Origin of the sequence: Bordetella ansorpii, assembly GCF_900078315.1 — a bacterium.
GTDB lineage: Bacteria > Pseudomonadota > Gammaproteobacteria > Burkholderiales > Burkholderiaceae_B > Bordetella > Bordetella ansorpii.
Window position 1 is genome coordinate 168747 of record NZ_FKBS01000007.1, and the last position, 56079, is coordinate 224825.

The following is a 56079-nucleotide window of genomic DNA, read 5'->3' on the forward strand; positions in this document are numbered from 1 at the left end:
GAATGCCACGCCGGCAAGCGGTCCGGATTGGAGCGTCGTGTCGCACGTCGGGTCCAGGTGGGTCCACGCGCGGACGTCCTCGTCGCGCCGGCTCGCGGCCAGCGCGTCCGGGGTACTCAAGGCCCAGACCGGGCCCGGTGCTGCGTGCTCCTGCATCATTGGACGGTGATGTTCTGCTTGCGGATCAACTGGCCCCAGCGCTCGCTTTCGCTGGCGATGAAGTCGCGGAATGTCTCGGGCGAGCCGCCTGCGACTTCTCCGCCCTGCGATTCCACGAGCTTGCGGTAGGCAGGGTCCTGCAAGGCCTTGTTGATGTGCTCGTTGAGCTTCTTCACGATATCGGCAGGCGTGCCGGCCGGCGCGATCACGCCGAACCAGTTCGACATCACCATGCCCGGCAGGCCGAGTTCCTTGAAGGTCGGCACGCCGGGCAGGGCGGGCACGCGTTGCTCGGAACTCACCGCCAGCAGTCGCAGGCGCGGCGCGTCTCCGCTGGCATACGGCATCAGCAGGCTGGGCAGTTCCAGGTACAGGTCGACGTTGCCTGCCATCAGGTCGTTGGACGCGGGGGCGCCGCCGCGATAGGGCACGTGCGTGGCCTGCACGCCGGACAGCGTCTTGAACAGTTCGGTGCCCAGGTGCGAGGCGCTGCCCGCGCCGGTCGAGGCGTAGTTGAACTTGTCCGGATTGGCCTTGGAGGCCTGCTTCACGGTGTCCAGGCTGGTGTAGGGCGATTTGCTGTTCACGCCCAGCACCAACGGGCCCAGTTCGATCAGCGCCACGGGCGCCAGGTCCTTGATGGGATCGAAGTTCAGCGTGTACAGCGACTTGTTCACCGCCATGGGCGCGAAGTTGCCCAAGCCGATGGTATAGCCGTCGGGCTTGGACATGGCGATCTGGCCCGTGCCGATGTTGCCGCTGGCGCCAGGCTTGTTCTCCACCACCACCGGCACGCCCAGCGTGGCGCTCAGGTGCTGGGCCAGTTGGCGTGAACGTGTGTCCGAGCTGCCGCCGGCGGCGTAGGGCACGACGAATTTGATCGGCTGGCTGGGATAGGCGGGTTGCGCGGCGGCGGGCGCTGCGATGGCGGTCAAGCCGGCCAACGCCGTGCCGGCAAGGGTCTTGAGCCCGGTGTGCAGCAGTGTCATGAGATTCCCCATTTGTTGTCGAAAGGCTGAGGGGGATGTTAGGAATCGGCCGATTATGTTGTCCAATACATTATTCTTTCACCATTGATTTGCTGGGAAAAATAATGATCTCGCTGGACAGCAAGCTGTTGGACGTGTTCGCGGTCGTGGCCGAAGAGCTGCACTTCGGCCGTGCGGCGCAGCGCCTGCACATGAGCCAGCCGCCGCTGAGCCAGAGCGTACGACGGCTAGAAGCCTTGCTGGAAGTGAAGTTGCTGGAGCGCACGACACGCTCGGTGCGCCTGACGCCGGCGGGCGCCGAGCTGTACCGGCGCGTGCAGCGCATGCAGGCCGACGCGGACGCCACCGTGCGCGCGGTGCGGCAGGCGGGCAAGGGCGAGGTAGGACGCCTGACCATCGGGTTGACGCCCAGCGCCGCCTACACCGGCGTGCCGCAGGCCATGTTCGCGTTCAGCCAGCGCTATCCCGGCATTGCGCTGTCTCTGCAGGAGATGAACTCCAGCGAGATGCCCGATGCGCTGCATCGACGCAGCCTGGATCTGGCCCTGCTGCGGCCGCCCTTCGCGGATGCCGATCTCGCGCCTGAACGCATCCACACCGAACCGATGGTGCTGGCCGTGCGGCAGGGCCATGCGCTGTCGCGTCGCCGGTCGGTCACGCTGGCGCAGGTGGCCGAACTGGAATTGATCGGCTACTCGCGGGTGAACTCCCGGTACTTCAGCCAGGTGCTGCACCGCATGCTGGCTTCCACGGGCAAGCCCCCGCGCATCGTGCAGGAGAGCATGATTCCCACCATTCTGGCGCTGGTGGAAGCGGGTTTCGGTGCGGCGGTCGTGCCCGCTTCGCTGGCACGCATGCGCAACGATGCGCTGGCCTACGTGGCCATTCGCGGCGCGGACGCGATGCAGGCCGAGCTGCTGGCCGCGCATCATCCCGCCAATCTCAACCCCGCCATCGAGGCGTTTCTGGGGATCCTGCGTGGACGATCCTGATGCTGCACCCGCACGCTTGCTGATCACCTGAGTCGAACGCCCTCTTAACGATTCAGGAATAGGCTGGCTCGCGCGCCTTTCCTACACTCCTTCACACAATCATTAAAAACGCCGAAGGAGACAAACCATGGCGCAAATCCGTCGCTGGCTGTGCGCCGGCGTGTTGTCATTCGCCTGCTCGCAGGCCGCATGGGCCGCGTGGCCCGACAAGCCCATCACCGTGATCGTGCCCGCGTCGCCTGGCGGCACCACCGACATCTCCGCGCGCATCATCTCCGACAAGCTGTCGCAGAAGCTGGGCCAGCAGGTCATCGTCGAGAACAAGGCCGGGGCCGGCGGCATCATCGGCGCGCAGGCGCTGGCGCGCGCCAAGCCCGATGGCTACACGCTCATCATGGGCAACATCGGGCCCAACGCCATCAACTATTCGCTGTACAAGTCGCTGCCGTACAAGCCTGAAGACTTCGCGCCCATCACCACGGTCATCTCGGTGCCCAACATCCTGGTGGTGCACGAGGCCACGCCCGTGAAAACGGTGGCGGAACTCATCGCATTCATCAAGAAGGATCCCGCCGCGGCCACCTTCGGCAGCTCGGGCGCGGGCCAGTCGCCCCACATGTCGGCCGAGCTGTTCAAGCAACGCGCCGGCATCCAGGCCACGCACGTGCCCTACAAGGGGGCGGGGCCCGCGGTGGCGGGCCTGATGGCCCGGCAGTTCACCTTCATGATCGACAACCTGCCCAGTTCGATGGCGTCCATCCAGGGCGGCAAGTTCCGCGCGCTGGCGGTCACCAGCGACAAGCGCGTGCCCGAACTGCCCAATGTGCCGACCATGGCCGAGGCGGGGGTGCCTGACATGGTGGTCACCGCCTGGTTCGGCCTGATGGCGCCGGCGGGCACCCCGAAAGACGTCATCGACAAGATACAGCGCGCTGCCAGCGAAGTGCTGAAAAGCGAGGACGTCATCACCCGCTTCCGCGCGCTGGGCGGCCAGGCGGGCGGTGAATCATCCGCCCAATTCACGGCCTTCGTCGACAGCGAGCGCGCGCGCTGGAAAGACATCGTGGCCAAGTCAGGAGTGGAACTGCAGCAATGATCGACAAGATTCAGCATTCGATTCAAGAGGCGCTGTCCGTGATCCCGGACGGCGCCACGGTGATGATCGGCGGCTTCGGCGATGCCGGCGTGCCCTACGAACTGGTGCACGGCCTGGCGGACCTGGGCCGGCGCGACCTGACCGTCGTGTCCAACAATGCCGGGACCTTCGACAAGGGGATCGCGGCGCTGCTGAACAAGCAGCTGGTGCGCAAGATCATCTGCTCGCATCCGCGCCCGCCCAACGCCGAGGCCTTCGCCCGTGCGTTCCGCGCAGGCGAAGTGCAGCTGGAATGCGTGCCGCAGGGCACGCTGGCCGAGCGGCTGCGCGCTGGCGGCGCGGGCCTCGGGCCGTTCTATACGCCCACCGGCTACGGCACCGAATTGGCCGACGGCAAGGACACGATGATCATCGACGGCGTGGGCTACGTAATGGAGCAGCCGCTGCGTGGCGACTTCGCGCTGATCCGCGCCGATGTGGGCGATCGCTGGGGCAACCTCATGTATCACCAGGCGGCGCGCAATTTCAATCCCGTGATGTGCATGGCGTCCAGGCATGCCATTGCCCAGGTGCGCGAGGTCGTGCCGCTGGGCAGCCTGGTGCCGCAACAGGTGATGACGCAGGGCATCTTCGTGCAATCCGTCGTATGCGTGGAGGCCTGACATGCCTGACATCAAACCCCTGAACCGCCAGCAGATCGCGCAACTGGTCGCCAGCGAGATTCCCGATGGCTCGTACGTGAACCTGGGCATCGGCATGCCAACGCTGGTGGGCGACTACCTGCCCGCCGACCTGGACATCGTGCTGCACAGCGAGAACGGCATCCTGGGCATGGGCCCGGCGCCCGCGCCCGAAGACGCCGATCCCATGCTGATCAACGCCAGCCGCCAGCCCATCACGCTGCTGGACGGCGCGTCCATCACCGAGCACACCGTGTCGTTCGCCATGATGCGCGGCGGCCATCTCGATTACGCGATCCTGGGCGGCTTCCAGGTGGGCGCCAACGGCGACCTGGCCAATTGGAAGACCGACGCGCCCGACGCCATTCCCGCGGTGGGCGGCGCGATGGACCTGGCCGTGGGCGCCAAGCAGGTGCTGGTGATGATGGAGCACCGCGACCGCAACGGCACGCCCAAGATCCTGCCGCGCTGCACCTATCCCATCACGGGCGCGGGCGTGGTCACGTGCGTCTACACCGACCTGGCCGTCATCGACGTCTTGCCCGAGGGCCGCCTGGTGGCGCGCGCCATGGCCGAAGGCGTCACGCGCGATTTCCTGGCGTCCGTCACCGGCGCGCCGCTGGAATTCGCCGAGTCGGTGCGCACCATGTATGTCGGCGCGGATGGCATCGCCTATTTCGATTGAGTCTTTACCCCATAGAACAGGCCCGCGGCGGACACGTACGCGGGCCAACGAGGAGACAAGGATGAACAAGACGATCTGGAAGGCGGCCAGCGCCCTGGCCGTGTGCGCGATGGCGATGGCCCTGCCGGGCACGGCGACCTGGGCGGCGGGCTTTCCCGACAAGCCCGTCACGCTGGTGATTCCCTATCCGCCGGGCGGCAGCGCCGACATGCTGGCACGGCCCCTGTCGGCCGCCTTGCAGGAAAAGTGGGGCCAGCCGGTGGTGCTGGAGTACAAGGCGGGCGCGGGCGGCACCATCGCATCGGCCTATACGGCGCGGGCCAAGCCCGACGGCTATACGCTGCTGATGGTGCTGGCGGCGCACGCCATCAACGACAGCCTGTACAAGCAACTGCCCTACGATACCCGCAAGGACTTCGCGCCGGTGTCGCTGGTGGCCACGCTGCCGCTGTTGGTGGCGGCACCCCTGTCCACGCCGGCCAACAACATGAAGGAACTGATCGAGTACGCGAAGGCCAATCCGGGCAAGCTCAGCTATGCCTCGGCCGGCAACGGCAACACCAGTCACCTGGCCGTCGAGATGTTCAAGAAGACCACCGGCACCAACATGATGCACGTGCCGTACAAGGGCAGCGGGCCGGCAGTGGTGGCCTTGCTGGGCGGCGAGGTCTCGTTGATGTTCGACAGCATTTCCACGTCGTTGCCGCAGGTGAAGTCGGGCAAGCTGAAAGCCCTGGCGGTGACGGGCGAGAAGCGTTCCCCCCTGCTGCCCGATACCCCCACGGTGGCCGAAACGGTGCCGGGATTCGTGGTGAATGGCTGGTATGGGGTGCTGGCGCCCGCGGGGACTCCGCAGGACGTCATCCAGAAGCTCAGCGCCGACATCTCGGCGGCGGCCAGGAAGCCCGAGATCAAGGATCAACTGGCCAGCTATGGCTATGAGGTCGTGGGGTCAACGCCGCAAGCGTTCGGCGCGCACATCGATCACGAATTGAAGGTGTGGAGCGAAGCGGTGAAGTCATCGGGGGCGCAGATCAACTGAGCGCGCCGTATCCGCTTCCTCGGCGGCCCCGCCGCCTGTCATCAGGCGGGCGGGGCCTTCTGCTGCAGGGCGGCTTTCTTCAGCACCAGCACCTCGCTGCGGCCATCCTGCACCACGTCGCCATTCTGGTTCACCATGCGCATGCGCCGGTCGATGGCGCCCACGCGCTGGCTGGTGCCGGCAGAGGTGCCCTCGATGTCCAGCACCAGGTGCAGCGTGTCGCCGATGAAGATCGGTTTCTCGAACTTCCATTCCTTTAGCGACAGCATCGCCACCACGGATTTATGGAAGATGCCCAGCTCGTGCATCATGCCCGTGGCCAATGCGATGCCCAGCGTGCCATGCAGCAGGCGCTGGCCATAGCGTGTGCCGGCGGCGTAGACGCTGTCGGCGTGGATGGGATTCCAGTCGCCCGAGATCATGGAGAACATCGTCAGGTCGGCTTCCGTCAGGGTGCGGCCGCTGCTTTGAAAGCGCTGTCCGACCTGGAAGTCCTCGAAGTACAGGGAAGTCATGGCGTGATGTCCGTGAGCGTTCGACCGTCAGGCCGGGGTTTCCTGTTGCAGGCGCTCCTCGGCCATCTGGCGCAGGCGGGCGCGCTGGATCTTCTCGCCATTGGCGCTGGAGGTGACCGGGAAGGCATCGACGATCCACAGCCTGGCGGGCACCTTGAAGGGCGCCAGGGTGGCCCTGAGCGTGTCCAGCAGCGCCTGGGCCTGGATGTCCTGGCCTGCCTGGGTGTTTCGGCTGCGATCCTGGTGGCGACTGTGCGCGCTGTCCGGTGTCGCGGCCTCGGCGATGACAAACGCCACCGCCCTGGGCTGGCCGTCCAGCGTGATGCCCACGACCTGGGCGTCGTGTACGCCCGGTTGCGAGGTCAGCGCGAACTCGATTTCCGCCGGATCGACCAGGAAGCCGCCCAGGCGCAGGGCATCGCCGATACGGGCCAGATAGACTAAGCTGCCGTCGCCGCGCACGTAGCCCATGTCGCCGGTGCGGAAATAGCCATCCGTGGTCAGCGCGTCGGCCGTTGCCTCGGGGTTGTCCAGGTAGCCGATGAAGTTACCGGGCGCGCGGATCTCGATCTCGCCATGCATGCCGTTTTCGCAGAGCACGCCGGTCTGCTGATCCCGGATGCGCACGTGCGCCTGCACGCCCGCGGCGGGCTGGCCGCCGCCCAGCGCGCGCTCGGCCACGGGCAAGCCCGGATCCTGGATGGAGAACAGGGCCTGCACCTCGCTGGAGCCATACAGGCCGGACATCGGAAAACCGCATCTCTCCAGTTTGGCGGCCAGTTCGACGGAGCCGGGATGGAATGCGGCGAAGCCGAACACGCGGATGTGCGGGAAGGGCCGCTCGCCCTCGACCTCGGCGTGAATGCGCCGCAGCATCTCGTCGCTGCCGTACATGTGCGTGATGCGTTCGTCGCGCAGCAGCCGCGCGGTGCGGCCGGCCTCGAACAGATCCATCATCACGATGGGGGCGCCGGCATGCAGCGCGCCCAGCACGCTGTTCAGGCCGAACACGCCGCACAGGGGCAGCGCGGCCAGCAGGCGGGTATCGGGCTCCGTCAGGCCGAAATGCGTGGCCACGCGCCGGGTGTGGGCCAGCAGCGTGGTGGCGCTGTGCATCACCAGCTTGGGGCCCTTGGTGGTGCCCGAGGTGGTGAACAGGATGACGGGGCGGGTGGGGGCCTCGGCGTCGCCGCCGGTATGCTCGGCGGCCGTGCCGGGTGTGCAGGCCACCGTGGCGCGGCCGGGCATCACGGTCGAGGCGGCGTCTTCCGCATCGACCAGCGCGATGGTTCGCAGCGCGGGCAGCGTATCCGGCTCCACGTCCTTCAACACTGCAGGGAAGTCGATCTTGCGAAAGGAGGGCTGCATGATCAGCATGCTCGCCCCGGAGCGGCTCAGGATGTATTGCAGCTCGGCGCTGCGATAGCGCACGTTGATGGACACCAGCGTGGCGCCCAGGCGGGCCAGGCCGAACAGCAGCGCCAGCCATTCGCGGCGGTTGGGCAGCCACACGGCCACCTTGTCGCCGGGCCTCACGCCTTGCGCGGCCAGCCAGCCCGCCGTGCGGCGGCATAACTGGTCGAACTCGCGATAGCTCAGCGGCCCGGTTTCGTCGGACAGGGCCACGGCATCGGGATGGCGCTCCAGGGCGGGCGCGTACAGATGCGCCAGGCGTGTCGGCTGCGGGGACATCAGTACAGCTCCATCAGGTTCGCATTGCTGGAGAAGTCTTCGGGCACGCCGCTCTTGATCAGCGCGCCGGACTTCATCACGATGACGCGGTCGGAGATCTTCAGCGCCTCGCGCACGTTCTGTTCGACGATCAGGATGGCCATGCCGCGCGATTGCTGCAGGTCGCGGATGGGCGCCATCAGGTCCTGGAACAGCTTGGGCGCCAGGCCGATGGAGGGTTCGTCCAGCAGCAGGCAGCGCGGCTGGCTGAGCAGCGCGCGGCCCAGCGACACCATCTGCTGCTGCCCGCCCGATAAAGTGCCGGCGCGCTGGCCGTAGAACTTGCGCAGCGCGGGCAGCACCTGCATGACCCATTCCAGGCGCTGCGGGTGCTCGGCCTTGGGCACGCCCGCCGACCATAGGCCCAGGCGCATGGTTTCGGCCACGGTCAGGCCCGGGAAGATGCCGCGGCCTTCCGGCACCAGCGAGATGCCGGCGGCGGTCAGGCGGCGCGGCTCGCAGCGCTGCTGCGCCTGGCCGTCCAGCAGGATGGCGCCGCCCGAAGGCGATACCAGGCCGAACAGGGCCTTGAGCAGCGTGGACTTGCCTGCGCCGTTGTGGCCGATCAGGCAAAGCACTTCGTTGGGCATCAGCTGCACGTCCAGGCCGTCCAGCACCGGGCGGCCGCCGTAGCCGACCTGTAGTTGGCGGGCTTCCAGGATGGGGGCGCTCATGATCGCTCTCCGAAGTAGATCGCCGCCAGCTTGGGATCCTGCAGAATCTGTTGCGGGTCGCCGCAGGCCAGCAGGCGTCCCTGGTCGAGGAAGGCCAGGCGGTCGGACAACTGGTTGACCAGGTCGAGGTTGTGCTCGATCACGCAAATGGTCACGCCACGGCTGGCGTAGTCGCGCAGCAGCGCGATGAAGCGCGCGAACGAGCGCGGATCGAGTCCGGATGCCGGCTCGTCCAGCAGCCACAGCGTGGCGTCGCCCGCCATGATGCGGGCCAGGCTCAGGAATTTGCGCTCGGCATAGGCCAGGTCGGCGGCGCGTTCATGGCGCTTGTCCCACAGGCCGGCCTCGTTCAGCACGGCTTCGATGCGCACACGGTCGGCCCGCCGTTGCCACAGCCAACTGCCGCGCTCGATGACGGTGGTGACGTTCTCCAGCACGCTCATCTGGCTGAACAGCCGCAGGTCCTGGAAGGTGCGGCCCACGCCGCGGCGGGCGATCTGCCACGGCGCCTGGCCCGCCAGTGGTTCGCCCCGCCACAGAATGGCGCCGCTGCTGGGCGTCAGGTGGCCCGTCACCATGTTGAACAGGGTGGTCTTGCCGGCGCCGTTGGGGCCGACCAGCGTGGTGATCTGGCCGCCGGGAAGATCGAGCGAGACGTCGCTGATGGCCTGCAGGCCGCCGAAGTTCTTGCTGAGGTTGCTGATGCGCAGCAGCACTTCGCCATCGCGCGGCGGGGGGGCGGAAGGCGGCTGTGCATGCTGGGAGGCCGGCCCGTTCATCTGGCGGCTCCCAGCTTGCGTCCGCCCACCAGGCCGCCTGGGCGATACATCATCAGCAGCACCATGATGGCGCCGTAGATGATCTGTTGCAGCGTGCCCAACTCTTGGGGCGGCAGGAAAGGCAGGTAGGTCAGCGCCGCCGGCAGGGCCATCAGCAGCGCCGCGCCGATGATGGGGCCCAGCACCGTGCCGGTGCCGCCGATGATGACCATGGCCATCAGCAGGATCGAGGTCTCCAGCATGAAGCCCTCGATGTTGACGAAGCTCATGTAGAACGCGTAGATGCTGCCCGCGACCGCGGCCAGCCCGGCCGAGACCGCCACGGACAGGGCCTTGATGGCCGCGACCCACTTGCCCGCCGCCTGCGCGGCCGACTCGCTGTCGCGAATGGCCATCAGGCTGCGGCCGAAACTGCCGCGCAGCAGTGCCGTGGTGACGAGCAGCACCAGTATCAGCCCGCCCACGGCCAGGGCCAGGAACTCGCCCGGCGTGGACAACGCATGCCCGAAGACCGTGGGCGGCGGAATGCCGACCAGGCCGCCCAGGCCGCCGGTGACGCCCTTCCATTCGGAAAAGATCGTGACCCCGATGACCTGCAGCCCCAGCGAGGCTGCGACGAAGTACTCGCCGCGCACGCGCAGCGCGGGCAGGGCCAGCGCCATGGACAGCAGCGCGGACACCAGGATGGCGGCCGCCACGCAGATCCACAACGAATCGGTGAAGTGCAGGGCGACGTTGGCGGCCACGTAGGCGCCGACGCCGAAGAAGATGGCATGGGCCAGCGAGAAGATGCCCGCGTAGCCCATGATGAAGTTCAGCGTGACGGCCAGCATGGCGTTCACGCAGAACAGGATGGCGATGTTTTGCAGGTAGGCCAGCATGTGTCGGCTCTCCAGTGTGCGGCCGTGGGCCTACGACGCCACCGCGCGGCCGAACAGGCCGCCGGGACGGAACAGGATGAACAGGAACAGCAGCACGAAGGTGACGGCCTCGCTCCATTGCGGATCGATCCACGCCAGCGACAGGTTCTCGGCCAGGCCCAGCAACAGGCCCGCCAGCGCCGCGCCCCGCAGGCTGCCGACGCCGCCCACGATGGTGGCGGCGATGCTGATCAGCATGACGTGATGCCCCATCGACGGGCTGAGGCCCGAGGTGGCCGCCGTGAGGATCGCGGCGGGCACCGTCAGCAGCGAGCCGATCAGGAATACGTACTGCGACAGCCGGCGCGGCGTCAGGCCATACGCGCGCACCAGGGCCGCGTTCTCGCCCAGCGCGCGCATGGCCAGGCCCAGGTTGGTGTGCGTCAGCAGCCAGTGCACCAGGCCGAAGGCCAGCAGCGCGCAGCCCACCGCCACCGCCGCCATCGGCGCGACGTACAGCCCGCCCGCCACTTCCACGCTTTTGCTCAGCGGCGAAGGCACGGTCACCAGGCCGCGGCCGAAGCCGATGGCAATCAGGTTCTGCACCACGATGGCCAGCCCGAACGAGGCGACGAACAGGGTGAAGAACGCGCCTTCGTGGCGTTGGATCACGGCATAGACCCAGCGGTCGACCAGCACGCCGAACAAGGCGGCCGCCACGCCCGCCAGGACAACCGCCGCTGGCCAGGGCCAGCCCAGCACGGCGTTCAGTTCGTAGAACACGAAGCCGGCCAGGGTGAAGGTGGCGCCATGCGCCACGTGGAAGACGCGGGTCGTGCCGAAGATCAGCGAGAACCCGGCCGCGATCAGGGCATACAGGGCGCCGGTCTGTATGCCGTTGACGAGCAGTTGCGCGAGCAGCATGACGATCCGCGGATCAGTTGGCGACGTCGGCGATGGGCTTGGCCCCGTTCTCGACGATCTCGTTCAGTTGCATCGGCGCCTTCACGGTGCCGTTGGCGGCGAAGGAGACCGTGGATCCGACGAAATCGAACGACGGCGTGGCCTTGCGCTGCGCCAGCAGGTTCTCGCCGGTGATGGGCTTGCCGGCCTTTTCGAGCGCGGCGGCCAGGATGCCGAAGGTGCGCACGGCGTTGTAATAGTTGACGACGTAGGGGTTGGGTTCCTTGCCGCCGTTGAGCTTCCTGTAGTCGTCGCGCATGCGGCGCGTGATGTTGTCCTGCTTGTCCCAGTCGACCTTCTGGCTGGAGAAGATGGCGCCGCGCGCCTCGGGCAGGGCCTGCGTGGACGGGATGGCGAACGCCGAATAGCTGACGATCTGCTGCGACACGCCGTTGTCGCGCAATTGCTTGATGATCTGCCCCTGCTGGCTGCCGTACGACGCGATGTAGACGGCGTCGGGCTTCAGGTCGCGCACGCGCGCGGCGATGCCGGAGAACTGCTGCGCGGTGGCGGGCACCGAAAAGCTGCCGGCCAGTTCGCCACCCACCGTCTTCAGCGCGCCGCCCAGTTCCTTCAGGATGGCCTGGCCCAGCGGATCGTCGACGTAGACCAGGGCATAGCGCTTGAGGTTGCGCTGTTGCGCCAGGTAGGGAATGGCAGCCCGGACTTCGTCGTTGGCCAGCGCGATGGTGTTCCAGAAGTAGTCGCCCAGTTCGGCCAGGTCGGGCCCGACGCCGCCGCCATTGACCATGACGATCTTCGCGCGCGTGCCGACCGGCGCGATGGCCTTGGACACGCCCGTGAAGGCGCTGAGCACGAACGGCACCTTGGTGACGTTGACCAGCTTGTTCATGCCGATGACGCCCTGCATGGGCAGGGCCTGGCTGTCCTCGTAGACGATGGACAGCTTGCCCGACAGCATCTTGTCCTCGTTGATGTGCCGCACGGCAAGATCGGCGCCCGAACTGAAGGTCTGGCCGTATTCGGCGTTGGTGCCGCTCATGGGGAACAGGCCCCCGATGACGACGTCCGCCGCGGACGCGGGCAGGCTTACGGCGATCCCCTGGCACACGGCCAGCAGGGCAAGCAGTCGCTTCATGGTGTGTCTCCGTCCTTTTTATGGTGTCGTTCTTGCTGCATGTGCCGCCTGCCGGGCGGCGTCGGGGGATGTGGTTCGGGCAAGGCTCCTGGTCAGGCGGACGGCGTCTTGGCCGGCACGGTCTTGCCGAGCACGTCGCGCAGCACTTCCTCGGTGTGCTGGCCCAGGGTGGGCGGCGCCATGCGGTAGGTGACGGGCGAGGCCGAGAAGCGCATCGGGCTGGCCGTGGTGGGCGCCACGCCGCCCAGCGGGTGCGGGATGTCGCGGCGCAATTGCCGAGCCTGCGCCTGAGGATGCGCGAAGGCCTGGGCGATGTCGTTGATGGGGCCGCAGGGCACGCCCACGGCTTCGAGCCTGGCGATCCAGTCGTCGCGCTTGCCCGTGAGCATGATGCCGGACAGCCGGCCGATCAGTTCCTTGCGGTTCGTGACGCGTAGCCGGTTAGTGGCGTAGCGCGGATCGGTGCCCAGCTCGGGTGCGCCGATGGCGGTGCAATACGCGCGGTACTGCGAGTCGTTGCCGATGGCGACGATGAGATGGCCGTCCGACGAGGCGAAGACCTGGTACGGCACCACGTTCTGGTGCGCATTGCCCGCGCGGACGGGCGCCACGCCGGAGGTGAAGTAGTTGGAGTTCTGATTGGCCAGCATCGCCACGTGGCAGTCCAGCAGGGCGATGTCCAGTTGCTGGCCCTGGCCGCTGCGGTGCCGTTCCTGCAGGGCGGCCAGGATGGCCACCGTGGCGTACATGCCGGTGACGATGTCGGTGACAGCCACGCCGGCCTTCTGCGGACCGCCGCCCGGCAGGTCGTCGCGTTCGCCCGTGATGCTCATCAGGCCGCCCATGCCCTGGATCATGAAGTCGTAGCCGGGACGGCTGGCCCAGGGGCCGTCCTGCCCGAAGCCGGTGATGGAGCAATAGATGAGACGGGGGTTGATCTCGCGCAGGCTGGCGTAGTCCAGGCCGTATTTCGCCAGGCCGCCCACCTTGAAGTTCTCGACCAGGATGTCGCTGACGGCGGCCAGTTCGCGGATGAGCGCGGCGCCTTCCGCAGTGGCCATGTCGGCTTCGACCGAGCGCTTGTTGCGGTTGGCGCTGAGGTAGTAGGCCGCCTCGTGCGTGTCCTGGCCGTTGCCGTCCTTCAGGTAGGGCGGACCCCAGCCGCGCGTGTCGTCGCCCACGCCGGGGCGCTCGATCTTGATGACGTCGGCGCCCAGGTCGGCCAGGTTCTGCGTGCACCAGGGGCCGGCCAGGATGCGCGACAGGTCCAGCACCCGGATGCCGTCCAGTGCAGCGGGGCGGGTCATGCGGATACCGTCGCGGTGCCGTGGCTGATGACCACGACGTTGCGTTCGACGGCGCGCACCCGATACTGGATGCGGTCTTCGGTGCGCCACATGTCGCATTGCAGCGTTTCGCCGGGGAACACGGGCGACGAGAAGCGTGCGTTCAGGCTGGTCAGGCGATCGGCGTCGTAGTCGCACCAGGTGCGCACGATGGCATGCGCGGCCACGCCGTAGGTGCACAGGCCGTGCAGGATGGGGCGCTCGAAGCCTGCCTTGCGCGCGACCTGCGGATCGGCGTGCAGCGGGTTGGGATCGGCGTTCAGGCGATACAGCAGCGCGGCGTTGGGCGCCACCTGCAACGTGCAACTGCGGTCGGGCTCGGCGTCGGGCGTGGCGGGCAGCGCCTCGGGCGGTGCGTCGCCCTGGCCGAAGCCGCCGTCGCCGCGGCAGAAGGTGCTTTGCTGCAGCGTGGCCAGCAGTTTGCCGCCTTCATCGTGCAGCGTGCGTTCGCTGACGACGATGGCGCCCTTGCCGGCGCCCTTGTCCACCACGTGCGACACACGGGTCTTGCCCACGACGGTACCGCTGGCCGGCAGGGGGGCATGCATTGTCAGGCGTTGTTCGCCATGCACCACGCGGACCCAGTCGATGCCGGTGCGAGGATCGCGCACCCAGAAGCCCGGGAAGCCCAGCACCACGCTCATCGTGGGAAAGGCTCGCAGGGTTTTCTCTTCATACACGTAGGGCAACTGGCGTTCGTCCATGGGGTCGTACCCCAATCCGATGCCCAGCGCGTACAGCATGGTGTCTTTTTCTTCGTAGCGCTGGACGACGTCGTCGAAGGGCCAGGACTTCACGGTTTGATAATCGAGCGTCATGGGGCGTCCCTCCTCAGATGGGATCCCAGTCGATGACGTCGGGCGAGCGTTCCAGCGCGTAGAAGTGCTTGCGCATGGCGGGAATCGCGATCTCGCCGATGAGCTCGGGCGTCCAGCCTTCGCTGTAGTGCACCGTGCGCAGCGGACGCGGCTGGCTCATCAGCATGATCTCGTTGGCGCGCACCGCGAAGATCTGCGCGGTGACGGCGCTGGCCTGGTCGCTGACCAGGTACACGGCCAGGGGCGCGACCTTGTTGGCTTCCATCTTCTTCAGCTTTTCGACGCGGGCCTTCTCGGCGTCGGTCTCGGCCGGGATGGAGCTGGTCATGCGGCTCCAGGCAAAAGGCGCGATGCAGTTCGAGCGCACGTTGTAGCGCGCCATGTCCAGCGCGATGGACTTGGACAGCGCCACGATGCCCAGCTTGGCGGCCGAGTAGTTGGCCTGGCCGAAATTGCCGATGAGGCCCGAGGTGGACGTCATGTGCACCAGCGAGCCGGACTCCTGTTCGCGGAAGAACGACGCGGCGGCGCGGCTCATGTAGAAGCTGCCGTTCAGGTGCACGTCGAGCACCTGGCGCCATTCTTCCTCGCTCATCTTGTGGAAGACGCGGTCGCGCAGGTTGCCGGCGTTGTTGACGACGGCGTCGATGCGGCCGAAGGCATCCACGGCGGTGCGGATGACAGCGTTGGCGCTTTCGTACGAGGCCACGCTGTCGGTGCTGGCGACGGCCTGGCCGCCCGCGTCGATGATCTCTTGCACCACCGCTTCGGCGGGGCCTTTCGCGCCGCCTTCGCCCGTGAGCGAGACGCCGATGTCGTTGACCACCACCTTCGCACCCGCCTGGGCCATGGCCAGCGCGACGCCCCGGCCGATGCCGCCGCCCGCGCCCGTGACCACCACCACCTTGCCCGCAACCATGCCGCTCATTGAATGTCTCCTATGCTGCGTCGCACACAGGCTTGCGTGCGCGCCGCGTGATGAATGGGTCGCAGGTGCCGTATGGCCTGCGATTGACCCTCATGGTAGATTTCAAGGGCCCTAGAGCAGTATTCAAAATTAAAAATGCCCCCCTTCTGCGTGGTGGAACATGAGACATGACTTGACTGATCTGCGTCTTTTCCTGAATGTGGGGGAGACGCTCAACCTGACACGCGCGGCCGAGCGCACGTTCCTTTCCCTGCCCGCTGCAAGCGCCCGCATCAAGCACATGGAAGAAGCCTTCAAGGCCCGCCTGCTGGTGCGCATGGCCACGGGCGTGGCCCTGACGCCCGTGGGCGAAGTGCTGCTCAAGCACGCCAACGCGGTGTTCCGCCAGCTGGAATGCCTGAATGCCGATCTGCAACCGTATGCGTCGGGTGTCAAAGGCAAGCTGCGCCTGCTGGCCAACACCACGGCCACGAATTCGTTCCTGGCCGATGCGCTGTCGACTTTTCTTGCGGAAAACCCTGACGTCGACGTCGAGCTCGAAGAAAAGATCTCGGGCGACATCGTCATCGCGGTGCGCGCGGGCGCGGGCGACCTGGGCCTGGTGGCGGGCAACATCGACGTCAGCGGGCTGGACGTGACGCCGCTGTTCCGCGATGAACTGACCGTGGTCACCGCGCTGGATCATCCGCTGGCCGGCAACGACACCGTGCAGTTTCTCGATCTGCTGGACACCTACCAGTTCGTCGGCATCCATCCCAACAGCGCGATCCAGACCTTCCTGGAAGACATTGCCAGCGGCCTGGGCAAGCGCATCTGCCAGCGCGTGCACGTGGGCAGCTTCGAGGCCGTGTGCCGCATGGTCGAGGCGGGCGCCGGCATCGCGGTGGTGCCGCGCGCGTGCGTGGCGCGCTACAGCCGTTTCGACAAGCTTCGCGTCATTCGCCTGGAAGATTCCTGGGCGATGCGCGACCGCCTGCTGTGCCGTCAGCGGGGCCGCGATCTGCCGCGCTTTGCCGAAAGCTTCATCGAACACGTGCAGCGCGCGGCCGCGGGCTGACGCGCTGCCTGCCCCGCCCTGGCGCGCGCCTTTGGCGTGGAAGGGGGGCTTTCGCAAATGTGTATCGGCAGGTTGCCGTGCCTGGGCAAATAATAAAAAAGCACAACAAGCACACCGGAGACATGCCGTGATAGACCTGCAACGCCGCCGCGCCACCGCGGCGCTGGGCGCCGCGTGCGCCGCCGCCTTGTTACCTGCCTGGGCTCGCGCAGCAAGCGCCTGGCCGACCCATGCCGTGAACTTCACCGTGCCGTTTCCGCCAGGCGGTCCGGTCGACACCACCGCACGCTTCACCACACAGCCGCTGGGCCAGATCTGGTCGCAGCCTACGGTGGTCGACAACCGCTCGGGCGCGGGCGGCATCGTGGGCGCACAATACGTGGCCAAGGCGGAGCCCGACGGCTACAGCTTCCTGTTCGCCTCCATCCATCACGCCGTGCTGCCCAGCCTGCGCGGGAACCTCAGCTACGACATCGTCAAGGATTTCGAACCCGTCGGCATGGCCGCGGTGTTTCCCATCGTGTTGGTGGTGCATCCTTCGCTGCCGGTCAACAACATCGGCGAACTCATCGCCTATGCGAAAACCAGGCCCGGCAGCCTGTCGTTCAGTTCGTCGGGCACGGGCGGCGGCACGCACCTGGCGGGCGAATTGTTCAACAGCATGGCGGGGGTGAAGATCCAGCATGTACCGTATCGCGGCAGCGCGCCGGCCATGCAGGATCTGCTGGGCGGCCAGGTGCAGATGATGTTCGCCGATGGCCCGTCCGCCGTGCCGCATTTGAAGGCGGGCAAGGTGCGCGCGCTGGGGGTGGGCAACCCGCAGCGCTCCAGCCTGTTTCCCGAAATACCGACCATATCCGAGTCCGGCCTGCCAGGCTACGAAGCCTATTCCTGGACCGGCGTGATGGCGCCCAAGGGCGTACCGAAGGACGTCATCGCCAAGCTGAACCAGGACATGGTGAAGGTGTTGTCCGACCCCGGTACGGCCAAGGCCATGCTGGCCGCGGGCGCCGAACCCAAGCCGGGCTCGCCCGCCGAATTTCGCGAGTTCCTGAACAATGAGATCGCGAAGTGGCGCGACGTCATTCGCAAGGCCAACATCAAGCTGGATTGATATCGCATGGGTTATCACGCAGCAGTGCGTGGTCAACCCATTGTCTACCCATGCGCGCAAGCGCTCCTTCGGCGCCTTGCCATCAGGCCAAGCCTTGCACGCCAGCCTTCAGTGGCGCGGCAGGGGCCGTGCCGCTGATGACATGATGGTCATGCCGCCCGCGCCAGCAGCGCCTCGCGCGCATGGAGATACTCCTGCTCCAGTTGCTCCACCAGCATCTCGACCGACAGCAGCTCCTGCGCCGAGCCCACGCCCTGGCCCGCGCTCCAGATGTCTTTCCAGGCCTTGGCGCGCGACGTGCTGTCCAGGTTGGGCGAGGCGGCGGGGCCGCTGGCGGGCAGCAATGCCGGATCCAGTCCGGCCGCCCGCACGCTCTCGGAAAGATAGTTGGCCGGCACGCCCGAGAAATACGGGGTGTACACGACGTCGGCCGCCTGCGACTGCAGCACCATCTCGCGATAGCCGTCGCTGGCCAATGATTCCTCGGTGGCAATGAAACGGGTGCCCATGTAGGCGTAGTCACAGCCCAGGGCCTGCGCGGCCAGAATGTCCTTGCCGTGGCTGATGCAGCCCGACAGCACCAGCGGGCCGTCGTAGAACGCGCGGATCTCGTTGACCAGCGCGATGGGATTGAGCTGCCCCGCATGCCCGCCCGCGCCCGCGGCCACCAGGATCAGGCCATCGACGCCAGCCGCCAGGGCACGCTTGGCGTGCTTGACGTTGGTGACGTCATGGAACACGACACCGCCATGCGGCTGCATGCGTCTGACCACTTCGTCGGGCGCGTGCAGCGACGTCACGATGAACGGCACGCGGCGTTCCGCGCAGATGGCCAGGTCACCCTGCCAGCGCGCGTTGCTGGGATGCACGATGAGGTTCACGCCGTAGGGCGCCACGGTTGCCTGGGGACGCGCCTGGCGGTGCGTCGCCAGGCCGTCCTCGATGCGGCTGATCCATTGATGCAGTTGTTCCTGCGGCCGCGCGTTCAATGACGGAAACGTGCCGACGATGCCGGCCGCGCACTGGGCCACGACCAGGTCGGGCCCGGAAACCAGGAACATCGGCGCGCCGATCACCGGCAGCCGAGTCGGAGCAAGCAGAGAGTTCGGCGCGCGCATGGTTGCCTCCGTGCAGGGTCAGTTCGCCTGGATGTTGGCGCTTTTGACGACGTCCGCCCACATCGCGTATTCCTTGTCGATGCGGGCTTGCAGCGCCTTCGAGTCGCCGGTGTTGATGGTGTAGCCGCCTTCGGTCATCGCCTTGCGGAAGGCCGGATCCTGCGACACGGCGTTCAACGCCTTCGTCAGCCTGGCCTGAACGTCCTTGGGCAGTTCGCGAGGACCGACCAGCGCATACCAGCCGACCACCTCGTAGTCCTTCAGGCCGGCCTCGATCATGGTGGGCACGTCGGGCAGCTCGGGATTGCGCGTTTTGGAGGTGACCGCCAGCGCGCGCGCCTTGCCGCTCTTGATGAAGGGAATGGCGGTGCTGGTGATGTCGAACATGAAGGTGACCTTGCCGCTGACCACGTCCATCATGGCGGGGGAGTTGCCGCGGTACGGCACGTGCAGCATGGGCACGCCCGCCTGCTTCTTCAGCAGCTCGGCCGACAGGTGGTTGGAGGCGCCCACGCCGGCCGAGCCGAACGATACGCCGTCGGGGTGCTTGCGTGCATAGTCGACCAGCTCGCCCACCGATTTGGCGGGGACTTGCGGACCCAGCAACAGCACGTTGGTGTAGTCGACCACCAGGCCGATCAGCGAGAAGTCCTTGCGCGGATCGAACAGCGTGCTGCGCTGGACCAGCGGCGACATGGTCAGCGTGGGGCTGGCCGCGAAGCCCAGCATGTAGCCGTCAGGGGTGGCCTTGGCGGTGGCGTCGGAAGCGATCATGCCGCTGGCGCCGGCACGGTTTTCCACCACGACGGTCTGGCCGAGCTGGTCGCCCAGGTATTTCGCGAACACGCGGGCGGTGGTGTCCACCGGGCCGCCCGGCGCGTAGCCGACCAGCAGCCGGATGGGCCGGTCGGGGTAGGTGGATTGTGCGCTGGCGCCGCAGCCAGCGGCCAGCGCCGACGCGGCCAGCGCGGCGGTAACGAAGGTCTTGAAGTTCACGCCATGTCTCCTGTTGTCGAGCCGGTCGTGGAACGGACCCTGGGGGGCACGTGCCTACGCCAGCCTTTCTTTCAGCGGCTGCTTGAGGATCTTGCCGCTGACGGTGGTGGGAATCGAATCGATGGGAATGATGCGAGCGGGCCGCTTGTACGGCGCCAATTGGGTGCGCAGGTGTTCCATGAGGCGCGGGGTGTCGACCCGCGCGCCGGGCAGGGGCTCGACGAAGGCGACGACCTCTTCGTTGCCGTCCGCCTCGGGCCTGCCCACGACGGCGGACAGACGCACGCCGGGAAAGGCGTTGATGACGGACTCGACCTCGATGGGATAGACGTTGAAGCCCGAGCGGATGATCAGGTCTTTCGAGCGGCCGGCGATGAACAGCGCGCCGCCCGCGTCCAGGTAACCGATGTCGCCGGTGTCGAGCCAGCCACCGGGCAGCAAGGTGCGCGCGGTCTGTTCGGGATCGCGGTAGTAGCCGAGCATGACGCCCGGCCCGCGAATGAGGATGTTGCCGCGTTCGCCCTGCGCGGGCGCGGTGGCGTCGGGCCGACCCAGGCGCATCTGCACGCCTTCGACGGCCCGGCCCACGGCGCTGTCGGCGCGGGGGTGGTCGATGTCGGTGATGAACATCGAGCCCGCGTACTCGGTGATGCCGTAGCCGTGGTGCATGGGCTGGCCGAAATAGCGTTCGGCGTCGCGCTTGAGCGTGGGATCCAGCGCGGCGCCGCCCGTGTAGAGGTAGCGCAGGGCTGGCGCGCGCAGCGTGTCGCGCGGCGGCGCCGAGGCCAGCATGCGGCTGAACATGGTAGGCACGCCCTGCAGGATGCTGACGCCCGGTTCGGCCAGCGCGGCGAAGGCGTCGGCGGGATCGAAGCGGCTGCGCAGCACCAGGCTGGCGCCGGCATGCAGCGTGGCCATCAGCACCGTGGCGATGCCGAAGATGTGCGACAGGGGCAGGGCGGCGTAGCCGATGTCGCGGGGGGCCAGCCTGCGCGATGCCGCCGAGATGCCGGCGAAGTGCAGCAGCCCGCGATGCGGCACCATCACGCCCTTGGGCGCGCCGGTGGTGCCCGAGGTGTAGATGACGGTGGCGACTTCCGCGGCCAGCGGCCCGGTCTCGGGCTCGGTGGGCGCACTGGCCACGGCCATGCGCAGGCCCGGTCCCCAGACCTCGGGATCGGCATCCTGGGCCTCGGCATCGTCCGCATGCCCTTGCGCCGCGCCCGAGATGCCGCTGGTGTACAGCGACAGCGCGGGCTGCGCATGGGCGCGGATGGCGGCGATCTCGCGCGGGCTGAGCCGTGCATTCACCCCCACCGGCCATGCGCCGACGATGCCGCAGGCGAACATCGACACGAGCATCGCCCGGCAGTTTTCGCCCACCATGAGCACACGGTGGCCGGGTCGTACGCCCTGGCCAGCCAACCATTGCGCGGCGTGCCGCACCTGCTGCCACAGTTGGCCATAGGTGACGGTGCCGCCGCCTTCTTCGTACAGGCAGACGGCGTCGGGACGCGCGCCGGCCTGATGGGCCAGTACGTCATGGATGCGGGTGGCGTGCGCTTGCGGCATGGGTAGGGCGTCTGGGGTGAAAGTTCGGGAGGCAAGGGCCAGGATCCAGCGTGCGTCCAGTGTGGCGAAAGCATCCTCACTTCGGCCATTCTTCATTGCTGAGGGAGGGCTTTTGTCCGCCCGTAGAGTCGCCAGGCCCTTTATCCACATGGAAGGCGGCCCTCGGCAGAGGCAGATTGCTAGGCGGGTGCGAGCCGTGGCTAGATACCGGCAAAGGAGGTGGACCATGGATCTGAACTGGACGCCGCAAGAGCGTCGTTTCCGCGAAGAGGTGCGGGCCTTTGCCACGGACAGGCTGCCCGCCGACATCCGCGACAAGGTGCTGAAGCACCGCCGTCTCGAACGGGACGACTACGTGCGCTGGCACAACGTGCTGGCCGACCAGGGCTGGGGGGCGCCGAACTGGCCCGCCGAACATGGCGGCACGGGCTGGAGCCCCATGCAGCGCCTGATCTTCGAGGTCGAGTGCTTCAAGGCCGGCGCGCCGCGCCTGCTGCCGTTCGGCCTCAGCATGATCGGCCCCGTGCTGATGAAATACGGCAGCCCCGCGCAGCAGGCGGAACTGCTGCCGCGCATCATCCGCGTGCAAGACTGGTGGTGCCAGGGGTATTCCGAACCGGGCTCGGGGTCCGACCTCGCGTCGCTCGCCACGCGTGCGGTCCGCGACGGCGACGTCTACGTGGTCAATGGGCAGAAGACCTGGACGACCCTGGCGCAGTACGCCGATCGCATGTTCTGCCTGGTGCGCACCGATCCCGAGGCCCGCGCGCAGCGCGGCATCTCGATGCTGTTGCTGGACATGCACGCGCCCGGCGTCACCGTGCGGCCCATCCGCACGCTCGACGGCGGACACGACGTCAACGAGGTCTGGCTGCAGGACGTACGCGTGCCGGTGGCCAATCTGGTGGGGGAAGAGAACCTGGGCTGGACCTACGCCAAGTACCTGTTGGGGCACGAGCGCACCACCATCGCGGGCCTGGGCCATTGCCATCGTGAGCTGTCCATCCTGAAGGACATGGCCGCGCAGGCTCGGGTGCGCGGGCGGCCGCTGTTGCAGGACAGCCGTTTCCGCGACCGCATCACCCGCATCGAGGTCGACATCATGGCGCTCGAGATGCTGCTGCTGCGCGTGGCGGCCGACACCGGCGGCGTGCCCGGGCCCGAGGCCTCGGTGCTGAAGATCCGCGGCTCCGAGATCCAGCAGGACCTGGCCATGCTGCAGATGGAAGTGGCCGGTCCCGATGCCTGGCCCTACGACCCCGAATGGATGTTGGCCGACGCCGATTTCCATGGCCCGGGGCCCGAGATGGCGGCGGCGGCCGGCGCGGGGTATGCCGACATGCGCAAGACCTCCATCTATGGCGGCACGACCGAAGTACAGAAAGGCATCATCGCCCGCATGGTGCTGGGGTTGTAGGGCCGCCTGCCTGTGGAACTGCCGCGCGGGGTGATGACGCCGAGCGGGCCTGCATGACGATGCCCCCGCGGCGCTGACGGCGGCCTCCGGCCGCCAAGACGAGGATCATGATGGATTTCCAATATTCCGAAGAACAACGCATGCTGGCCGACAGCCTGCGCCGCCTGGTCGGACAGGACTGGAGCTTTCCCGCCCGCCGTGCGCGGCAGGCGGCCGGCACGCTGGATGGCCAGGCCTGGAATGCCCTGGCCGAACTCGGCGTGCTGGGCCTGACGATTCCACAGGAGCACGGCGGATTCGGCGAGGTGCCGGCCAGCCTGCTGCCCGTCCATCTGGAACTGGGCCGGGGGCTGGTGTCCGAGCCCGTCATTCCCAGCGCCGTCATGGCGGCGGCGCTGCTCGATGCCTGCCGCGATGCGGTCCGGGCGCGCTGGCTGCCCGGTATCGCCAGCGGAGAAATCATCGCCACCGTGGCTTATCAAGAGCCGGGCCGGCGGTACGACGCCGCGCCACGGGATTGCCGCGCCACGCGTGCCGCCGATGGCTGGCGGCTGGATGGCGCCAAGCACCTGGTCTGGCACGGCGCGGCCGCCACGCATAGTCTGATCAGCGCGCGTGACGAGTCCGGTCAGGCTGCCCTGTTCGCCATGCCGGCGGATACCGCGGGCGTGCGCGTGACCGACACGCCCACGCTGGACGGCGCCCGCTGCGCCCGGCTGGATCTCGATGATGTGCGCCTGCCGCCCGATGCCTTGCTGGTGCAGGGCGAGGCCGCGTCGGCGGCCTTGCTCCGAGCCATCGAATGGGGCACGGCCGCGCTGTGCGCGCATGCGGCCGGCGCCATGGAGCGCCTGCTGGACATCACGGTCGACTATCTCAAGACGCGCAAGCAGTTCGGCCAGGCATTGGCGTCGTTCCAGGCCTTGCAGCACCGCATGGCGGAAATGCTGGTCGCCCGCGAACTGGGGCTATCCATGGCCTATGTGGCGGTGGCGGCGCTCAGCGAACCCGATGCCGTGCAGCGCGGCCGCATGCTGGCCAGCGCCAAGCTCGAAGCCGCGCGTACGGGCAGGCTGGTGGCCCAACTGGCCGTGCAACTGCACGGCGGCATGGGCATGACGGACGAACTCGAGGTCGGCGACTATTTCAAGCGCCTGACCATGGTGGATCAACTGCTGGGCGACACCGCCGAACAATTGGCCGTACTCGAGGCCCTGCCATGAGCCCACGGCGGATGCGCACGCCGCATCGTTTCACGCGCCAGACCCTCCCCACCCGCAGGAAACCCGGATGAACCACGCGACGCAGGCGGCGGCCTATACGCAAATCGAATTCACGCTCGACGAGGGCGTGGGCCGGATCGTGCTCAACCGGCCCGACCGGATGAACAGCTTCACCGAGGTGATGCACCAGGAGCTGGCGCGCGCGCTCGACACGCTGGAAGCCTTCGACGGCCTGCGCGGCCTGATCCTGACGGGCGCGGGGCGGGGCTTCTGCGCCGGCCAGGACCTGGGCGAGCGCAAGCCCGCCGAGGACGGCTCGCGCCGCGACCTCAGCCTGGCGCTGCTCAAGTACTACCGGCCGCTGGTGATGCGCCTGCGCGCCTTGCCGGTGCCGGTGGTCTGCCTGATGAACGGCGTGGCGGCCGGCGCGGGCGCCAGCCTGGTGCTGGCCTGCGACGTGGTCTACGCGGTCGAGTCGGCGCGTTTCGTGCAGGCGTTCAACAAGATCGGACTGATCCCCGACGCGGGCGGCACGTGGTTCCTGCCGCGCCTGGTGGGCACGGGCCGGGCATTGGGGATGACCCTGTTCGGCGAACCGCTGTCGGCGCGGCAGGCCGAGGCCTGGGGGCTGGTCTGGAAGGTGGTGCCCGACGATAACCGGGCCGATACCCTGGCCGAGATCCACGCCACCCTGGCCAACGGACCCACCCGAGCCTACGGCGCGGCCAAGCAGGCTCTGCACGCTGCGGGGGGCAATACGCTCGAACAGCACTTCGAGCTCGAAGCCCGCCTGCAGCGTGAGTTGGGCTACACGGACGACTACCTGGAAGGCATGCACGCCTTCGCCCAGAAGCGCGCGCCCACGTTCAAGGGACACTAGCCAGACGGCATCGGGCCCTGTTTTCCACCGGCATTTTCCCGAGGGAGCAGAATCATGTGCGGGCTGTTGCGGCCCAGGATTTTGGCTTCCTCAAACCCCACCTTGAGCAAAAACGAATTCACAAGGCATCAGGGGTACTGCATCCTGCACCAGTGAGACACAGGGCATTTTCACTGCGGCAGGGCCAGGTGGGAAGCGGCTGTGCGATACGTTCGTGGCCTGCCGCCCCGGCGTCAAAAATAGGATGATCGACATGAGCAACTCCAATCCCGCCGACTGGATCGGCAGCAGCGAGCGCAAGCCGGACGCGCTGGATCCCGGGCACGTGCAGCGCGTGGCCGCCACGCTGGGCCGGCCGGCGCCCGCGCCGGGCGAACCCTTGCCGCCGCTGTGGCAATGGGCGTTCTTCATCGGCACCGTCGAAGGCCAGGGCCTGGGCACCGACGGCCATCCGGCGCGCGGCGGCTTCCTGCCGCCGGCAAACGACCGCAACCGCATGTGGGCGGGCGGCCGTGTCTCGTTCGATCAGCCGCTGAAGGTCGGCATTCCGGCCGAGCGCGTGTCCACCGTGCAGGACGTCAAGGAAAAAACCGGCCGTACCGGCTCGCTGCTGTTCGTCACCGTGCGCCACGAATACCACCAGGAAGGCCGCCTTGCCTTCCACGAAGAGCAGGACATCGTCTATCGCCAGCCGTCGCCGCCCAAGCTTACCGGCACGGAACCGGCGCCGGAATCGCAATGGCGCGATCCCGTCGACCCCACGCCGGTGCTGCTGTTCCGCTACTCGGCGGTCACGTTCAACGGCCATCGCATCCACTACGACCACCCTTACGTCACCGAGACCGAGGGGTATCCGGGCCTCGTGGTGCACGGTCCGCTGATCGCCACCGAGATGCTGGCCGCCTTCACGCGGGCTCATCCCAAGGCCAGATTGCAGCACCTGGCCTATCGCGGCCTGCGTCCGCTGATTTCTCCTGCCCGTTTCCATGCGGCGGGCCGCATCGCCGAAGCCGGCCTGGCCCAGTTGTGGGCCGAGCAGGACGGCACCCTGGCCCACCAGGCCGACCTGAGGTTCTCGGAATGACCCAAGCCGCTTCCCCCCGTCCGCTGGACGGCATCACCGTCATCAGCCTCGAACATGCCATCGCCGCGCCGTTCTGCACGCGCCAACTGGCCGACATGGGCGCCCAGGTCATCAAGATCGAACGGCCCGGCGCCGGCGATTTCGCGCGCGGCTACGACGAGCGCGTGCGCGGCCTGTCCTCGCATTTCGTCTGGACCAACCGCTCCAAGCAGAGCCTGTCGCTGAACCTGAAGCATCCCGATGCGGGCGGCGTGATGGAACGCCTGCTGGCGTCGGCCGACGTGCTGGTGCAGAACCTGGCGCCTGGCGCGGCCGAGCGCCTGGGCCTGTCGTTCGAGGTCCTGCACGCCAGGTACCCGCGCCTGATCGTGTGCGACATCTCGGGCTATGGCGAAGGCGGCCCCTACCAGGACAAGAAGGCCTACGACCTGCTGATCCAGAGCGAAAGCGGTTTCGTGTCGGTCACGGGCACGAAGGAAGACACGGCCAAGGCGGGCTGCTCGATCTCCGACATCGCCGCCGGCATGTATGCGTATTCGTCCATCCTGAATGCCCTGCTGCTGCGCCAGCGCACGGGCGAGGGCAGCCGTATCGACGTGTCCATGCTGGAAAGCATGGTCGAGTGGATGGGCTTTCCCATGTACTACGCGTTCGAGGGCGCGCCGCCGCCGGTGCGCGCGGGCGCGGCGCACGCCACCATCTATCCCTACGGCCCGTTCCCCGTGGGCGGCGGCGCCACCATCATGCTGGGCCTGCAGAACGAGCGCGAGTGGGTGGTGTTCTGCGACAAGGTGCTGAACCAGCCGGCCCTGGCGCAGGACGAGCGTTTCTCGTCCAACTCGCGCCGCGCGGCCAACCGCGACGTGCTGCGCGCGCTGATCGTCGAGGCCTTTTCGGCCCTGGACGTGCAGGAAGTGGCCGACCGGCTCGACGCGGCGCAGATCGCCAACGCGCGCGTCAACGACATGGCGGGCGTCTGGGCGCATCCGCAGTTGCGGGCGCGCGATCGCTGGCGTGAAATCGGCAGCCCCGCGGGCGCCTTGCCCGCGCTGTTGCCGCCGGCCTCCAGCACGGCCTTCGAGCCGCGCATGGACCCGGTGCCCGCGGTAGGCGAGCATACCGACACGGTGCTAGCATCGTTGGGATACGCGCCCGACGAGGTCGCGAAACTCCACGCTTCCGAGGTCGTCTGATGCCATCGTCGCTCCTGCTGCGCACCGCCCTGTTCGTACCCGCTTCGCGTCCCGAGCGCATTCCGAAGGCCCTGGCCAGCGGCGCGGATACCGTCATCGTCGACCTGGAAGACGCCGTCGAGCACCTGGCCAAGGATAGCGCGCGCGAAGCGCTGTGCGACTTCCTGGGCACGCAGCCGCAGGCGCGCGTATGGGTGCGCATCAACGATGCCTCCACGCCCTGGCACGAGGACGACTTGCGGGCCTGCCGCGGCCGCTCGAACGTGGCGGCCATCATGCTGCCCAAGGCCGAGAGCATGGCGCAGGTGCGCCATGCGTCGCAGACCGGCATCCCCATCGTGCCCATCATCGAGACCGCGCGCGGCGTGCTGAACGTGGGCGAGATCGCGGCCACGCCGGGGATTGCCCGGCTGTCCTTCGGCGGACTCGACCTGGGCGCCGACCTGAACCTGGTGCCCGACAGCCCGGGCGAGATGGTGATGCTGAACCACGCCCGGGCGCAGGTGCTGCTGCACAGCCGCGGCGCGGGCCTGGCGGCGCCGCTGGATGGCGTCTACCCCGACATCCAGGATGCCGTGGGCTTGCGTGTGGCGGCTTCGCGCGCCCGCGACATGGGCTTCGCGGGCATGATGTGCATCCACCCCAGCCAGATCGGCGTGGTGCACGATGCCTACCAACCGCCGCAGGCCGACGTCGACTGGGCCCGCCGCGTGGTGCAGGCCTATCGCGACAACAACGCGGGCGCGTTCCGCCTGGATGGCAAGATGGTGGATGCGCCGGTGGTGGCGCGCGCCCGGCAGGTGCTGGAGCGGGCGGGGGAGCTCGGCGCCTGATGGCGGGACAGCGCCCAGGTAAGGGCGCACCGCATGTCAATCCAGCGGAGCGGCAGCTTCGGGATAGAGTCCGGGAAGCAGGAATTGCAGGGCATCCAGCGGCAGTGCGAATCGCAGGAGACCATGCGTGGAGGGAGATGTGATCAGGCCCGTTTGAAGCAGGCGGGCGATCAACTTGCGGCTGGTTCTCTCTCCCATGCCAGACATCTGGGAAAATTCCCCTCGTGTAAGCGGGCCTGCCGCAAACAGGTGATACAGCGGCAAGACGGCTTCGCGTCTGATCTCGGGGTCTTGCGTGCTTCGGAAAGTGATCAGGGCCTCGATCCGAGTCTTCATGTTGTCCATGTCCAGCATGCGCGACATGAAGTCGACCTGATCAGAGCAGATGCGCAGAAAATATTGGACCCAGTCGATCAAGCCTCTTTCGGTAAGATTGCCACGACCGTCCAGGTCTCCCTGACGTGGGATGTCGGCAGCAGCCAGATGTGCGTAGTATTGGCCTACATCCCGAGCCAGCCCGCGATTGGCCGACCACAGCCCTTGGCTGATTTCGGACATGACAGCGTGCGTTTGCAGTCGCACCGCTCTGCCGTTGCCGTCGATGAAGGGATGAATCCATGCCATGCGGTGATGGGCGCAGGCAATCAGCAGCAGTGATTCATCCCATGAGCGTTTGCGCTTGTAGGCTCGGTCGAAGGCTTCGAAGAAACGCGGTATGGCCTGCCAGCGTGGTGGAACATGCATTCCCACCTGCACGTCTCGTCGGCGCAGTTGTCCTGGTTCCACGATCTCGCCGTCATCCGTGACCCGATCTTCCGCTTGAAGGCGACCATATAGTTCTGCATGAGCGGTGAGAGCAAGCCCGGAATCTAGCGCCCATCCTTGTTGTTCAGCGAGGTCTTCCAAGGACCGTTCCGCTTCGATGTGCGCAACGGCAATCCGCTGTAGGCGAGCGATCTCGGGACGGCTGGAGAAATTGGCGTGCAAGGCGCGGTCGATGTTCAATGGGTGGGTGCCCTGACCTTCGATGCGGTTGCTGTAATAGGAGTTCATGGCACGGACCAATTCCCGCAAGGTTTCGCGGGAGGTCGGGTGCGCTTGACTAGCCAGGCGAATTGAACGACGAGCGATATCTGCCGCCTGCTCACGTACAAGAACAAGCTTTTCCTGGCCAGGAATGAGCGGTTCGAACTGATGAGGGGTATCGTACACGCTAATTTTTGCCGGTTTTTTTGCCGACCAAGATCTATTTATAAGTGTCTGATTTTACATATGTATAAATAGAATTTCGAGATAAATTTCTGGAAAATTTTGCCGGTTTTTTTGCCGGTCTGGTTGCCTGAGGCAAGTTTAGCCTAGCCGATCTATCGCCTGATCCCCCCGCTTGGCGATCAGGGCATCCAGATTGCCCTGCGCCAGCACCAACCCCGGCGCCAAATCCCTTAGCGGCAGCAACACGAACGCACGTTCGTGCATGCGCGGATGCGGCAGCGTCAGCCGGTCCGTGTCCAGCCGCGCGTCGCCATGCATCAACAGATCCAGGTCCAGCGTGCGCGGCGCATGGCGATATGGCCGTAGCCGGCCATGCCGCAATTCGATGGCCTGCAGCACGTCCAGCAGTTCGAGGGGAGACAGCGTGGTGTCCAACGCCGCGGCGGCGTTGACGAAGTCGGGGCCGGCGGCATCCACCGGCGCGCTGCGATACCAGGGCGAAACCTGACACGCCAGAATGCCGGGCGTGGCGGCCAGGTCGGCCAGCGCCGCCTTCAGCGTGGCGACGCTGTCGCCCAGGTTCGATCCCAGTCCGATGTAGGCCCGGACCGGGGCGCCGCCGCCCTCGGCACTCATGCGCCGTCAGCCGGCGCGGGGCCCGCATTGCCGCTGTTATCCCCGCCACGGCCACCGCCGCCACCGGAACGGCGGCGACGCGGACGGCGCTTGCGCGCCGGACCTTCACCGGCGCCGACGCCGGCCTCGCCACCCGAGCCCGCACCGGCCCCCGATCCTTCACGCGGCAGGCGGGCGGTGTCTTCGATCATCTCGGCGCGCGTGGCGTCGTCGGCGTTGGCCAGATCCATCCACCACTGGGCCAGCACGCTGTCGAATTCGCCCGAAGCGGCGCGCAACTGCAGGAAGTCGCACGCGGCGCGGAAGCGCGGTTGCTCGATCATGCGGTAGACGGTCTTGCCCTGGCGGCGCTCGAAGCGCGGCTGCATGAACCAGATTTCGCGCATGTCGGACGAGAAGCGGCGCTGGATGGCCAGCTTCTCGGTCTGTTCGTCCAGCACCGAATCGGCGGCCTGCACCAGCGCGGGCATGGTGTGCTCGCCCTGGGCGCGCAGTTGCTTCCAGCGCGCGTCCACCAGGCGCCACAGCAGCACGGCGAACAGGAAGCTGGGGCTGATGGCCTTGCCCGAGCGCACGCGCGCGTCGGTGCGTTCCAGCGCCTGTTCGACGAAGTCTTCACCGCCGGGCTGTTCCAGCACCACGTCCAGCAGGGGCAGCAGGCCGTGATGCAGGCCTTCCTCGCGCAACTGGCGCAGGCAGTCCATGGCGTGGCCGCAGGTCAGCAGCTTCAGCATTTCGTCGAACAGCCGCGACGCGGGCACGTTCTCGATCAGGCCGGCCATGGTGCGGATGGGCTGGCGCGTGGACTGCTCGATGGTGCCGTTGAGCTTGGCGGCGAAACGCACGGCGCGCAGCATGCGCACCGGATCTTCGCGATAGCGCTTGATCGGATCGCCGATCATGCTGATCTGGCGCTTCTTCAGGTCTTGCACGCCGTTGTGATAGTCGATGACTTCTTCGGTGTGCGGGTCGTAGTACAGCGCGTTCATGGTGAAGTCGCGCCGCGCGGCATCCTGTTCCTGCGTGCCGAACACGTTGTCGCGCAGGATCCGGCCGTGTTCGTCGGTTTCCTGGTTTTCGTCGGCGGGCGCGCGGAAGGTCGAGGTCTCGATGATCTCTTGCCCGAACACCACATGCACCAGCTGGAAGCGGCGGCCGATGATGCGGGCGCGGCGGAACAGCGGGCGGATCTGCTCGGGCGTGGCGTTGGTGGCCACGTCGAAGTCCTTGGGCTCGAGACCCACGATCAGGTCGCGCACCGCGCCGCCCACGATGTAGGCCTCGTAGCCATGCTGGCGCAGCACTTCGCAGACCTTGATGGCGTGGCGCGACACGTTGCGCCGGTCGATGCCATGACGTTCGCGCTCGATGCGCAGGGGGCCCCCGGCGACCGTCGGGCCGAACAGGCGGCCGACGAATTTCTTTATGGTGGTTGTGATCATTTATCTACGACTTGGCATCCAGGGTGTGATCGAACAGGTCGAGCACGATCCAATTCTGGCGCTCGGCGATGTCCCGCAGCGCGGGGCTGGGGTTGGTGGCGATCGGACGGGTGACCTGTTCGAGCAGGGGCACGTCGTTGACCGAATCGCTATAAAAAAACGTTTCCGTGAAATCGGCAAGCGTCAGGCCCATCCCGGCCAGCCATTCGCGCACGCGCACGACCTTGCCTTCGCGGAAGCTGGGCGTGCCCAGGATACGGCCGGTGTAGCGGCCCGCCACGTATTCGGGGTCGGTGGCCACCAGGTGCGGCACGCCGAAGGCGCGCGCGATGGGGGCGGTGACGAAGCTGTTGGTGGCGGTGACCACGGCGCACAGGTCGCCTGCCTGCAGGTGCTCGGCCACCAGGTTCACCGCGCGCGCCGTGAAGGCGGGGCGGATGACCTGGGCCATGAATTCTTCATGCCATAGCGCCAGGTCGTACGGCGCATGCGCGGCCAGCAGGCCCAGCATGAATTCGGCGGCCTGTTCGGCCGTCAGTTCGCCGCGGTTGTAGCGTTCCATCAGGTCGTCGTTGCGGCGGCGCGCTTCGTCGGGGTCGCCGGCGCGGCCCGTGCGGGCCAGGAAATCGGCCCATTGATAGTCGCTGTCCAGCGGCAGCAGCGTGTGGTCCAGGTCGAACAGGGCGAGGCGGCGAGGAGCGGTCATGGCAAGTGAGGGTCTGCCAGCATGGTGCGCAGCAGCGGGATGGTGATGGGCCGGCCGGTGGCCAGCGAGTAGCGGTCGAGCATGTCCACCAGCGTGGTCAGCTTGCGGATGTCGCGCTCGTAGTGGGTGAACATCCAGTTGACGACTTCCGGGTTCAGGTAGAGGCCGCGATCGGCCGCGCGAGCGGTGAGGGCGGACAGCTTGTCGGCGTCGGACAACGGTTCGAGCCGGAAGACCAGGTCCCAGCCTAGGCGGGTGCGCAGATCTTCGCGCAGGGGCATGGACATCGGCGCGCGGTCGCCCGACACGGCCAGGGCGAACGCCCGGCTGGTGGCCGCGGATTCGCGCCAGCGATTGTACAGGGCGAACAGGGCGGCCTGCCGGGGCTCGTCCATGCGGTGCACGTCGTCGATGGCCGCCACGCGTGGCAGGACCGGCGAATCGATCTCGGCCAGGGTGCGGATCACGGCGACGTCGCTGTCCGCGTTCAGGAAGATATTGCCGGGCTCGGAGGACAGGGCGCGCAGCAGGTGGCTGCTGCCGCAGCCCGAGGGGCCCCACAGGTACATGGCCCGGCCGGGCGACAGCGCGCGCGCCGCCGCCACCGCCGCCCCATTGGGCCCGGCGATGTAATTGGCCAGCGTGGGCGCTGGCGCGGTAAGGACATCAAGCAACAACTGGCGAGTCATGAGCGGCGATAAAAACAGGCTTTCCGGGGCGATCCGCCTGGGGGGACAGGGTGAAAACGGCGTGTCTGGCCTGTCCGGGCCGGCGGCGTCGTAAAATCGGAAAGATTCCACCTAAATCCCGCAATTTTTACATAGCCCACGGTTTTTCTCATGACGAATCCTTCCTCCGCTCCCCTGACCTACCGCGATGCCGGGGTCGACATCGACGCGGGCGACGCGTTGGTCGATCGCATCAAGCCCCTGGCGGCGCGCACCATGCGCCCTGGCGTGCTGGCCGGCATCGGCGGTTTCGGCGCGCTTTTCGAGGTGCCGAAGAAGTACCGCGAGCCCGTTCTGGTGTCGGGGACCGACGGCGTGGGCACCAAGCTGCGCCTGGCATTCGAATGGAACCGCCACGACACCGTGGGCGTCGATCTGGTCGCCATGAGCGTCAACGACATCCTGGTGCAGGGCGCCGAGCCGCTGTTCTTCCTCGACTACTTCGCCTGCGGCAAGCTGTCGGTGGACACTGCCGCGGCGGTGGTCGGCGGCGTGGCCCGTGGCTGCGAACTGGCCGGTTGCGCCCTGATCGGCGGCGAGACCGCCGAAATGCCCGGCATGTACCCCGACGGCGAATACGACCTGGCCGGCTTCGCCGTGGGCGCGGTCGAAAAATCGACCATCATCGACGGCAAGTCGATCCAGCCGGGCGACGTGGTGCTGGGCCTGGCTTCCAGCGGTGCGCATTCCAACGGCTATTCGCTGGTGCGCAAGATCATCGACCGCGCGGGCGCCAAGCCCGGCCAGGATTTCCACGGCCAGCCGCTGGTCGACGTCGTCATGGCCCCGACCCGCATCTACGTCAAGCAGATGCTGGCCGCCATCGCCAAGCACGGCGCCGCCATCAAGGGCATGGCCCACATCACCGGCGGCGGCCTGCTGGACAACGTGCCGCGCATCCTGCAGAACGGCCTGACCGCCCGCCTGCAACGCGACGCCTGGCAGATGCCGCAACTGTTCCAGTGGCTGCAGCAGCAGGGCGGCGTGGCCGACACCGAAATGCACCGCGTCTTCAACTGCGGCATCGGCATGGTCGTCGTGGTGCCGGCCGACCAGGCCGACGCCATCGCCGCCACGCTGCGCGAGCAGGGCGAAACCGTCAGCGTGCTGGGCGAGATCGTCGAGCAGAAGGACGGCATGGCGCAGACCGAGGTGGTGTAAGCCTCTCCCGCGCGGCCGGCGCGTCGGTCCTCGAACCGCCGGCCTTGCAGGAAGTCCGCGCGCGCTTGCCGCCCCGGGGCGGCGATGCCGTTCGCGTCATCGGCGTGCTCCGGACGCTGGCCGGTCCGGCAAGGCCAGCCTCAAGAGTGGCAGACCAACCCGTCCTGCAGCGCCGTGACTTCCAGGTTGACCTGGCCGACACGCTGCGCGCGGGCCTGCCGCAGCGCGCCGCTGGCCTTCCAGTAGCGCACCGCCTGGTCCACGTAACGGGCCGACACCGGGTCTGCCTGCGCCAGCACGATCTGCGGCTGGCGTGCATCCGGCACGATATCGATGGGCAGTCTCCGGTAGAAACGCCATTCCTCGCGCGCCAGCAGCCGTTGCAGCACGGCCTCGTCCTCCGCCAGCACCTCGCATTCGCCGCTCATGAAGGCATAGGCGGCGTGCACGCTGGAGGGGTAGGCGCGTGGCCGGGCCTGGTAGGTGGCCTGCAGGCTATCCGCATAGGGGCTGCCCTGCTGCACGCAGACGCTGCGGCGGGCCAGCACATTGCGGCCGGCCGGGGACGCCGCCGCTTGCCAGGCATCGGCCGCGCCGCGCAGGGCCAGCAGCGCGGCGCGGCCCGTCACGTATTCGGTGGCGATGGCGCCGCCGCCCGAGACCGGCGTGTCGTTTCCAGCCGGCATGCCGTAGCGCGTGCCGGCCAGGATCAGGTCGGCACGGGGGCGGGTCAGGGCCTCCAGCGCGCCGCGTTTCTCGTCCGTGGCGGGCAGGTTCACCAGGCGTAGCGGCACGTCCAGCGTGTCCGCGAGATAACGCGCCAGCGCGGCGTCGTAGTCATCGGGCTCGGACGGGGGCTGGGAGCCCGGCGGCGCTGGGCGCGGATAGGCGCGCACGGCCACCACCAACGTGCCGCGCGCACGCGCCTGCTGCAGGACGGGACCCAGGGGCCGTGCGCGCCAGTCGGGCTGCCGGGCCAGCGTCTCCAGCCAGCGCTGCACGGATTCGGGCAGGCGGTCGGCCAGTCCGTCATCGCCGGTGCGCCAGGCCGTGGCCAGCGCCGTGCCACCCACCAAAGCCAGCGCCACGCCGCCGGCCGCCAACAACGCCGCCACCGAACGGACGCCGCGACGGACGGTCCTCGGATGGCCGGCGCTTTGGCGTCCGGCATTCCGTGAGCCGTCGGCCCGGCTGCCGGCGCTTCTAAGACCCTTGGCGCGGGATGAAGGGCTCTGGTGCCTGTTGCCCATTCTGCGCCTCAGCCGTCCGACGCCAGGCCGCGCCGCCACCGCGTGCAGCCGCGCTCCACCAACGCCAGCACGTAGTTCAACGCCAGGCCCAGCAGCGCCAGCAGCAGGATGCCCGCGTACATCGAGGGAATCTGGAACACTTCCTGCGAGTTCAGCGTCAGGAAGCCCAGGCCGGAGTGCGCGCCGATCATCTCCGCGGCCACCAGCGCGGTGATGCAGTAGGTGCCCGCCAGCCGCACGCCGGTGAAGATCGATGGCGAGGCCGCCGGCAGCACCACCTTGCGGAACACGAAGGCGCTGGAGGCGCCCATCGAGCGCGCGGCGTTCACCAGCAGCGGATCCACCTGCTTGACGCCGCCGATGGTGTTCAACAGCACGGGCCAGAACGAGGCCCAGAAGATGATGGCCACTTTCGACAGTTCGCCGATTCCCAGGAACAGCACGAACACCGGAAACAGCGCCAGGGCCGAGGTCTGCCGGAACAGTTGCAGGATGGGGTCGATCACGCGTTCGAAGCGCGCGAAGCGGCCCATCAGCAGGCCCAGCGACACTCCCAGCGCAATGGCCAGCAACAGGCCCCACAGCGAGCGTTGCAGGCTGGCCAGCACGTGTTTCAGCAGTTCGCCCTGGCCGCCCAGGTCGATGATGGCCTGCGCCACGTCCGATGGCGGACTGAGATAGGCCTGGCTGACCACGCCCGTGCGCGGCAGCAGTTCCCAGCTCAGCAGGAAGCCGGCGATGCCGATCAGGCCCAGGCTGTGATCGCGCCAGCGGCCCGAGGGACGGCGGGGCGGCGCGCCGGCCAAGGGCCTGGAGGCCGCGCCGCGCGCTGGCGGGGACGCTTGGGCGGGTGCGCCCTGGGCGGCGTGCGAGGGAAGCAGCATCGCGCCATCTGGGCCGAGCAGGGGCAGGTCGATGGGCGTACTCGATGCGGCCCCATCCTGACGCGCGCTCCGGTGCTGGCCCCGGGAGAGGTCCGGCAGGCTCATGGCGTCGCCTCCGCCACCGCGCCGCGCTCGGCAGGATTGGCCGTGGCGCCCAGCGGGCGCGGCGTGGCCGCGGGATCCAGGAATTGCACCTCGTCCTTCAGGATGTCCCAGGCGCGCTGGCGCAGCTGCACGAAGGCCTCGGTGTTGCGCAGCTCGGGACTGCGGGGGCGGGGCAGCGGCACGTCGATGATCTCCTTGATGGTGCCGGGGCGGCGGGTCATGATGGCGATGCGGTCGGACAGGAAGATCGCCTCGTCCAGGCTGTGCGTGATGAAGACGATGGTCTTGCGGTGCTGCTCCCACAGGCGCAGCAGCTCGTCCTGCAGGATCTCGCGTGTCTGCGCATCCAGCGCCGCGAACGGCTCGTCCATCAGCAGCACGTCGGGCTGGTAGGCCAGCGAACGCGCGATGGCCACGCGCTGTTTCATGCCGCCCGATATTTCGTGGGGATAGCGGTTGCCGAAGCCGTGCAGGCCCACCTGTTCCAGGTGCTCCTGCGCGATGCGGCGGCGCTCGGCGGGCGGCACGCCGCGTATTTCCAGGCCCACTTCGATGTTCTGCAGCACGGTGCGCCACGGAAACAGCGCATAGCCCTGGAACACCACACCCTGGTTCGGATTGATGCCTTGCAGCGGCTGGCCGTTGATGGCGATGCTGCCCGCCGTGCGCTCGGTCAGTCCGGCCAGGATGCTCAGGAAGGTGGACTTGCCGCAGCCCGACGGACCCAGGATGGAGATGAACTCGCCCTCGCGCACGCTCAGGTCGAAATCGTGCAGCACGGACAGGGTGGAGGGCTGTCCATCCTCGTCACGCACCGCGTATGCCTTGCCCACGCCCTGGGCCACGATCTTCTGCGTCATCGCGTCAGGTCCGCGCGTAGGGGTTGAACTCGTTGGTGTAGATATCCTTGGCCTTGATCTTGCCCTTCGGCAGCTTGCCCTCGGTTTCCAGCACGTCGATGTAGTACTGGATCGGGGGCTCGGTCACCACCAGGTTGTCGACGTAGGCGTAGCGGTCCACGTAGTCCAGCCGCAGGTTGATGCGCTTGGACACCAGCTTGCGCGCCTCTTCGGGATTGGCGTTGACCCAGTTGGCGGCGCGCGCGATGGCCGTCACCACGTCGCGCACGGCCTGCGGATGGTCGCGGATGAACTTGCCGTGCGCGCTGTAGGGCTGCATGCCGCCCAGCCCGCCGTCCAGGTCGTAGTCGCTCCACAGCCGCCTCAGCGTCTGGGTCTGGTCGGCGCGGCCCGAGAAGGGCGCATGGATGATGGCCAGGTCGGTGTTGCCGGTGGCCAGCGTCTGTTCGGCCTGGTCATCGGGGATCACCACGAAGTTGATCTTGCGCACGTCCACGCCCTGCTGGCGCAGCCACGTCTTGGTGACGAACTCGGCGCAGGCGCCGAAGCTGTTGATGCCGACCGTCTTGCCTTCCAGGTCCTTCGGCTGGCTGATGCCGCCGTCCTTGCGCACGAAATACTTCATGTGCGGCGCGTCCTGCAGCGTCTTGTTGCCGGCGGCCACGACCTTGATGTCGCCGCCCGCGGCCACGGCCGAGATCACCAGCGGCACCATGCGCGAGCCGAAGTCGATCTCGCCGATGGCGGTCAGCGGAATGACCTGCGGGGCGGCGACCTTGCCGATGTACTTGGGCCGCGTCTGCGTGCCTTCGAAATAGCCCAGGTCGTCGGCCAGGTAGATCAGGTCGAACGAGGGGTTGTTGGGGTACTTGAAGGTGACGAGCTCGCCCGTCTGCCTGACCACCGCGGGCGCCCCGGTGGACGCGCCGGCCTGGGCCAGGCTGCGGCTGGCGATGCCCAGCAGGCCCGTGCCCGCGGCGGCGATGCCGGCAATCTGCTTGAGCGCGCGGCGGCGCGGAACGGAGGCGCTGTCGCGCGAGGATGACGGAAGCATGGCGGTGTCCTGACGGGAAGGGGCGGGCCCCGCCGCGCTGCGGCAAGGCGTCGGGGATGTCGGACACTTTATGGGCCACGCTTTCCGGCGCTAACTATTTTTCCGAAGGAAAAACATCCTTGCAGGATAAGGATATATGTGCTGTTGGAGATCGCGTTGAAACCACCGCCGCGAAACGCCGGGCCTGAACGATCCCGCGCCGCGATCAGCGCCCAAGCGCATCACCGTGACGCCGCCGAAATACGGCCAGGCGCCCCGCGTTCAGGCGCCGTGCAGCAGCCCGGCCACCGCGTCCACGACTTGTGACGCCGAGTCCGCCGCCATGCACTCGACGATGGTGCGCCCGGGCTGCGCGCGCAGCCAGGTGATCTGCCGCTTGGCCAGTTGGCGCGTGGCCGCGATACCCTGTTCGCGCGCGGTGCGCAGATCCACCTCGCCGTCCAGATGTTCCCATAGCTGGCGATAGCCCACGCAGCGCATGGACGGCAACTCGGGATGCAGGTCGGGCCGTGCGTGCAGGCCGCGCACTTCGTCCAGGAAACCGTTGGCCAGCATCGCGTCGAAACGCATGGCGATGCGGGCGTGCAGGCCGGCGCGGTCGGCGGGCTCCAGGCTGATCGTGTGATAACGCGGGCCGCCGGCATCCGGCTTCCTCTCCAGGCCGCTGAGCAGCTCGGACATGGGGCGGCCGCTGAGCCTGCAGATCTCCAGCGCGCGCTGGATGCGCTGGCTGTCGTTGGGCGACAGGCGCGCGGCGGTGGGCGGATCCAGCAGGGCCAGTTCGGCATGCAACGCAGGCCAGCCGCGCGCGGCGGCCTGCGCCTCCAGTTCGGCCCGCAATGCCGGATCGGCCCGAGGCAGGTCGTCCAGGCCGTCGCGCAGCGCCTTGTAGTACAGCATGGTGCCGCCCGCCAGCAACGGCATGCGGCCGCGCGCGCGGATATCCGCGATCAGCCGCAGGGCATCGGTGCGGAACTCGGCCGCGGAGTACGACTGCGTGGGATCGCGGATGTCCAGCAGGTGTTGCGGCACCCGCGCCTGTTCTTCCCGGGAAGGCTTGGCGGTGCCCACGTCCATGCCACGGTAGATCGTGGCCGAGTCGACGTTGACGATCTCCAGGGGCCAGCGTTGCGCCAGCGCCAGGCAGGCGGCGCTCTTGCCGGCGGCGGTGGGGCCGGCCAGGCAGATGACGAGGTCGTCGGAAGGCTTCACGTGATACCGGCGATAAAGGACAGGGAAATCACTGGCCGCGCAGGAACAGCTTGTCCAGCTCGGACACCGACCACTGCACCCAGGTGGGCCGGCCATGATTGCACTGGTCGGCGCGTTCGGTGGCTTCCATCTGGCGCAGCAGCGCGTTCATCTCTTCCAGCGTCAACTTGCGGTTGGCGCGCACCGAGCCGTGGCAGGCCATGGTGGACAGCAGTTCGTTGCGCTGCTCGGTCAGCAACTGCGAGACGCCCACGTTGTCCAGATCGCGCAGCACCGAGCGCGCCAGCGTCTCGATGTCGCCGCGCGCCAGGATGGCGGGCACGCTGCGCACCGCGATCGACGAGGGGCCGGCGGGACGCAGCTCGAAACCCAGTTCGGACAGGTGGTCTTCGTACTCCTCGATCAGCGCCACGTCTTTTTCCGAGGCGTGGAAGACCACCGGCACCAGCAGGTCCTGGCGCGGCAGGCTGCGCGCGTCCAGGGCGTGCTTGAGCTGTTCGTACACCACGCGCTCGTGCGCGGCATGCATGTCCACCAGCACCATGCCGCGCGAGTTCTGCGCCAGGATGTAGATGCCGTGCACCTGCGCCAGCGCCATGCCCAGCGGGTGCTCGCCATCGGGCAGCGGGCGGGGGGCGGCCTGGGGGGCGGGCTCACGCAGCGAAGGCGCGGACGTGGGCTGGGGAAGGGGATAGGGCGCAGTGGCGTGGTCGACCGTGGCCGGCGCCGCCGTGTAAGGAGAGGCGGCGTAGGCGTCTGCCGGATACGCGGACGACGTGCCGGCGGCCTCCCGATGCGCGGGCGTCTCGATCACGCCGTCTTCGTCGGGCACGCCTGCCGCCAGGGGCCGCGCTGGTTCGTTCAGCGGGCGATACAGCGACTGCCAATCGGAGACCGGCACCGCGTTGGCTTCGTTGTGCAGGCGGAAAGGCACCTGCGTGTGAGAGCGAGGCGCCGGAGCGGGCGTGCCGGGGCGGCTGGGGGATGACGAAGGCGAAGCCGGGCGGAACGCCGAGCCCGCATGCGTGGCGTTGCCAAGGCCGGCCGCCGTGCTGTTACCCGCGCCATGAGCACCGCCGCCGTTGGAAGCCTGGGCCTGGCCCGTGTCATTGCCGATTCCCGCATTGGAATCCGAGACATGCTGACCATCCGTATTGCCCTGGCCCGCATCCGCCGATACCGCCTGCGCACCGCCCGTCTGCGCCAGCGCCTGCCCGACCACCTGGCTGACGTAGCGGTGCACCGCGCCGCTATCGCGGAAACGCACTTCGGACTTGGCCGGGTGCACGTTGACGTCCACCGCGCCGGGGTCCACGTCCAGGTACAGCACATAGGCGGGCTGGCGGTCGCCGTGCAGCACGTCGGCATAGGCCGAGCGCAGTGCATGGCTGACCGTGCGGTCGCGCACGAAGCGGCCGTTCACGTACAGGTACTGCCGGTCGGCGCGGGCGCGGGCGGCCGTGGGCCGCGTGACCATGCCGGCCAGCGAGATCGCGCCGATGGCGTTCTGCAGCGGGATGGCTTGCGAAGCGAACTCGGCGCCCAGCACGTCGCGGATGCGCTGCGGCGGATCGGCGGGCAGCCATTGGCGCTGCGCGCGGTCCTGGTGGAACAGGCGGAAGGCGATGCGGGGATTGGCCAACGCGATGCGTTCCAGCACGTCCAGGCAGTGTCCGAATTCGGTGGCTTCGGCGCGCAGGAACTTGCGGCGCGCCGGCACGGCGTCGAACAGTTGGCGCACGTCGACGGTGGTGCCGATGGGGCCCGATGCCGGCGAGACCTCGCCGCTGCCGCCGTCGACCTGCCAGGCGTGCTCGCCGTCGCGGGTGCGCGAGATGATGGTCAGGCGCGCCACCGAGGCGATCGAGGCCAGGGCTTCGCCCCGGAACCCCATCGAGGCCACGGATTCCAGTTCGCGCAGGTCGCGGATCTTGCTGGTGGCATGGCGCATCAGCGCCAGGGGCAGTTCGTCGGGGGGAATGCCGCTGCCGTCGTCGGTGACGGCGATGCGGCGGATGCCGCCGCCTTCGAGCCGCACCTCGATGGCGCGGCCGCCCGCATCGATGGCGTTTTCGAGCAGTTCCTTCAGTACCGAGGCCGGCCGCTCGATCACCTCGCCAGCGGCAATCTGGCTGATCAACAGGTCGGGAAGCGGGGCGATGGAACGGCGTTCGGACATGGGCGGAATAGGGCGCGCCGCGGGCGGCGCGGCGGCGAAGACAGGGGATGCGCCGATTTTACCGCCGCCGTGGCGGGGCGATGGCGTGGACGGCATGGGCGCCTGTCCGGCGTGCGGGACGGTCGACTCCGTAAGCGCCCCATCGCGGGCGCGGCAGGCCCGATCGGCGATGCCCCGCGCTCAGGCGGCGTCGTCGGCGTTGTACAGCCGCAGCCGCTGGGCCGCATTGCGCAGGTGGCGTTCGGCGGCATCGCCGGCGGCCTGCGCGTCGCCATCCGAAATCGCCTGGAAGATGGCCTGGTGCTCGGTCTGCACGTCGGCCATGCGCTGCGCGTACATCCGCGCGGTGTTGCGGCGCGCGCTGCGGATGACATGGCGCACGCTGGATTCCAGGTATTCGTTCAGCGCCACCAGGTGCGGGTTGTGCGTGGCCTGCACGATGGCCTGGTGGAACGCGTAGTCCTCGTCGTCGCCCAGCCTGTCGTTGAGCACCGCGTATTCCATGCCGACCAGGCCCTGGCGGATGCGCTTCAGGTCGTCCGGCGTGCGGCGCTGCGCGGCATAGCGCGCCGCCGTGCTCTCGATGGCCAGCATCAGTTCCAGGATGTGTTCCAGTTCCTGGTTGTCGGTGGGCGAGATGGCGGCGATGCGGAACGCGTTCTTGCGCGCACCCGGGTCGACGAACACGCCCTTGCCCTGCTGCGAGGTCACCAGCCCTTCGGACTTCAGGCGGGCGATGGCCTCGCGCACCACGGCGCGGCTGACGCCGTGGGCCTCGACCAGTTCGCGCTCGGTGGGCAGGCGGTCGCCGGGCGCCAGCACGCCCTGGTGGATCTGAGTGGCCAACAGCGCCGCCAGGTCGGCGGGCAGGGAAGGGCGCGCGGATTCCGGCGCCGTGTCGGTCGGGAGCGAGGCAGCAGTCATGAGGCGGGGCGGCCTGTTCAGGAGAGGTAGATGCCGCCGTTGACCTGCAGGGTCTCGCCCGTGACGAAAGCGGCCAGGGGCGAGCACAGGAAGGCGATGGCGCCAGCGATGTCTTCGGCGCTGCCATGGCGGCCCAGCGGCGTGCTGGCCAGCAATTGCGCGCCTTTCTGGCCCAGCAGGTCGCGCGTCATGGACGTGGCGATTATACCGGGCGACACCGAGTTGACCCGCACGCGCGGGGCCAGTTCCAGCGCCAGGCTGCGCGAGAAGGACAGGATGGCGCCCTTGGCGGCGGCATAGGCCGCGTGCGCATGGCTGCCCCGGTGCGCGGCCAGCGAGGCCAGCAGCACGACCGAGCCGCCGTCGCGCAAGGCGGGTTGCACCGCGCGGCACAGGTAGAACGTGCCGTTCAGGTTGATGTGCATCAGGCGTTGCCAGTCGGCGTCGCTCGTGTCCTTGACCAGCGCTTCGGGATAGATGCCCGCGCAGTGCACCAGATGATCGATGCCGCCGAACCGCGCCTGGCACTGGCGCACGGCGCGGTCGCAGTCGGCGGACGACGAGACGTCCGCCGGGAGAGTCAGCACCTCGTTGCCGTGCACGCCCAGGGCTTCGGCGGCGTGGGCCAGCCGGGCGGCGTCCACGTCCAACAAGGCGACGCGCGCGCCGTGGCGCGCCATCAGGTGCGCGGTGGCCAGGCCGATGCCCATGGCGCCGCCGGTGACCAGGACGGTCTGGTTCTGGAACGAAATCACTTTCTGTCTCCGAGGGTCGTGGCCGGCGAAATTGGCCGTTGACAGCCGGCCGCCGACGCTTTCATAATTTGTCTGACAACAAATATAACTGGTCAGACAAGCTAAGAAAAGCGAGATCGGCGCGCCACCCGGCCGCGCCGGCCCTGATTGGACGGAGACACTATGCAGACATCCCGGACAACCGACACGGGGTTGCAGGATCGGGCCGTGGTCATCACCGGCGCCGCGCGCGGCATCGGCCTGGCGTGCGCGCGGGCTTTCGCGGCCGAGGGCGCGCGGCTGGCCTTGCTGGATCGGGACGCCGAGGCGCTGTCCGCCGCGTGCGAAGCATTGCGGGCACAGGGCGCGCAAGCCTTGCCGCTGGCCGCGTCCGTGACCGACCCGGACGCCGTGGCCCATGCCTTCGAGCGCATCGACGCCGCTTATGGCGCCGTCGATGTCTTGGTGAACAACGCCGGCGTGTCGGCCAACAAGCCCACGCTGGACGTCACGCCGGAAGAATGGCGCCGCGCGGTCGATATCAATCTGAACGGCGTCTTCTATTGCGCGCAGGCCGCGGGCCGGCGCATGCGCGAGCAAGGCGGCGGCACGGTCATCAACATGGCGTCGATGTACGGCGTGGTGGCCGCGCCCGACCGCGCCGCTTACTGCGCCACCAAGGGAGGCGTGGTGCTGTTGACCGAGTCGCTGGCGCTGGAATGGGGGCCGCTGGGCATCCGCGTCAATGCGCTGGCGCCGGGCTACGTGGACACCGGCCTGCTGCGCGACCTGGACGCGCGCGGCCGTGTGGACATCGAGCGGCTGAAGGCGCGCACGCCCCTGCGGCGGCTGGGCAGCGCGCCGGAGATGGCCGATCTGGCCGTCTTCCTGGCCTCGCGCCAGGCCGCCTATCTCACGGGCCACACGCTGGTGGCCGACGGCGGCTGGAGCCGCAACGCTTATCTGTAGGGCGCGGTGGCGTCCTGAACCTTTCCGGAGTTCGACCCGTATGTCCCGATATGAAGCCCTGGCGCCGGCGGCGCCGTGGCGCAGCCTGATCGCGGAACCGCGCGATTGGCAGGCGGCCGATCCGGCCCTGCTGGGCGCGATGCTGACGCAACTGCACTGGATCCGCGCCTTCGAGGAAACCGTGCTGGACCTGGCCGCCGCCGGGCTGGTGCATGGTCCCGCCCACTCGTCCATCGGCCAGGAGGGCGGCGCCGTGGGTTCGGTGCTGGCGCTGGGCGCGGGCGACGAGGTGAACGGCTCGCACCGCGGCCATCACCAGTTCCTGGCCAAGGCCTTGCAGCACGTGGCGCCCGCCGGGCTGGACCCGGCCGCGCCGCTGACGCCGGAGGTGGATACGGTGCTGCAGCGCACGCTGGCCGAGATCATGGGGCTGTCGCAGGGCTACTGCAAAGGCCGTGGGGGCTCGATGCACCTGCGCTGGCTGGAAGCCGGCGCGCTGGGCACCAACGCCATCGTGGGCGGCGGCGTGCCGCTGGCCGCCGGCGCGGCCTGGGCGCACCGCCACGCCGGCGCCGGCCGCGTGGCCGTCACGTACTTCGGCGACGGGGCCATCAACATCGGCTCGGTGCTGGAGTCGATGAACCTGGCCGCCGCGTGGAAGCTGCCGCTGTGCTTCTTCGTCGAGAACAACCGCTACGCGGTGTCGACCACGGTGGAAGAGGCCACCGCCGAGCCGCGCCTGTCCGCACGCGGGCTGGCCTTCAACATCCCGGCGTGGCACGTCGACGGCATGGATCCGCTGGCCGTGCACCTGGCCATGCGCGAGGCCGCCGCCCACATGCGGGCCGGCAACGGCCCTACGCTGATCGAGGCCGACGTCTACCGCTATTTCCACCAGAACGGTCCTTTCCCGGGCAGTGCCTTCGGCTATCGCCCCAAGGAAGAGGAAACGGCGTGGCGCGCCCGCGATCCGCTGGACATGCTGGCCGCGCGCATGATCGAACGCGGCCTGATCGACGCGCCGCGCGTCGATGCCTTGCGCAGGCAGTGCAAGCGGGTGATGGAAGAGATCGCGCAGCGCCTGACCGAGCCCCTGGCGGACGGCAAGCGCCGCATCCGGCCCGAGCTGTGGCCCAGCCCGGACTTCCGCGACGTGGGGCTGCGCAGCGACATGTCCGAGTTCGATGGCATGCGCGTGCTGGAGGCCGCCGATCACACGGGACAGACCGTGCCGCGCAAGCTGGTGGATGCCGTGGCCGACGTGCTGGGCCGCCGCATGGAAACCGACCCGGGCGTGGTCGTGCTGGGCGAAGACGTGCACCGCCTGAAGGGCGGCACCAACGGCGCCACGCGCGGGCTGAAGGACCGCTTTCCGGATCGGGTGCTGGGTACGCCGATTTCCGAGAACGCCTTCGCGGGCCTGGGGGGCGGGCTGGCCATGGACGGGCGCTACAAGCCCGTGGTCGAGTTCATGTATCCCGATTTCATGTGGGTGGCGGCCGACCAGATCTTCAACCAGATCGGCAAGGCGCGCCACATGTTCGGCGGCGACATCGACGTGCCGCTGGTGCTGCGCACCAAGGTGGCGATGGGCACGGGCTACGGCTCGCAGCACTCGATGGATCCGGCCGGCATCGTGGCCACGTCGCCCGGCTGGCGCATCGTGGCGCCGTCCACCGCGCACGACTACATCGGGCTGATGAACACGGCTTTGCTGTCGAAGGATCCCGTGCTGGTGATCGAGCATGTGGATCTGTACGCGTCCGTGGACCAGATTCCCGCCGAGGACCTGGATTTCCACATCCCGTTCGGCCGCGCCGCGGTGCGGCGTTCCGGCGGCAAGGTCACCATCCTGACGTATCTCGCCATGGTGGCCAGGACGCTGGCCGCGGTCGAGGCCAGCGGCGTGGACGCCGAGGTGATCGACCTGCGCACGCTGGACCGCGCCAGCCTGGATTGGGACACCATCGGCGCCAGCGTGAAGAAGACCAACAACGTGCTGATCGTGGAGCAGGGCGCGCGCGGCACGTCGTATGGCGCCATGCTGGCCGACGAGATCCAGCGCCGCCTGTTCGACTGGCTGGACCAGCCGGTGAAACGGGTGACGGGCGGCGAGGCTTCGCCCAGCATTTCCAAGGTGCTGGAGCGCGCGGCCTTTGCCGGCGAGGAAGAAGTGATGGCCGGCCTGAGGGACGTGCTTGCGGACCTGGGTGAAGCGGATGCGGGCACTGGCGCGCAAGGAGCGAGTCGTGGCTGAAGTGATCAAGCTGCCCGCCGTGGCGGCCGACAGCGCGGGCGGCGCGTTGTCGCGCTGGCTGAAGCAGGAGGGCGAGGGGGTCCGGGCGGGGGACGTGCTGGCCGAGATCGAAACGGACAAGGCGGTGGTCGAGATCGCGGCGGAGCAGGGCGGTGTGCTGGCGCGCATCATCGTGGCCGCGGGGCCGGCGCAATTGAACGTGAATACCGTGCTGGGCGTGATCCGCGCGGAGGGTGAGCAGGACGAGGACGTCGAGCGGGCGCTGGAGGAGGCGGGCATCGGCAGGGAGGGCGCCAAGGCGGCTTCCGCAGGCCCGTCTCATGGCGCAACCGCAGCGGCGGCCACCGTGTCCGAGGGGGAATCGGTTGCCTCGTCAGCGCAGAACGCCTCCGCCTCATCATCGGGTGGCGAGGATAGCGGCCAGCGTATCCACGCCAGCCCGCTGGCGCGCCGTTTGGCGCTGGAGCGAGGCATCCGGCTGGCAAGCCTGGCGGGCAGCGGCCCGCGTGGCCGTATCGTGAAGCGCGATGTCGATGCCGCCGGGACGATGGCGGCTACCGGAGACGCTGCGCATACGGCACGGGCCGCAACGGCATCGGCCGGCGCGGCACCGATCACGGCCGCATCGGGCGCGGTATCCCACGCGGGCGCAGTCCCTGAGGGCGCGTCCGTATCCGGTGCGCCAGCCACCCGCATCCCCCACACCAACATGCGCCGCACCATCGCGCGCCGGCTCGGCGAAAGCAAGCAATCCGTCCCGCACTTCTACCTGACAGTCGATTGCCGCATGGACGCCTTGCTGGACCTGCGCGAAGCGGTGAACAGGCAAGCGGCCCGCAAGATCTCGGTCAACGACTTCATCGTCAAGGCCGCCGCGCGGGCCCTGGTCGAAGTGCCGGACGTGAACGTTTCGTGGGAGCCGGACGCGCTGTTGCACCATGCCTCGGCGGACATCAGCGTGGCCGTGGCCACCGAGGGCGGCCTGACCACGCCCATCGTGCGCGATGCCGAACGCAAATCTCTGGGCCAGGTGGCCGACGAGATCGCCTCTCTGGCGGCCAGGGCGCGTGAACACCGCCTGCGCCCCGAGGACTACACGGGCGGCTCAATGACCATCAGCAACCTCGGCATGCATGGCGTGCGCGAATTCGCGGCCATCATCAATCCGCCGCAGGCCGCCATCCTGGCGGTGGGCGCCGCCGAACGCCGCGCCGTCGTCGGCGAGCAGGGCGCCGTGATCGCCGCGCGTGTGATGACCGTGACGCTGTCCGCCGACCACCGCGCCATCGACGGCGCCGTCGGCGCCCGCTGGCTGGCCGCCTTCCGCGGCCTGATCGAAAACCCCTTGCGCATCCTGCTATGAGCCAAGACCGCTACGACGTACTGGTGATCGGGGGCGGCCCGGGCGGCTACGTGGGTGCCATCCGCGCGGCGCAACTGGGGCTGCGCACCGCGCTGGTCGAGCGCGCGGCCCTGGGTGGCATCTGCCTGAACTGGGGCTGCATCCCCACGAAGGCCTTGCTGCACAGCGCGGCCGTGTTGCGCACCTGCCGCGCGGCGGCCGAGGCGGGCGTGTCCATCGAGGGCAGCATCGAGCCGAAACTGGATGCCATGGTGGCGCGTTCGCGCGCCATCGCCGGACACTTGGGACGCGGCGTGGCGCATCTGCTGAAGAAGCATGGCGTCACCGTCATCCAGGGCCGGGCCAGGCTGCTGGGCGAGGGGCGGGTGCAGGTCCAGGATGGCCCGCGAATGCAGGCGCAGCACATCGTGCTGGCCACCGGCGCGCGTGCCCGCGCCTTGCCCGAATTGCCGCCCGGCGAGCGGGTGTGGACCTATCGCGAAGCGCTGGCGCCCTCGTCTTTGCCCGCCAGCCTGCTGGTGGTGGGGGCGGGCGCCATCGGCATGGAGTTCGCCTGCTTCTATCGGGCCCTGGGCAGCGACGTGACCGTGGTCGAGGCCGCGCCGCGGATCCTGCCCCAGGAAGATGCCGAGATCGCGGCGGTGGCGCGCAAGGCCTTCGAGGCGCAGGGCATCCGCATCCATACGGGCTGCAAGGTAGCGTCCTCCCGTGTCGGCGCGCTGGGTGTGCACGTGGCCTTCACGGGCGATACCGCGCCCGCCGCGCTGCAGGTCGAACGCGCCATCAGCGCCGCGGGCATCGTCGGCAATGTGGAGGACCTGGGCCTGGAGCACACCCGGGTCGAAGTGCGCGGCACGCATATCGTCACCGACGGCCTGGGCCGCACCGCGCAGCCGGGCGTGTACGCCATCGGCGACGTGGCGGGCGCGCCGTGGCTGGCGCACAAGGCCAGCCACGAGGCCGTGCGCTGCATGGAGGCCATCGCGGGCCTGCCCGCGCATGCGCCGGATCCGCGCCGGATCCCTGCCTGCACGTACACCTTTCCGCAGGTCGCCAGCCTGGGCCTGACGGAAGCGCGCGCCCGCGAGTGGGCGCGCGAGCAGGGCCGCGAACTGCGCATCGGCCGCTTCCCGTTCGCGGCCAATGGCCGCGCGCTGGCCGCGGGCGAGGGCAGCGGCCTGGTGAAGACGATCTTCGATGCGGTGTCGGGCGAACTGCTCGGCAGCCACGTCGTGCATGCCGAGGCATCCGAACTGATCGCGGCGCATGGCGTGGCGATGGGACTGGAGGCGACCGAGGCCGACCTGATGGAATCGGTCTTCGCACACCCGACGCTGGGCGAAGCGCTGCACGAGGCCGTGCTGGCCGCGCAGGGAGCGGCGCTGCATGTCTGACGCCGTTTTCCGCCGCGACATGACGTGCGGGCCTCGCGGCAGGGGCGCCTTGGCCGGTCGTCTTGCCCGCTTTAGGGAAATTACCAATTCGGTATGCGGAGACCTAATTTAGACTTGGGCGGCTAGGGTCGAATTAAATACATCATATATCATATATTTTAAAAAGACCCGCCGTACAAGGGGTAGCCGTTTTCCAAACGAGACAGGAGCGAGACAAATGTTCAAAGTCAAAAAACTGGCACTGGCGATGGGTGCTTGCAGCATGCTGGTCAGCGGCGTTGCGCTGGCCGATATCAAGATCGGGGCGCTGTTTCCGTTCAGCGGCGGGCTGGCCCTGCTGGGCCAGGAAAGCTATCGCGGCCTGGAACTGGCCGTGAATGAAATCAACGCGGCGGGCGGCGTCAACGGCGAGAAGATCCAGATCATGAAGGCCGACGCCGTGGATCCCACGCAGGCCGTGTCGGAAACCAAGCGCCTGACGTCCTCGGGCGTGGTCGGCGTGTTCGGCAGCTATGCGTCGGGCGTGTCGTACGCCGCGTCGCCGGTGACCGAGCTGGCCGGCATTCCGTACTTCGAGCTGGGCGCCACCGCGCACAAGATCACCACGCGCGGCTACAAGTACCTGTTCCGCACCAACCCCAACACCGCGCTGTACGGCGTGGCGGTGGTGGATGCCCTGCACGACATCATCGCGCCGGGCATGGGCATGGATCCCAAGAGCATCAAGATCGGCATCATCCACGAGGACGGCCCCTACGGCACCGACGTGGCCGCCACCGAGAAGAAGCGTGCGGCGGAACTGGGCTACACCGTGGTCGAGGTGTTGCCGTACTCGGCCAAGACCGTCGACCTGTCCTCGCTCATCCTGCGCCTGAAGGGCGCCGGCGTGAACGTGGTGCTGCAGACGGCCTACCAGAACGATGCCATCCTGTACTTCAACCAGGCGAAGTCGGCGGGCTTCACGCCCAAGATCGTCATCGGCGCGGGCGGCGGCTATTCGCTGGCCGACACCGCGAAGGCCGTGGGCGAAGGCATGAACGGCGTGTTCGACCTGGACTTCCCGCAGTCGTCGATCAATCCGGCCGGCGCGCCTGGCCTGGACAAGTTCCTGGCGGCCTACAAGGCCACTTACAAAAGCGATCCGCAGTCGGGCCACAGCCTGACCAACTATGTGGGCGCCAAGGCCATCTTCGAAGCCATCGCCAATGCCAAGTCGACCGATCCGGACAAGATCCGCGCGGCCGTGCTGGCCTACAAGAAGCCGGGCGGCCAGACCGCCAACGGCTGGGGCTTCGAGTTCGGCGAGGACGGCCAGAACAAGGCCTCGACCTTCTACGTCATGCAGTGGCAGGACGGCAAGCTGGTCACCATCGCGCCGAAGGCGCTTGCCCAGGGCAAGCCGGTCTTCAACAAATAAAAACGACAGACAGGTGCGAGTCGGGCGCTGCCGGGGCAGTGTCCCGGCTGCCCATGCTTGCGAGGCAGCACAATGGATATATTCGTTCAATTGCTCATCAACGGGTTGTTGCTGGGCGGTGCCTACATCATCATCAGCCTGGGACTGACGCTGATTTTCGGCGTGGTGCGCGTGGTCAACTTCGCGCACGGCGAGTTCCTGATGGTGGGCATGTATCTCGTTTACCTGATCGCCACGCACCTGGGCGTGCATCCCTATGCCGGCCTGGTGCCGGTGGCGCTCATCCTGTTCGCGCTGGGCGCGCTCACCCAGCGGGCCATCATCCAGCCCCTGCTCAACGCGGATGAGCACATCCAGATCTTCGCCACGGTGGGGCTTTCCACCATTCTGCTCAACCTGGCGCTGGTGGTGTTCGGCGCCAACGTGGTGCGCGCGCCGGCCCAGTTGGGCACGTCGGTGATCTCGGCGGGCGGCTTCACGCTGGTCAGCGGGCAAGTCATCACCTTCGTGGTGGCCATCGTGCTGACGGTGCTGCTGCACCTGTTCATGCACCGCACCTACCTGGGCCGTGCGTTGCGCGCGGTGGCGCAGCATCGTTATGCCGCGCTGCTGATGGGCGTGAACGTCAACGCGGTGTACGTGATCGCGTTCGGCCTGGGCACCGCCTTCGTGGGCGTGGCCGCGGGCCTGCTGGCGCCGCAGTATCCGGTGTTTCCCAGTGTGGGCACGTATTTCGTGCTGACCGCTTTCGTGATCGTGGTGCTTGGCGGCCTGGGCAGCCTGTATGGCGCCGTGGCCGGCTCGCTGATCATCGGCGTGGTCGACACGCTGGCGGGCTACTACATCGCGCCCGACCTGAAGGAAGTCGTGTACTTCGGCATCTTCCTGTTGATTCTTACGCTGCGGCCGACCGGCTTGTTCGGCACCGTCACCGAATAAGGAGACCGACGTGCTACCCGATTTCCGTCATCCCAAGACTTACCTCAGCCTGATCCTGCTGGCCGTGTTGTTCTGCGTGCCAGTGGCGATGGGCTCGGCCTTCTGGCTCAACCTGTTCGTATTGCTGTTCACCTTCGCCGCGCTGTCCACGGCTTGGAACATCGTGGGCGGCTATGCCGGCCAGCTGTCCCTGGGACACGCCGTGTTCTATGGCATCGGCGGCTACACCGCCGTGCTGCTGACGCAGAACTTCGCCATCACGCCCTGGATCGGCATGCTGGCGGGCGCCGTCGTCTCCGGCCTGGTGGCGGTGGTGATCAGCTACCCGACCATGCGCCTGAAAGGTCCGTTCTTCGCGTTGTCCACCATCGCCATCCTGGAAGTGGTGCGCCTGTTGGTCATCCACGAGGAAAGCTGGACGGGCGGCTCCAGCGGCATCAGCCTGCCGCTGAACATCGGCTGGAAGTGGATCGTGTTCCGCGACAAGGTCAACTACCTGATCATCGCGTTCGGGCTGTTCCTGTTCGCGCTGTGGGTGTCGTGGATGATCCGCAAGTCGCGCGCGGGCCACTACCTGATCGCGATCCGCGAACGCGAAGAGGCCGCCCGCGCCGTGGGCGTGCACACCGTCAGGATGAAGATCATGGCGGCGGTGGCCTCGGCGATGCTGACCAGCATCATCGGCACCTTCCACATCACGTATCTCACTTTCGTCGATCCGGCCTCGGCCTTCTCGCTGGAATTGTCGATCCAGCTGGCCATGTTCGCGCTGATCGGCGGGTTGGGCACGGTGGTCGGTCCCATTGCGGGCACCTTCCTGGTGTTGCCGATCGCCGAGCTGGCGCGCGGCTGGCTGAGCAGCGTGGGCAACGGCATGCACGGCGTGGTGTACGGCGCCATCCTGGTGATCGTGGTGCTGACCATCCCGCGCGGCCTGGCCGGCGCGTTCGGTCCCGCCGTCGAGCGCTGGGTGAACGGCTTGCCTTACCTGGGCACGCGCAAATCCAGGCCGGCCTTGCCGCCTGCGCAGGCGGGCACGCACGGCATCGACCTGGAAAAGCCGGTGCTGCAGGCCAAGAATCTGTTCAAGAATTTCGGCGGCCTGCGCGCCACCAACGACGTGTCGCTGACGCTGTACCAGAACGAGATCCTGGGCATGATCGGCCCCAACGGCGCTGGCAAGACCACCGTGTTCAATCTGATCTCGGGCTTCATCCCGCAGGACAGGGGCACCGTGACGATGCTGGACCGCGACGGCGCCTGGGTCAGCTGCAAGACGCCCGACGAACTGGCGCACAAGGGCATGGGGCGTACGTTCCAGATCGCGCGTCCGTTCACCGGCCTGACCGTGCTGGAGAACATCATGCTGGGCGCCTTCATCAAGACGTCCAACCGCGACGAGGCCGAGCAGATCGCGCGGCAGGTGGCCGAGCAGACCGACCTGACGAAGTCGCTGCACATCGAGGCGCGCAATCTGACGGTGGGCGGCATGAAGCGGCTGGAGGTGGCGCGGGCATTGGCCACCCGGCCCCGCATCCTGCTGCTGGACGAGGTGATGGCGGGCCTGAATCCCGCCGACATCGAACGCGCCATCCAGATGATCCGGCGCATCCGCGATTCGGGCGTGTCGATCCTGCTGATCGAGCACATGATGCAGGCCACCATGGCGCTGTCGGATCGCATCATCGTCATCAACGAAGGGGCTGTGCTGGTCAGCGGGCATCCGAAAGAGGTGGTGGAGAATCCCAAGGTCATCGAGGCCTATCTGGGCAAGGAGTACCAGGATGCTTAAGGTATCGGCATTGAGTTCCGGCTACGGCAAGACGCAGGTGTTGTACGACCTGGACTTCGAGGTCCGTCCCGGCGAGATCGTCACGCTGATCGGCGCCAATGGCGCTGGCAAGACCACCACGCTGAAGACGCTGTGCGGCGTGATTCCCGCCACGCACGGCAAGGTGGAATTCGACGGACAGGACCTGACCAACCTGGCGCCGGGCAAGATCGTGGACGCGGGCATCACCATGATTCCCGAGGGCCGCCAGCTGTTTCCCAGCTTCACCGTGCGCGACAACCTGGTGATGGGTTCGTACAAGGGCGCCGCGCGTGCCGATGCGGCGCGCCGCATGGAAGAGGTGCTGGAGATCTTCCCGCGCGTGCGCGAGCGCCTGGCGCAGCGCGCCGGCTCGCTGTCGGGCGGCGAGCAGCAGATGGTGGCCATCGCGCGCGGCATGATGGCCGATCCGCGCCTGCTGGTGTTCGACGAGCCCTCGCTGGGCCTGTCGCCGCTGCTGGTGCAGCAGATGTTCGACGTGATCCGGCGCGTCACCGAACAGGGCGTGACCGTGCTGCTGGTCGAGCAGAACGTGTTCCGCACGCTGCGGCTGGCCGATCGCGGCTACGTGCTGGAGAACGGTTCCATCGTGTTGAGCGGCACCGGCCAGGAACTGCTCAACGATCCTCATGTAAAACGGGCCTATCTCGGCCATTGAGCCGGCGGCCCAGGAGTCGGAGGCGACATGTCGCAGACGTTCAGTTTCATCGATCACGGCAAGGGCGGCGGCCCGGAATGCCTGCACGTGGCGCAGCGCGAACGCGTTGCGCCCACGGGCCGCCAGGTCGAGATTCAGGTGGCCTATGCGGGTATCAACCGGCCCGAGGTGTTGCAGCGCGCGGGGGCCTATCCGCCGCCGCCGGGTGCGTCGCCCTATCTGGGCCTTGAGGCCGCGGGCGTGATCTCGGCGGTGGGGCCGGACGTGCGGGATCGCAAGGTGGGCGAGCAGGTCTGCGCGCTGACGCCGGGCGGTGGCTACGCACAGTTCTGCCTGGCCGACGAGCGGCACTGCCTGCCGGTGCCCCGCGGCATGGACCTGCGCGCGGCCGCCTGCTTGCCCGAGAACTACTTCACCGTGTGGACCAATGTGTTCGAGCGCGGCGCTTTGAAGGCCGGCGAGACGCTGCTGGTGCACGGCGGCTCCAGCGGCATTGGCTTGACGGCGATCCAACTGGCCGCGGCCTTCGGCGCGCGCGTCTGGACCACCGTGGGCAACGCGGCCAAGGCCGAGGCCTGCCGCGAGGCGGGCGCCGAGCGCACCATCCTGTACAAGGAAGCCGACTTCGCCGACGAGGTGCGTACGCTGACCGGCGGCAAGGGCGTGGACGTGATCCTGGACATGGTGGGCGGCGAGTACATCGACCGCAACGTGCGCAGCCTGGCCATCGACGGCCGGCTGGTGCAGATCGCCTTCCTGGAGGGCAGCAAGGCGAAGATCGATGCGATGCCCATCATGACCAAGCGGCTGACCTTCACGGGTTCGACGCTGCGTCCGCGCTCGGTCGAGGACAAGGGCAAGATCGGGCAGGCGCTGGTGCAGCACGTATGGCCGCTGCTGGAACAGGGCCGCTGCCTGCCGGTGATCCATGCCGAATTCCCATTGGAGCGCGCCAGCGAGGCGCATGCGCTGATGGAAAGCAGCTCGCACATCGGCAAGATCGTGTTGAAGGTGGCGGCATGAACATGAAAATCCAATGCGTCTTCAGCGGCACGGCGCGTAGCGCCAAGGGGGCGGCATGAGCGGTTTCGACGGGCTCTCGGGCAAGACCGTACTGCTGACGGGGGCAGCGGGAGGCATCGGTTCCGCCATCGCCCAGGGTTTTGCCAACGCAGGCGCACGCCTGGCCCTGGTGGATTTCGACGCGGCGCGTGGCAACGCTTTGCGCGACGAGCTGCGCGCGGCCGGCGCCGCCGCGCATTTCGCGCAAGCCGACGTCTCCACTTTCGCCGCCTGCGAACGCGCGCATGCCGAGCTGACGTCGGAGCTGGGCGGCATCGACATCCTGGTCAACAACGTCGGCATTTCGCCCAAGACCAACGGACGCGCCCTGCGCGTGTGGGAGATGCCGCCCGCCGAGTGGGACGGCGTGGTGGCCGTGAACCTGAACAGCGCGTTCTACATGGCGCGCCTGTGCTCGCCGCACATGGTTCAACAACGCGGCGGCCGCATCGTCAACATGTCGTCGGTGGCCGGCAAGGCCTACTGCGACATCGTGGCGGCGCACTACGCGGCGACCAAGTCGGCGCTGCTGGGCCTGACGCGCCACTGGGCCGCCGAGCTGGGCGAGTTCGACGTCACCGTCAATGGCCTGGCGCCGGGCCGCATCAGCACGCCGCTGCTTGCGAGCGTGCCGAAAGAGATCAACGACGCGGTGGCGAGGGTCACCGCATTGCGCCGCCTGGGCACGCCCGAGGAAGTGGCCGATGCCTGCCTGTTCTTCGCGTCCGACCAGGCGCGTTTCGTGACGGGGCAGGTGCTGGATGTGGCGGGCGGTTGGCTGATGACCTGACGCCGCGGCAGCCAGCCCGGCGGAAAAACAGAGGAGACGAGACCATGTTCGAGGATGTGCAGTTCGCGGGACGCAAGGTGCTGATCACCGCCGGGGCCGATGGCCTGGGGCTGGAAATGGCGCGGGTGTTCCATGCCGCGGGCGCCACGGTGTTCGTGTGCGACGTGAACGAGGCCCGGTTGGCGGACCTGAAGCAGGCGTTTCCGGATATCCACAGCCTGGTGGCCGACGTGTCGGACGAAGCCAGCGTGGCGGCCCTGTTCCAGCAGGTCGATCAGCGCCTGGGCGGGCTGGACGTGCTGGTCAACAACGCCGGCATCGCGGGTCCGACCGGCGCGGTCGAGACCCTGAGCAAGGCCGACTGGGACCGCACGCTGGCCGTGAACGTGACGGGCCAGTTCCTGTGCGCGCGACTGGCCATTCCGATGCTGAAGGCCTCGCCGGCCGGCGTGATGATCAATCTGTCTTC

The 56079-nt window shown here is 68.0% G+C and carries 52 protein-coding genes (1 of these 52 cut by a window edge); 25 read left to right on the forward strand and 27 right to left on the reverse strand.

Features of this window, described 5'->3' with window-relative positions; genetic code table 11:
* Positions 1–155: 155 nt before the first annotated feature.
* Entirely contained in the window at positions 156–1148 is a 993-nt protein-coding gene (locus A7W11_RS03200; protein WP_066407914.1) for a Bug family tripartite tricarboxylate transporter substrate binding protein, read from the reverse strand.
* A 104-nt stretch (positions 1149–1252) separates the two neighbouring features.
* Between A7W11_RS03200 and A7W11_RS03205 the strand changes: the two genes are divergently transcribed.
* The 5 genes from A7W11_RS03205 to A7W11_RS03225 all read left to right on the forward strand — a co-directional run bounded on the left by A7W11_RS03205 (position 1253) and on the right by A7W11_RS03225 (position 5643).
* The gene (locus A7W11_RS03205) at positions 1253–2140 is read left to right on the forward strand and encodes a LysR family transcriptional regulator (protein ID WP_066407919.1); all 888 of its coding nucleotides are present in this window, start codon (positions 1253–1255) and stop codon (positions 2138–2140) included.
* Between the two features lie 127 nt (positions 2141–2267).
* Positions 2268–3236 (forward strand): Bug family tripartite tricarboxylate transporter substrate binding protein, encoded by a 969-nt coding sequence (locus tag A7W11_RS03210; protein ID WP_066407924.1) that lies wholly within the window; start codon positions 2268–2270, stop codon positions 3234–3236.
* Positions 3233–3898, forward strand: a complete 666-nt coding sequence (locus A7W11_RS03215; protein WP_066407926.1) for a 3-oxoacid CoA-transferase subunit A — start codon at positions 3233–3235, stop codon at positions 3896–3898. Before A7W11_RS03210 ends, A7W11_RS03215 begins: the two co-directional genes overlap by 4 nt.
* Before the next feature lies 1 nt (position 3899).
* A complete protein-coding gene (locus A7W11_RS03220) occupies positions 3900–4601 on the forward strand; it encodes a 3-oxoacid CoA-transferase subunit B (RefSeq protein ID WP_066407932.1) in 702 nt (233 codons plus the stop codon).
* 109 nt (positions 4602–4710) lie between these two features.
* A complete protein-coding gene (locus A7W11_RS03225; RefSeq protein ID WP_235816796.1) occupies positions 4711–5643 on the forward strand; it encodes a tripartite tricarboxylate transporter substrate binding protein in 933 nt (310 codons plus the stop codon).
* Positions 5644–5684: 41 nt separating this feature from the next.
* Here A7W11_RS03225 and A7W11_RS03230 read toward each other — a convergent pair whose 3' ends face one another.
* The 10 genes from A7W11_RS03230 to A7W11_RS03275 form a co-directional block, all read right to left on the reverse strand.
* Positions 5685–6158 (reverse strand): MaoC/PaaZ C-terminal domain-containing protein, encoded by a 474-nt coding sequence (locus tag A7W11_RS03230; protein WP_066407944.1) that lies wholly within the window; start codon positions 6156–6158, stop codon positions 5685–5687.
* A 27-nt stretch (positions 6159–6185) separates the two neighbouring features.
* The gene (locus A7W11_RS03235) at positions 6186–7850 is read right to left on the reverse strand and encodes an AMP-binding protein (RefSeq protein WP_066407947.1); all 1665 of its coding nucleotides are present in this window, start codon (positions 7848–7850) and stop codon (positions 6186–6188) included.
* The gene (locus tag A7W11_RS03240) at positions 7850–8563 is read right to left on the reverse strand and encodes an ABC transporter ATP-binding protein (protein WP_066407950.1); all 714 of its coding nucleotides are present in this window, start codon (positions 8561–8563) and stop codon (positions 7850–7852) included. The genes A7W11_RS03235 and A7W11_RS03240 overlap by 1 nt, the downstream gene beginning before the upstream one ends.
* Positions 8560–9342 (reverse strand): ABC transporter ATP-binding protein, encoded by a 783-nt coding sequence (locus tag A7W11_RS03245; RefSeq protein ID WP_066407953.1) that lies wholly within the window; start codon positions 9340–9342, stop codon positions 8560–8562. The genes A7W11_RS03240 and A7W11_RS03245 overlap by 4 nt, the downstream gene beginning before the upstream one ends.
* Positions 9339–10223 (reverse strand): branched-chain amino acid ABC transporter permease, encoded by an 885-nt coding sequence (locus A7W11_RS03250; protein WP_066407955.1) that lies wholly within the window; start codon positions 10221–10223, stop codon positions 9339–9341. Before A7W11_RS03250 ends, A7W11_RS03245 begins: the two co-directional genes overlap by 4 nt.
* 30 nt (positions 10224–10253) lie before the next feature.
* Positions 10254–11126 (reverse strand): branched-chain amino acid ABC transporter permease, encoded by an 873-nt coding sequence (locus A7W11_RS03255; protein ID WP_066407957.1) that lies wholly within the window; start codon positions 11124–11126, stop codon positions 10254–10256.
* Positions 11127–11139: 13 nt separating this feature from the next.
* Positions 11140–12264, reverse strand: coding sequence for an ABC transporter substrate-binding protein (locus A7W11_RS03260; protein WP_066407959.1), 1125 nt, complete (start codon positions 12262–12264; stop codon positions 11140–11142).
* Between the two features lie 92 nt (positions 12265–12356).
* Complete coding sequence (locus A7W11_RS03265) at positions 12357–13571, reverse strand: CaiB/BaiF CoA transferase family protein (protein ID WP_066407961.1); 1215 nt, start codon at positions 13569–13571, stop codon at positions 12357–12359.
* Positions 13568–14428, reverse strand: a complete 861-nt coding sequence (locus A7W11_RS03270; protein WP_066407964.1) for a MaoC/PaaZ C-terminal domain-containing protein — start codon at positions 14426–14428, stop codon at positions 13568–13570. The genes A7W11_RS03265 and A7W11_RS03270 overlap by 4 nt, the downstream gene beginning before the upstream one ends.
* Positions 14429–14441: 13 nt before the next feature.
* Positions 14442–15356 carry an SDR family NAD(P)-dependent oxidoreductase gene (locus A7W11_RS03275; protein ID WP_066407967.1) on the reverse strand — a complete coding sequence of 305 codons (915 nt, stop codon included), beginning with the start codon at positions 15354–15356 and terminating at the stop codon, positions 14442–14444.
* A gap of 160 nt (positions 15357–15516) precedes the next feature.
* Here A7W11_RS03275 and A7W11_RS03280 point away from each other — a divergent pair, with 160 nt between their 5' ends.
* On the forward strand, positions 15517–16413 hold the full coding sequence (locus A7W11_RS03280; protein WP_066407969.1) for a LysR family transcriptional regulator: 897 nt from the start codon (positions 15517–15519) through the stop codon (positions 16411–16413).
* 127 nt (positions 16414–16540) lie between these two features.
* Entirely contained in the window at positions 16541–17527 is a 987-nt protein-coding gene (locus A7W11_RS03285) for a Bug family tripartite tricarboxylate transporter substrate binding protein (RefSeq protein ID WP_066407971.1), read from the forward strand.
* 149 nt (positions 17528–17676) lie between these two features.
* Here the strand turns inward: A7W11_RS03285 and A7W11_RS03290 are convergent, their stop codons facing one another.
* From A7W11_RS03290 to A7W11_RS03300, 3 genes are read right to left on the reverse strand one after another with little or no spacing between them, the layout of a single operon-like run.
* Positions 17677–18645: an NAD(P)H-dependent flavin oxidoreductase gene (locus A7W11_RS03290; RefSeq protein ID WP_066407974.1), complete on the reverse strand. Its 969-nt coding sequence runs from the start codon at positions 18643–18645 to the stop codon at positions 17677–17679.
* A gap of 18 nt (positions 18646–18663) precedes the next feature.
* Positions 18664–19641, reverse strand: a complete 978-nt coding sequence (locus A7W11_RS03295) for a Bug family tripartite tricarboxylate transporter substrate binding protein (protein ID WP_066407977.1) — start codon at positions 19639–19641, stop codon at positions 18664–18666.
* Positions 19642–19695: 54 nt separating this feature from the next.
* Positions 19696–21213, reverse strand: a complete 1518-nt coding sequence (locus A7W11_RS03300; RefSeq protein ID WP_066407979.1) for a class I adenylate-forming enzyme family protein — start codon at positions 21211–21213, stop codon at positions 19696–19698.
* 226 nt (positions 21214–21439) lie between these two features.
* Here A7W11_RS03300 and A7W11_RS03305 point away from each other — a divergent pair, with 226 nt between their 5' ends.
* The 6 genes from A7W11_RS03305 (at position 21440) to A7W11_RS03330 (ending at position 27843) form a co-directional block, all read left to right on the forward strand.
* Complete coding sequence (locus tag A7W11_RS03305; protein ID WP_066407980.1) at positions 21440–22630, forward strand: acyl-CoA dehydrogenase family protein; 1191 nt, start codon at positions 21440–21442, stop codon at positions 22628–22630.
* 110 nt (positions 22631–22740) lie between these two features.
* Complete coding sequence (locus tag A7W11_RS03310) at positions 22741–23853, forward strand: acyl-CoA dehydrogenase family protein (RefSeq protein ID WP_066407983.1); 1113 nt, start codon at positions 22741–22743, stop codon at positions 23851–23853.
* Positions 23854–23920: 67 nt separating this feature from the next.
* On the forward strand, positions 23921–24733 hold the full coding sequence (locus A7W11_RS03315; protein ID WP_066407986.1) for an enoyl-CoA hydratase-related protein: 813 nt from the start codon (positions 23921–23923) through the stop codon (positions 24731–24733).
* A 253-nt stretch (positions 24734–24986) separates the two neighbouring features.
* Positions 24987–25817 carry an HTD2 family dehydratase gene (locus A7W11_RS03320; protein ID WP_066408589.1) on the forward strand — a complete coding sequence of 277 codons (831 nt, stop codon included), beginning with the start codon at positions 24987–24989 and terminating at the stop codon, positions 25815–25817.
* Positions 25814–27010, forward strand: coding sequence for a CaiB/BaiF CoA transferase family protein (locus A7W11_RS03325; RefSeq protein WP_066407989.1), 1197 nt, complete (start codon positions 25814–25816; stop codon positions 27008–27010). The genes A7W11_RS03320 and A7W11_RS03325 overlap by 4 nt, the downstream gene beginning before the upstream one ends.
* Positions 27010–27843, forward strand: a complete 834-nt coding sequence (locus A7W11_RS03330) for an HpcH/HpaI aldolase/citrate lyase family protein (protein WP_066407993.1) — start codon at positions 27010–27012, stop codon at positions 27841–27843. The genes A7W11_RS03325 and A7W11_RS03330 overlap by 1 nt, the downstream gene beginning before the upstream one ends.
* A 36-nt stretch (positions 27844–27879) precedes the next feature.
* Here the strand turns inward: A7W11_RS03330 and A7W11_RS03335 are convergent, their stop codons facing one another.
* The 5 genes from A7W11_RS03335 to hda form a co-directional block, all read right to left on the reverse strand.
* The gene (locus A7W11_RS03335) at positions 27880–29055 is read right to left on the reverse strand and encodes a Fic family protein (RefSeq protein WP_066407996.1); all 1176 of its coding nucleotides are present in this window, start codon (positions 29053–29055) and stop codon (positions 27880–27882) included.
* 138 nt (positions 29056–29193) lie between these two features.
* Positions 29194–29691 (reverse strand): 2-amino-4-hydroxy-6-hydroxymethyldihydropteridine diphosphokinase, encoded by a 498-nt coding sequence (locus tag A7W11_RS03340; RefSeq protein ID WP_066408000.1) that lies wholly within the window; start codon positions 29689–29691, stop codon positions 29194–29196.
* Positions 29688–31133 carry a polynucleotide adenylyltransferase PcnB gene (gene pcnB / locus A7W11_RS03345; RefSeq protein ID WP_082887057.1) on the reverse strand — a complete coding sequence of 482 codons (1446 nt, stop codon included), beginning with the start codon at positions 31131–31133 and terminating at the stop codon, positions 29688–29690. The genes A7W11_RS03340 and pcnB overlap by 4 nt, the downstream gene beginning before the upstream one ends.
* 4 nt (positions 31134–31137) lie before the next feature.
* Complete coding sequence (locus A7W11_RS03350; RefSeq protein ID WP_066408013.1) at positions 31138–31839, reverse strand: HAD family hydrolase; 702 nt, start codon at positions 31837–31839, stop codon at positions 31138–31140.
* Positions 31836–32528, reverse strand: coding sequence for a DnaA regulatory inactivator Hda (gene hda / locus A7W11_RS03355; protein ID WP_066408016.1), 693 nt, complete (start codon positions 32526–32528; stop codon positions 31836–31838). Before hda ends, A7W11_RS03350 begins: the two co-directional genes overlap by 4 nt.
* A 150-nt stretch (positions 32529–32678) precedes the next feature.
* Between hda and purM the strand changes: the two genes are divergently transcribed.
* Entirely contained in the window at positions 32679–33728 is a 1050-nt protein-coding gene (purM, locus tag A7W11_RS03360) for a phosphoribosylformylglycinamidine cyclo-ligase (RefSeq protein WP_066408018.1), read from the forward strand.
* A 140-nt stretch (positions 33729–33868) separates the two neighbouring features.
* Here purM and A7W11_RS03365 read toward each other — a convergent pair whose 3' ends face one another.
* The 8 genes from A7W11_RS03365 to A7W11_RS03400 all read right to left on the reverse strand — a co-directional run bounded on the left by A7W11_RS03365 (position 33869) and on the right by A7W11_RS03400 (position 42951).
* Positions 33869–34843, reverse strand: a complete 975-nt coding sequence (locus A7W11_RS03365; RefSeq protein ID WP_066408021.1) for a type 2 periplasmic-binding domain-containing protein — start codon at positions 34841–34843, stop codon at positions 33869–33871.
* Between the two features lie 143 nt (positions 34844–34986).
* Entirely contained in the window at positions 34987–35862 is an 876-nt protein-coding gene (locus tag A7W11_RS03370; protein WP_082887069.1) for an ABC transporter permease, read from the reverse strand.
* A 101-nt stretch (positions 35863–35963) separates the two neighbouring features.
* The gene (locus A7W11_RS03375) at positions 35964–36827 is read right to left on the reverse strand and encodes an ABC transporter ATP-binding protein (protein WP_066408031.1); all 864 of its coding nucleotides are present in this window, start codon (positions 36825–36827) and stop codon (positions 35964–35966) included.
* A 4-nt stretch (positions 36828–36831) separates the two neighbouring features.
* On the reverse strand, positions 36832–37881 hold the full coding sequence (locus A7W11_RS03380) for an ABC transporter substrate-binding protein (RefSeq protein ID WP_066408033.1): 1050 nt from the start codon (positions 37879–37881) through the stop codon (positions 36832–36834).
* A gap of 261 nt (positions 37882–38142) precedes the next feature.
* Complete coding sequence (gene miaA, locus A7W11_RS03385; protein ID WP_066408037.1) at positions 38143–39093, reverse strand: tRNA (adenosine(37)-N6)-dimethylallyltransferase MiaA; 951 nt, start codon at positions 39091–39093, stop codon at positions 38143–38145.
* 28 nt (positions 39094–39121) lie between these two features.
* Complete coding sequence (gene mutL, locus A7W11_RS03390) at positions 39122–41272, reverse strand: DNA mismatch repair endonuclease MutL (RefSeq protein WP_066408040.1); 2151 nt, start codon at positions 41270–41272, stop codon at positions 39122–39124.
* A gap of 180 nt (positions 41273–41452) precedes the next feature.
* Positions 41453–42196, reverse strand: a complete 744-nt coding sequence (locus A7W11_RS03395; RefSeq protein ID WP_066408043.1) for a FadR/GntR family transcriptional regulator — start codon at positions 42194–42196, stop codon at positions 41453–41455.
* A 17-nt stretch (positions 42197–42213) separates the two neighbouring features.
* Positions 42214–42951, reverse strand: coding sequence for an SDR family NAD(P)-dependent oxidoreductase (locus A7W11_RS03400; protein ID WP_066408047.1), 738 nt, complete (start codon positions 42949–42951; stop codon positions 42214–42216).
* Between the two features lie 162 nt (positions 42952–43113).
* On the opposite strand from A7W11_RS03400, the gene A7W11_RS03405 reads away from it, so the two are divergent.
* The 11 genes from A7W11_RS03405 to A7W11_RS03455 form a co-directional block, all read left to right on the forward strand.
* Positions 43114–43899 carry an SDR family NAD(P)-dependent oxidoreductase gene (locus A7W11_RS03405; protein ID WP_066408050.1) on the forward strand — a complete coding sequence of 262 codons (786 nt, stop codon included), beginning with the start codon at positions 43114–43116 and terminating at the stop codon, positions 43897–43899.
* Between the two features lie 40 nt (positions 43900–43939).
* Complete coding sequence (locus A7W11_RS03410) at positions 43940–46156, forward strand: alpha-ketoacid dehydrogenase subunit alpha/beta (protein ID WP_066408060.1); 2217 nt, start codon at positions 43940–43942, stop codon at positions 46154–46156.
* A complete protein-coding gene (locus tag A7W11_RS03415) occupies positions 46149–47519 on the forward strand; it encodes a pyruvate dehydrogenase complex dihydrolipoamide acetyltransferase (RefSeq protein ID WP_156522983.1) in 1371 nt (456 codons plus the stop codon). Before A7W11_RS03410 ends, A7W11_RS03415 begins: the two co-directional genes overlap by 8 nt.
* Positions 47516–48913, forward strand: coding sequence for a dihydrolipoyl dehydrogenase (lpdA, locus tag A7W11_RS03420; RefSeq protein ID WP_066408069.1), 1398 nt, complete (start codon positions 47516–47518; stop codon positions 48911–48913). The genes A7W11_RS03415 and lpdA overlap by 4 nt, the downstream gene beginning before the upstream one ends.
* 217 nt (positions 48914–49130) lie before the next feature.
* On the forward strand, positions 49131–50330 hold the full coding sequence (locus A7W11_RS03425) for an ABC transporter substrate-binding protein (RefSeq protein WP_066408072.1): 1200 nt from the start codon (positions 49131–49133) through the stop codon (positions 50328–50330).
* Between the two features lie 72 nt (positions 50331–50402).
* Positions 50403–51269, forward strand: a complete 867-nt coding sequence (locus A7W11_RS03430; RefSeq protein ID WP_066408075.1) for a branched-chain amino acid ABC transporter permease — start codon at positions 50403–50405, stop codon at positions 51267–51269.
* Positions 51270–51279: 10 nt separating this feature from the next.
* Positions 51280–53061 (forward strand): branched-chain amino acid ABC transporter ATP-binding protein/permease, encoded by a 1782-nt coding sequence (locus A7W11_RS03435; RefSeq protein ID WP_066408084.1) that lies wholly within the window; start codon positions 51280–51282, stop codon positions 53059–53061.
* A complete protein-coding gene (locus tag A7W11_RS03440; RefSeq protein ID WP_066408094.1) occupies positions 53054–53758 on the forward strand; it encodes an ABC transporter ATP-binding protein in 705 nt (234 codons plus the stop codon). The genes A7W11_RS03435 and A7W11_RS03440 overlap by 8 nt, the downstream gene beginning before the upstream one ends.
* Positions 53759–53785: 27 nt before the next feature.
* Positions 53786–54781, forward strand: a complete 996-nt coding sequence (locus tag A7W11_RS03445) for an NAD(P)H-quinone oxidoreductase (RefSeq protein WP_066408095.1) — start codon at positions 53786–53788, stop codon at positions 54779–54781.
* A gap of 55 nt (positions 54782–54836) precedes the next feature.
* The gene (locus A7W11_RS03450; RefSeq protein ID WP_066408096.1) at positions 54837–55610 is read left to right on the forward strand and encodes an SDR family oxidoreductase; all 774 of its coding nucleotides are present in this window, start codon (positions 54837–54839) and stop codon (positions 55608–55610) included.
* A gap of 44 nt (positions 55611–55654) precedes the next feature.
* A protein-coding gene (locus A7W11_RS03455; protein ID WP_066408097.1) for an SDR family oxidoreductase crosses the window boundary here: on the forward strand, positions 55655–56079 show its 5' portion. The gene runs 358 nt beyond the window's last position; the window shows 425 of its 783 coding nt (coding positions 1–425); it begins with the start codon at positions 55655–55657; its stop codon lies off the right edge, out of view.

Excerpts from the sequence above, each read along its gene's own strand:
- A7W11_RS03220 (WP_066407932.1), top strand. The coding sequence starts at position 3,900 with ATGCCTGACATCAAACCCCTGAACCGCCAGCAGATCGCGCAACTGGTC.
- purM (WP_066408018.1), top strand. The coding sequence starts at position 32,679 with ATGACGAATCCTTCCTCCGCTCCCCTGACCTACCGCGATGCCGGGGTC.
- A7W11_RS03290 (WP_066407974.1), bottom strand. The coding sequence starts at position 18,645 with ATGCGCGCGCCGAACTCTCTGCTTGCTCCGACTCGGCTGCCGGTGATC.
- A7W11_RS03320 (WP_066408589.1), top strand. The coding sequence starts at position 24,987 with ATGAGCAACTCCAATCCCGCCGACTGGATCGGCAGCAGCGAGCGCAAG.
- A7W11_RS03255 (WP_066407957.1), bottom strand. The coding sequence starts at position 11,126 with ATGCTGCTCGCGCAACTGCTCGTCAACGGCATACAGACCGGCGCCCTG.
- A7W11_RS03430 (WP_066408075.1), top strand. The coding sequence starts at position 50,403 with ATGGATATATTCGTTCAATTGCTCATCAACGGGTTGTTGCTGGGCGGT.
- hda (WP_066408016.1), bottom strand. The coding sequence starts at position 32,528 with ATGACTCGCCAGTTGTTGCTTGATGTCCTTACCGCGCCAGCGCCCACG.
- A7W11_RS03330 (WP_066407993.1), top strand. The coding sequence starts at position 27,010 with ATGCCATCGTCGCTCCTGCTGCGCACCGCCCTGTTCGTACCCGCTTCG.
- A7W11_RS03250 (WP_066407955.1), bottom strand. The coding sequence starts at position 10,223 with ATGCTGGCCTACCTGCAAAACATCGCCATCCTGTTCTGCGTGAACGCC.
- A7W11_RS03200 (WP_066407914.1), bottom strand. The coding sequence starts at position 1,148 with ATGACACTGCTGCACACCGGGCTCAAGACCCTTGCCGGCACGGCGTTG.
- mutL (WP_066408040.1), bottom strand. The coding sequence starts at position 41,272 with ATGTCCGAACGCCGTTCCATCGCCCCGCTTCCCGACCTGTTGATCAGC.
- A7W11_RS03310 (WP_066407983.1), top strand. The coding sequence starts at position 22,741 with ATGGATTTCCAATATTCCGAAGAACAACGCATGCTGGCCGACAGCCTG.
- lpdA (WP_066408069.1), top strand. The coding sequence starts at position 47,516 with ATGAGCCAAGACCGCTACGACGTACTGGTGATCGGGGGCGGCCCGGGC.
- A7W11_RS03240 (WP_066407950.1), bottom strand. The coding sequence starts at position 8,563 with ATGAGCGCCCCCATCCTGGAAGCCCGCCAACTACAGGTCGGCTACGGC.
- A7W11_RS03445 (WP_066408095.1), top strand. The coding sequence starts at position 53,786 with ATGTCGCAGACGTTCAGTTTCATCGATCACGGCAAGGGCGGCGGCCCG.
- A7W11_RS03215 (WP_066407926.1), top strand. The coding sequence starts at position 3,233 with ATGATCGACAAGATTCAGCATTCGATTCAAGAGGCGCTGTCCGTGATC.
- A7W11_RS03405 (WP_066408050.1), top strand. The coding sequence starts at position 43,114 with ATGCAGACATCCCGGACAACCGACACGGGGTTGCAGGATCGGGCCGTG.
- A7W11_RS03300 (WP_066407979.1), bottom strand. The coding sequence starts at position 21,213 with ATGCCGCAAGCGCACGCCACCCGCATCCATGACGTACTGGCCCATCAG.
- A7W11_RS03235 (WP_066407947.1), bottom strand. The coding sequence starts at position 7,850 with ATGTCCCCGCAGCCGACACGCCTGGCGCATCTGTACGCGCCCGCCCTG.
- A7W11_RS03375 (WP_066408031.1), bottom strand. The coding sequence starts at position 36,827 with ATGACGCAGAAGATCGTGGCCCAGGGCGTGGGCAAGGCATACGCGGTG.
- A7W11_RS03350 (WP_066408013.1), bottom strand. The coding sequence starts at position 31,839 with ATGACCGCTCCTCGCCGCCTCGCCCTGTTCGACCTGGACCACACGCTG.
- A7W11_RS03450 (WP_066408096.1), top strand. The coding sequence starts at position 54,837 with ATGAGCGGTTTCGACGGGCTCTCGGGCAAGACCGTACTGCTGACGGGG.
- A7W11_RS03280 (WP_066407969.1), top strand. The coding sequence starts at position 15,517 with ATGAGACATGACTTGACTGATCTGCGTCTTTTCCTGAATGTGGGGGAG.
- pcnB (WP_082887057.1), bottom strand. The coding sequence starts at position 31,133 with ATGATCACAACCACCATAAAGAAATTCGTCGGCCGCCTGTTCGGCCCG.
- A7W11_RS03425 (WP_066408072.1), top strand. The coding sequence starts at position 49,131 with ATGTTCAAAGTCAAAAAACTGGCACTGGCGATGGGTGCTTGCAGCATG.
- A7W11_RS03225 (WP_235816796.1), top strand. The coding sequence starts at position 4,711 with ATGGCGATGGCCCTGCCGGGCACGGCGACCTGGGCGGCGGGCTTTCCC.
- A7W11_RS03210 (WP_066407924.1), top strand. The coding sequence starts at position 2,268 with ATGGCGCAAATCCGTCGCTGGCTGTGCGCCGGCGTGTTGTCATTCGCC.
- A7W11_RS03265 (WP_066407961.1), bottom strand. The coding sequence starts at position 13,571 with ATGACCCGCCCCGCTGCACTGGACGGCATCCGGGTGCTGGACCTGTCG.
- A7W11_RS03325 (WP_066407989.1), top strand. The coding sequence starts at position 25,814 with ATGACCCAAGCCGCTTCCCCCCGTCCGCTGGACGGCATCACCGTCATC.
- A7W11_RS03230 (WP_066407944.1), bottom strand. The coding sequence starts at position 6,158 with ATGACTTCCCTGTACTTCGAGGACTTCCAGGTCGGACAGCGCTTTCAA.
- A7W11_RS03205 (WP_066407919.1), top strand. The coding sequence starts at position 1,253 with ATGATCTCGCTGGACAGCAAGCTGTTGGACGTGTTCGCGGTCGTGGCC.
- A7W11_RS03270 (WP_066407964.1), bottom strand. The coding sequence starts at position 14,428 with ATGACGCTCGATTATCAAACCGTGAAGTCCTGGCCCTTCGACGACGTC.
- A7W11_RS03440 (WP_066408094.1), top strand. The coding sequence starts at position 53,054 with ATGCTTAAGGTATCGGCATTGAGTTCCGGCTACGGCAAGACGCAGGTG.
- A7W11_RS03275 (WP_066407967.1), bottom strand. The coding sequence starts at position 15,356 with ATGAGCGGCATGGTTGCGGGCAAGGTGGTGGTGGTCACGGGCGCGGGC.
- A7W11_RS03340 (WP_066408000.1), bottom strand. The coding sequence starts at position 29,691 with ATGAGTGCCGAGGGCGGCGGCGCCCCGGTCCGGGCCTACATCGGACTG.
- A7W11_RS03315 (WP_066407986.1), top strand. The coding sequence starts at position 23,921 with ATGAACCACGCGACGCAGGCGGCGGCCTATACGCAAATCGAATTCACG.
- A7W11_RS03260 (WP_066407959.1), bottom strand. The coding sequence starts at position 12,264 with ATGAAGCGACTGCTTGCCCTGCTGGCCGTGTGCCAGGGGATCGCCGTA.
- A7W11_RS03410 (WP_066408060.1), top strand. The coding sequence starts at position 43,940 with ATGTCCCGATATGAAGCCCTGGCGCCGGCGGCGCCGTGGCGCAGCCTG.
- A7W11_RS03305 (WP_066407980.1), top strand. The coding sequence starts at position 21,440 with ATGGATCTGAACTGGACGCCGCAAGAGCGTCGTTTCCGCGAAGAGGTG.
- A7W11_RS03395 (WP_066408043.1), bottom strand. The coding sequence starts at position 42,196 with ATGACTGCTGCCTCGCTCCCGACCGACACGGCGCCGGAATCCGCGCGC.
- A7W11_RS03380 (WP_066408033.1), bottom strand. The coding sequence starts at position 37,881 with ATGCTTCCGTCATCCTCGCGCGACAGCGCCTCCGTTCCGCGCCGCCGC.
- A7W11_RS03245 (WP_066407953.1), bottom strand. The coding sequence starts at position 9,342 with ATGAACGGGCCGGCCTCCCAGCATGCACAGCCGCCTTCCGCCCCCCCG.
- A7W11_RS03370 (WP_082887069.1), bottom strand. The coding sequence starts at position 35,862 with ATGCTGCTTCCCTCGCACGCCGCCCAGGGCGCACCCGCCCAAGCGTCC.